The organism is Actinomadura physcomitrii, assembly GCF_008923205.2.
GTDB classification, from domain to species: domain Bacteria; phylum Actinomycetota; class Actinomycetes; order Streptosporangiales; family Streptosporangiaceae; genus Spirillospora; species Spirillospora physcomitrii.
In genome coordinates, this window is sequence record NZ_WBMS02000010.1 from 1 (window position 1) to 56,894 (window position 56,894).

Sequence of the window (56,894 nt, forward strand, 5' to 3'; positions counted from 1 at the left end):
CCGTCGCCAGCCCGAACGTCTCCCCCGCCGCGTACCAGCCGGCGATGTCATCCAGCACGTCGCGCATGCGCCCGTCCCCTTCCGGTGTCGGCGATCAGCCGCGCCAGCCCCTCCAGGGCGGCGAGGCCGCTCGCTTCGATCGCGCACGTTCGATCAGCCCCACGCACGGTGGCTCTGTCCGCACGACCGCCGGGAAACGAGACGGAGCGGAGGTGCCTTCTCGCTGCTACAGCGATCAGGCATGGCCATCGGGGTCTGCGCCGTCATTCTTTGCGGAGGATGTGCACCACACAGACCGCTCCGACGCCGACCATGTGGGCGAGCGCGGTGCGGGCCCGAGGGTGCTGGCGTTCTTTGGCTTCGCCGCGGAGTTGGGTGGTGATCTCCACTATCTGGCCGACGCCGGTGGGGCCGATGGGATGCCCCATCGCCAGCAGGCCTCCGGAGGCACTGACGGCTACGCGGCCGCCGATGTCGAATTCACCGGCTTGGAGAAGGGGTGCGGCCTGTCCGGGCTTGCACAGGCCCATGGCTTCGATGTACAGCAGTTCTTCGACGGTGAAGGCGTCGTGGAGTTCGACGACGTCCAGGTCGGCCGCCGTAACGGACGCCTCGTCGAGGGCTTGGGCGGTCGTTTCACGGGTGAGGGCGGCGTCGAAGTTCTCGCCATCGTAGACGGCTTCTGAGCGCGCGACCGACGATAGGACGGTCACCGACCGGTCGCTGTCGAGGCCGAGGCGGTTGATGGCCTCGTCGGAGGCGACGATGACGGCGGCGGCGCCTTCGCCGACCGGGCAGCACTGCAGCCGGGTGAGTGCGCCACTGATGTGGGGTGGGGCGAGGACTTCCCTGAGGGTGCGGGGCTTGCGGCGTTGAGCGTTCGGATTCAGGGCACCGTTGCGGCTGTTCTTGACCGCGACGGCCGCGATCTGCTCGGGCGTGGTGCCGTGATCGTGCATGTAGCGGGATGCCAGCAGCGCGAAGTGGGTGAAGGGAACGACGCGGCCGTCGGCCAGGTCACGCAGGCCGGCGGCCCGCTGTGGCATGGTCACGTTCAGCGGCTTGTCGACGCCGACGGCGATCGCCACGTCCACCAGGCCGGCGGCGACCTCGATGCACGCCTGGCGGAACGCGCTGGAACCGGAGGCCGAGGCGTTCTCGACCTGGGTCATCGGGATGCCGGTGGCGCCGAGGTGCCGGTACATCAGGCGTGACATGCCCATGCTGGTGGTGGCAGTGCCGGTGTACGCGGCCTGGATCTGCTTCCATTCGAGTCCGGCGTCGGCGAGTGCGGCGCGGATGGCGTGCACGCCGAGCCGGGTGTAAGGGGTGTCGCTGGGCCGCTGGTAGGGGTGAAGGCCGACGCCGACGACGCGGACTCGCCGCAGTTGGCCGAGGGTGCTCATGAGTTGCCTCCGTTCCGGGCGGCTTCGTCGGCGGTCTCGGTGGCCGGGGGCGCCGTGGTGAAGGCGGGCTCGACGATCTCGTTGCCGTCATCGCCGGTCCCGGTCACGATCCAGATGGCCGAGACACTGTCGGTGATCTGCGGATCTTCTTCGTCGCGGGCGAGCGTCGCGCGGATCAGCGGGCCGGCGTCGAGTTGGATCTCGGCGATCGTGAAAGGCGCCGGGGGCCGGCCGTGGTGCAGGTGGACCTGCGCCAGAGCGTGGATGGTGCCGCGAGCGGCGAGCGGCGTCGGGCGCAGTTGCGCTTCAGAGGCCCCGCATGCCTCGCAACCGATCGCCATCGGGGGGAAGTACACCCGTCCGCACCGCATGCATGTGGTACCCGACAGGGTCGGAGGGTCGGCCTCCACGTCGTAGAGACCGGGGTGAGCGGCTATTCGCATGTCAGCGCCTCCGTATTAATTACTTGTTAACTGGCCATCAAGTTAGTACCGTACCGGCATGTCGTCCAGTAAGCGATCTCGGCCTGGCGCCCCTGCTGCGCCGTCCGCGGCATCCGCGTCTTCTGCGGCCTCTGAGGATCCGGTGGCCGAGCCGGGCCACGATGAACGTCAGGGACCTGCACGGCGCCGAAGCCAGGAGGAACGGCGGGCGCAGGCCGAGCGGGCGCTGTTGGAGGCCGCCGCCAAGCTGTTCGCGCGCCGGGGTGTGGAGCAGACCTCGATGGCCGACATCGGGGAGGAGGCCGGATACAGCCGCGGTCTGGCCAACCACCACTTCGGGTCCAGGGCTGAGCTGGTGAACCGGTTGGCCCGCCGGGCGCAGTCGGATTTCGTGATGGGCCTGAGCTCTTTCGGCGGGCGGGAGCTGCAGGAACTGGCCGCGGCAGTCGGTATCGGCTGGGGAATCGATGGCGAGGCCGGTGGCGTCGGCGACCTGGCCGATGAGGAGCTGCGGTTCATCGCGAACCTGGTCGAGGGGCTGGCTTCCCGGGCTCACACCGAGCTGCTCAGGAGTCTTGGGGATTCCGCCGGCCCGGAGCTGCGCGCCCTGGCGGTGATGGTGGACGCCTATCTGGCCACCGTTGCCTGCTGCACGGACACCACACGGGCCTTCTATGTCATGTGGGGCGCTTCCTTCCCCGAGGAAACGCCGTTGAGATTGGTCTTCGCAGCGGATGACGCCCGCTTCCGTACCGGCGTCGAAGCGGTAGTGCGGCTCGGCCAGCGCAACCACACGATCAACGCGGCGGTTGATCCGAGAGGTGTCGCAGCCGCTGTGGTCGGCATGCTGCGCGGTATCTCTGCCCAGTTCACGGTGGATCCCGAGGGGGTCGATCTGGACGCGGCGCGCAGTGCGTGCACGCAGTTCCTAAGGCACACCCTCGCGCCCGCCCCGGAGACACGACCGGAGCAGAACAAGCCCCGGCCAGCCTGAGGAGGAGTCGGTGACCGAACCCGAACATGGAACACCGGAGTACTGGGCGAAGGCACGGCCGGATGCAGCGGCGGTGATCTGCGGCGATCAGGTGCTGACCTACGGCGAGTGGAACGAGAAGGCCGACCGGGTCGCCGAGGGCTTGGCCGCTCTCGGGCTCGAGCCGGGCGACCGGCTCGGGATGCGATTCCGCCTAGGTATCGAGTGGTTCGTCATCCAGCGGGCGCTACAGAAACTCGGCGTCGCGCAAGTCGCGGTGAACTGGAAACTGACCGCGGACGAGGCGGCCTACATCGTCGAGGACAGCCAGGCCAAGGGGCTGGCGTGCAACGACACCGACGCCTCGGCGTGGGCCCGCCATGACCTGGGCGTCCTGGTCACCGTCGGGCAGCCGGCCGGCGGGGTGGGCGTCCGCTATGAGGACCTGCTGGACACCCCGGTGTCCACGCCCCGGTTCGGTCCCCTCATGCCCGCTCTGGTGCTCTACACCTCCGGCACGACGGGCGCGCCCCGCGGGGTGCCTCCGGTGGATCGTTCGAAAGTCAAGGATCTGGACCGGATGCTGCGCTACGGCGCCTCGCTCGGCAGCGTCCCGCCCTACCCCGACCAGCCGGTCACGTTGCTGACCTTGCCGACCCATCATGGTGCGGGGCCGGGCGTGGCGACCGCGGCCTGCGCCAGAGGCGGCACCGTGGTCCTGCTGGATCCCTACGACGCCCAAAAGGCACTCGAGCTGATCGACAAGCACAAGGTGCAGGTGTGGACGGCGGTCCCGACCATGCTGCTGCGCATCCAGAACCTGCCAGCGCAGATCCTCGACCGCTACGACCTGTCCTCGATCACCGCGGTGAGCACCGGCGCGGCCCCGGTACCGCAATCGTTGAAGGAATGGCTCGTGGAGCGCTTGGGCGAAGGCGTGCTGTGGGAGGCCTACGGCGCCAGCGAAGCCGGGATGATCTCCTACACCGCGCCCGAATACCAGCTGTCCAAGCCGGGCACCAGCGGCATCCCTTACGACGGCGTCCAGATCGCGATCGTCGATGAGTCCTGGAACAGGCTGCCCGCAGGCCGGACCGGAGAGATCGCGGTCAACACCCCCGTCGTGCTGTCCGGCTATCTGGGCCGCGACGAACTCGGCGAGGACACCATCAAGGATGGTTTCTACCGCACCGGCGACGTGGGACACCTGGACGAAGACGGGTTCCTGTACATCACCGACCGCATCAAGGACATGATCGTCGCGGGCGGCGTCAACATCTATCCCGCCGAGATCGAAAAGGCACTGGTGCAGCATCCCGCCGTCATCGATGCCGCCGTGATCGGCATCCCGCAGGACGACTTCGGCGAACAGCCCATGGCCTTCATCGTCGCCGCCCCCGACGCCGCCCCCACCGAAGCGGACCTGCTGGCGTTCTTGGAAGGCCGGCTGGCCCCCTACAAGCGCCCTCGCCGGTTCGAATTCGTCGACGAACTGCCCGTCAACGCCACGGGGAAGGTGCTGAAGAACGAACTGCGCGCCCCCTACTGGAAAGACCGCGAACGCCGTGTCTGATGACGCGGCCGCACATCCCGCCGCGGTGACCTTCCTGGCCTCCGGGGCCGGCAGTCGGATCACCGGGCGGACCCATCACGTCAACGGAGGCTTCAGTGTCACCCAGTGACCACCCCACCGGCGCGGAGCCGGCCCAGCCCAGCGGCTCCGACGCGATCCTCACCGAGAAGCACGGCGACCACGTGCTGATCATCAAGATGCACCGGCCCCACCGCCGCAACGCGTTCGACGGCGCCACCGCCCGCGCGCTCGAGGCGGTGATCGACGACTACGAGGAAGACGACCGGCTCCGTTGCGCGATCATCACCGGCTCCGACGAACGTGCGTTCTCAGCCGGCCAGGACCTCATCGCCGCGGCCCAAGGCGACATGGGCGGCACCGACCGCCGCGGCGGGTTCGGGATCATGGGCCGGCCGCCGATCAAGCCGATCATCGCCGCGGTCGAAGGCCACGCCCTGGCCGGCGGGCTCGAACTGTGCCTGGCGTGCGATCTGATCGTCGCCTCGCGCACCGCGACCATGGGCATCCCCGAGGCCGCCAAGTCGCTGGTGGCCATCGGCGGCGGATGCTTCCGGCTCCCCAAACGCATCCCCTACCACCTGGCCATGGAACTGGCCATCACCGGCAAGGCCTGGCCCGCCACGCGGATGGCCGAACTCGGCCTGGTCAACAAACTCACCGAACCCGGGAAGGCACTGGCCGGCGCGCTGGAACTCGCCGAAGAGGTGCTGGCCGCCGGCCCCCTGGCGGTCAAGGCCAGCAAGCAGATCGTCCAGCACGCCTACGACTGGGACGACGCCGAGGCATGGAACCTCCAGCAGCAGTTCGCCGCCCCGGTCATGGCCTCCGACGACCTGAAGGAAGGACTGCGGGCCTTCGCCGAAAAGCGCCCCGCGGTCTGGAAAGGACGCTGAAATGCTCATCGAGCCCACACTCCGCTCCGAACTGCTCGCCGGACAGGTCGCCATAGTCACCGGCGGCGCCCGCGGAATCGGCGGCGCCACCGCCACGACCCTGGCGGCGAACGGCGCCCGCGTCGTCATCGCCGAAGTCGACCAGGCCAAAGCCGACGAAACCGTCAAGACCCTCAACGACGCCTTCGGAGCCGACACCGCCACCGCGTTCATCGCCGACCTGGCCGCCCCGGACGCCTGCAACGACCTGGTCGCCCACACCCTGCGCACCTACAGCGGCCTGGACATCGTGGTCAACAACGCCGGCTACGCCTGGGACAGCCGCATCCACAACATGACCGACGAACAGTTCCAGGCGATGCTCGACATCCACCTGGTCGTCCCCTTCCGGCTCGCCCGGGCCTGCGCGCCGGTCTTCCGTGCGGCCGCCAAGGCCGACGACGAAACCGGAAAGACCCGGCACCGCAAGACCGTCATGGTGTCGTCGATGGCCGGAGTCTGGGGATTGGACGGCGCGGGCAACTATGCCGCCGCCAAAGCCGGGATGCTGGGCCTGATGCGCACCCTGGCCCAGGAATGGGGCTCCCTGCGCGTCAACGTCAACGCCGTCGCGTTCGGCATCATCCAGACCCGCTTCGGCCTGCCCCAGTCCGACCACGAGGTCATCCAGACCGGTGGCCGCACCATCCATGTCGGCATGCCCGCCAAACAAGCCCAGCGCCTGGGCATCCAGATCGACCAGGACCGCATCGTCACCGACCAGGAAATGTACGCCGCCAAGCAGCTGCCCGGCATTCCCCTCGGCCGCACCGGAACCATCCGCGATGCCGCCGACGCCATCTTCTACCTCTGCTCACCTCTGTCCGACTACACGACGGGCCAGGTCTTCCCCGTCAACGGCGGCGCCCGCGGCGGGATGAGCTGAGGAGGCTGCGACGGCATGGCTGAAGAACCGATGCATTCGCTCGCCCGCCGCTTCGTCGACGCCTGGAACAGTCGCGACACCGCCGGACTCGATGCGCTCTTCCACCCCGACTTCCGCTGGCACATCGCTGTCACCGACCACGGCGACCCGGAGATGCGACCTCTCAACTCGCGGTTGCTGCACGGCATGAACCTGCCGTGGGGGAAGGCCATCTACAACAAGAAGGAGACAATCGACATCTTCTCCGGCATTTTTGCCGCAAGTGAGCAGTTCAGCCTCGATCTGCGCACCGTGATCGCCTCCGGCGACCGCGCCGCCCTCGAACTGGTCGGCGACGCGGTCAACCCTGCCAACGGTCGCCGTTACGACAATCTCTACTGCTATGTACTCCACGAACGGGACGGCCAACTCGTCCTGCTCCGCGAGTACCAGGACACGCTGCTGCTCTTCGACGTGTGGGTCGCGCAGTGACCGACACGGAGAACAGTTATGGGCGCACATAGGCAGGGCACGTCCGAGCAGCCTTTTCAGCCTGGTGTCTATGACCTCCCGGCGAGGGAGGCCGCGATGCGTCTTGACCTTAGCGAACCTTTTTGGCTTGTGTTGTACGGAGTCGGCTCGAGACTTTTCTACGCCTTCGCCACATGGTCTACCACTTCCAGGTTGGTAGTGTCCTCCGACGATCTCACCGAACTCACGATGCGAATGCGGAAGGCAGAGGTGAGAGATGAAGAATCCCGGGTCCAGTATGTGAGATCCTAAAGCCCATAAGTCGACGGATGCGCGGAGCCGTGTATGACTGTCCCTCAAGCAAGCAGCACCACCTCCCATAAGCGCGTTCGGCGGCAGCCGATCCGGCGGAGGATCGGGCTCTTACTCGTCCTGCCTCTCGCCTCCCTGGTGGGCCTATGGGCTTTTGCCGCCAGCCTTTCCCTCGGCACGGCGCTCGATAAGCTCGCGTTCACCGAGGGAGCCAACGATGTCGCCCGGCCGATTGTGCTGGCCGGGGTGTCCATCCAGCAGGAACGGACCGCCGCGGCGATCGTCTTGGGCTCGAGCGGCAAGCGGGGCGTCCAGCAACTGACGGCCGCCGAGGCCGCCACGGACGGCGCGATAAACACATTCCGATCAAAGTCCCTTCCGGCAGCAAAGAATGCACTCCCCAAGACGGCCCAGCGGCTGCTGAGTGACCTGGAACGGCAGCTTCAAGGCATCCGCGAACTGCGATCAGCAATCCGATCCGGCAGCATTACCCCGGTCGATGCACTGAGCCGGTACAACAGCCTTTTCGACAGCACAAACAAGGTGCTTATCAGCAATATCGCCGCCATAAACGATGCCGGGGTCTATCGGACCACGATCGCAGTGGTGAACACCAACTGGTCGCGGGATTACATGCTGCGCGAAGACGCCCTGCTGTCGGCCATGCCGCTGCGTAATGGGCGGATGCCCGCCGCCGAGTACGCCGCCTTCGCTCAGGCCGCCGGGAATCGCAAACTGGCGACCGATGTCACGCTCGCCAGCCCGAGCGCGGAAGTCGGCCGAGCGCTGCGGCCCCTCGTCCGATCCCCGCAATACGCCCGCTATCAGCAGTTGGAAGACAACATCGCCGCCTCGAACCATGCGCTGCCGACCGACTCCCTGCGCGAATGGCGATCGCTGGTTCCGGCGATCTCAGGAGCGTGGTGGAAGGCCGAGCTCGCCACGGCCGAAGCGCTCACCGACCAGACCGAGGCGGCCGGCCGCAAGGTGGTGCTGCAACTCATCCTGATCGCGGGCGTCGGCCTCGTGGTCGTCGTGATCACGATCCTTCTTTCGGTACGGTTCGCACGCGCCCTCTCAGGAGAACTGCGTGGCCTGCAGCGCACCGCGCAGCACTTGGCGGAGGAACATCTGCCCGCTGTCATCGCGCGTCTGCGCAAGGGCGAGGAGGTGAGCACGCCCACTGTCGTCTCACGTTTCGGTTCGAGCAGAACCCGAGAGGTGGCACAGGTCGCGGACGCCTTCACCAAGGTGCAGCGCACGGCTGTCGAAGCGGCGATCGGCGAAGCCGGTCTTCGTAAGGGGATCAGCCGCGTGTTCATCAACCTGGCCTGGCGAAGCCAGTCACTGCTGCACCGCCAGCTCAGCATGCTCGACTCGATGGAACGGCGGACCTCTGATCCCAAAGAACTGGAGGACCTGTTCCGCCTGGACCACTTGACCACCCGGATGCGGCGCCACGCCGAAGGGCTGGTCATCCTGTCCGGCTCGGAGATCATCCGCGGCTGGGACAATCCGGTGCCGGTGGACGATCTGCTGCGCGCCGCGCTGGCCGAGGTGGAGAACTATCCGCGTGTGGAGGTCGAGACCGACTGCACCGCGTCGGTGAGTGGAGCCGTAGTAGCCGACGTTGTCCACCTGCTGGCCGAGCTGATCGAGAACGCCACGATGTTCTCTCCCCCTCACACCGAGGTGTCCGTCCGGGCGGAGCTGGTGGCGAACGGGCTGGCCGTCGAGGTGGTGGACCGCGGGGTCGGTCTGGACGCCGACGAGCTTGCCGCCATCAACCGGCGCCTGGCTCAGCCACCGGAATTCGACCTGGCCGACAGCGACCGCCTCGGGCTTTTCGTCGTCGCCCGCTTGGCGGCCCGCCACGGCATCCGGGTCATCCTGCAGCCCTCGGCCTACGCCGGCGTCACAGCGGTCGTGCTGCTGCCCATGTCGCTGCTGATGCTGGACGGTCCGCCTCCCTCCCCTTCGAAAGCGACGAGCGTCCCGCGCCGACTCGCCTCGTACCTCCCTGACAATGTTCCGGCCGGCGAGATCACCACGAACGGGCGGCACATGGCGGCGCCGAGGTCGACACCGACCTGGGAGGAGGACCAGCCTTTCGAGCCATCCCCGAATGTCACGGCTCCTGCGCCCGAGGACCCCGAGACAGATGGCCTGCCCCGCCGGACCCGGCAGCGGCATCTGGCCCCTGAGCTACGGGCGACGGCCCCCGCGAACCGCGGCGGGCACGCCATGGAGGAGGGCCTCGACGAGCACCGCCCCGAGGACAGCCGGGACTTGCTCTCCTCGCTGCAAGCCGGCTGGACGGCTGGTCGCGCCGCTGACGACGGCGAGGACATCGCCCCCCGGCCGCATCTTCCACATCCCTCCGACGATCGACTCCCCCAGGCGGAACCATGACCCATCTGACCACGTCGGGCGATCCGAGCTGGCTCCTGGACGATCTGGTCGACCGCGTCCCCCAGATCAAGCAGGCCGTCCTACTCTCCAAAGACGGCCTGGTGATGGGTGCCTCCAGAGCCGTCAGCCGTACCGACGCCGAACACATCGCGGCGATTTCCGCGGGCGTCCAAAGCCTGGCCAACGGTGCCCGTGAGCACTTCGGCAAGAAGGAAATGCGACAGACCATCGTCGAGATGGACGACGCCTTATTCTTCATCTGCGCCGCCGGTAGCGGCAGCTGCCTGGCCGTGCTGAGCGACGCTCATGGCAACGTCGGCCTGGTCGGGTACGAGATGGCCATGCTCACCAAACGGCTGCGCAAGCGCCTCGCGGCAGGCCCGCGCGCGGACGCGGCAGAGGTCCCGGGCACTACAGGCGCGAGATGAGCCATGGAATCGCCAAGGGAACGCCGCATAGGTTCCGAAGCGGGACCGTTCGTTCGGCCCTATGCGCTGACCGGCGGGCGAACCCGTCCACAAGGGATCCGGCTCGACCTGGTCACCGTCCTGGCCGCAACCGGTGCAGCCGCTGACGAACGGGCTCGCATGTCCCGCGACCAACGGCGGCTGCTCGACCTGTGCCGGACACCCAGCACTCTCGCCGATCTCACATCGGAGATGGATCTCCCACTAGGCGTAGTGCAAGTGCTTCTGGCCGACCTCCATCGTCAAGGACTGATCGCGGAACGGCCGGGAGCTCCCCTGGCAGCACGACCGGACCCACTCATCCTCAAGAGAGTTCTCGATGACCTCCGCGCCCTCTGACTCCGTTTTCACCGCCTCGGACACGCGTGCCAAGGATGAACAAGGCACGCCCTTCTCCGAGCAGAGCGGTGGGCCCATTGCACTCAAGATTCTCATCGCAGGTGGTTTCGGAGTGGGGAAGACCACGCTCGTCGGCGCGATCAGTGAGGTTCGTCCTCTTCGCACGGAAGAACAGTTGACCGACGCCGGCGCCGGCGTGGACGACCTCAGCGGTATCGAGCGCAAGGCCACCACCACCGTCGCCATGGATTTCGGCCGCATCACCTTTCCGGACGGCATCACCCTCTACCTGTTCGGTACACCCGGCCAGGAACGCTTCTGGTTCATGTGGCGTGACATGGTTTACGGCGCCATCGGGGCGGTGGTGCTCGCCGATACCCGCCGGCTCGCCGACAGTTTCTCCGCCATCGATTTCTTCGAACAGCGCAATACCCCGTTCATCATCGCGGTCAACTGCTTCGACGGCACCAGGCGCTACCCCATCGATAAGATCCGGACGGCCCTCGACTTGGACGAGCAGGTCCCGATCATGCTCTGCGACGTCCGGCGGCGAGAATCGGTAAAGCAGGTGCTCACCACGCTGGTCCAGCACGCCTTCAACGAAGACACACGCTGACCCGCTGTGTTCGGCAGGCGTTCGCGGCCGCCCACCATGCGACCAAGCCATCAAGTCAGGCCACAAAGCTCGGCCGGATGGTGCCTCTGCTGGTCGGGGTCGGGTTACGGGTGGACGAGGATCTTGACGTGCTCGCTGCCGTGTTCGAGGAGAGCCTCGTAGCCGAGACGGGGAGCGTCGTCCAGGGCGATGCGGTCGCTGATCAGGGCGTCGGGGCGCAGGCGTTGGTCGGCGATCGCCTGGATGACGGCGGGGAAGTCGAGGCCGTTGTAGGCGAAACTTCCGGTGTAGTTGATCTCGGTGAGCATCAGGATGTCGGGGTCGAGTTCGACGGGGCGACCTTGGGAGACTGCGACGGCCCTGCCGGCCTTGGCCAGTGCTCCGAGCAAGGCCGACACGGCGGGGGTGCCCGCGCCGGAGGCCTCGAAGGACACCTCGACGCCGGCGGGGACGTGCCGGCGGACCTGTGCGACGACGTCGTCCTGAGCCGGGTCCAGGACCAGATCGGCGCCGGACAGGGCGGCCAGGCCTCTGCGTGCGGTGTTGACTTCGCTGACCGCGACGAAGGCCGCGCCATGGGCCTTGGCGGCCAGGAGCAGGCCGAGCCCGATCGGGCCGGCACCGACGATGAGCGCGGTCCCGCCGTCGCCGAGGCCGGAGCGGCGGACCGCGTGCCAGGCCACCGACAGCGGTTCGACCAGCGCGGCGGTCTCGGCGGAGATGCCGTCGGGGATCGGGTGGGCACGATCGGCGGGGACGACGGCGTATTCGGACAAGCCGCCGCCTCCGCCCATCAGGCCGATGAAGCCGAGACTGTCGCACAGGTTGTTGTCGCCGCGGCGGCAAGCCGGGCAGGTGCCGTCGTAGACGAGCGGTTCGACGGCCACGAGGGTGCCCTCGGGCAGGCCGGTCACACCGGGGCCGGTCTGCACGACGCGACCGGAGAATTCGTGCCCTTGGACATGCGGGCCCAGGTCGCCGAGCAGGGGGTGGCGGAAGTCGTCGGGGACCATGGGCTGCTGGTAGTGGTGCAGGTCCGTTCCGCAGATGCCGTTCCATTCCACTTTGAGCTTCACAGTGCCGGAGCGGACCTGAGGTTCGGGGATGTCGTCAAGCCGCAGGTCGCGGGAGCCGTGCAGGCGCAGCGCACGCATCTATTCGGCGTCTCCTTCATCGATTCGAGGGCCGGCGGCCGGAGGTCGGGAAGGGGGCGGGGCGAAGCGGCCGAGGAGGGCGGGATACCGCTTGGTGTGGGCGCCGCCATCGACCAGGAGGGTGTCGCCGGTGATCCAGGCCGCGTGGTCGCCGGCGAGGAAGAGCGCGGCGGCGGCCACGTCCGCAGTGGCGCCGATGCGACCGAGCGGGATGTTGTCGAGGAACTCGTCCTGGATGGGCGACCGGGTGAACGGGCTGGTGAGCGGGGTGTCGATCAGTCCAGGGGAGATGGCGTTCACTCGGATGCCGCGAGGACCGAGTTCCATCGCGGCGACCTTGGTCAGCATCTCGACCCCGGCCTTGGCCGCGCAGTAGGCGGCCATGCCCTCGGCGGGCTGGCGGCCGTTGAGGGAGGCGATGTTGATGATGGAACCGCCTTCGGTCATGCGACGTGCCTGGTGCTTGATCGATAGGAACACGCCGGTGAGGCAGAGGTCGGCTACTCGCCGCCACTCGACCAACTCCAGGTCGAGGATGGGTGCCAGACCGCCGGTGCCGGCGGCGTTGACCGCGATGTGCAGCGGCCCGAACGCGCCGGCCGCGGCGTCGATCGCGGCCTGGACCTGCGCTTCGTCGGTGACGTCGGCGGTGCGGGCCGAGACGCGGTCGCCCAGGTCGCGGGCGACGTCGGTGATGGCGGCCGCGTTGATGTCGACGAGGGTGACCGTGGCGCCGGCGGCGTGCAGCTCCTGGGCGATACGGAGCCCTATCCCCGAGCCGGCCCCGGTCACCACTGCGTTGCGGCCCTCGAGCCGTCCCGGCGCGCTCGTCACGCGTCCGCCTTGGGCAGGTTCTGGTAATAGGGGATGACGATCTGGTCGGTTGCGGTCACATCGCCCAGCAGCGCCGTGGTGACCGGATGGACGACCTCGTTGGAGATCGTCACGTTGATCAGGGCGGGCCGGCCCGACTCCAGCGCCCGCCGCATCGCGGGCTTCAGGTCGGCGAGCTGGTCGACGCGTTCGCCGTGGGCGCCGAAGGCCTCGGCCACGCGTTCGTAGCCGGTCGGCGCCAGGCGGGTGATGATGTCGTTGCCGGGGCCGAACACCGCGTCCTGCCCGTGAATCGACATTCCCCAGGTGTCGTTGGACAGCACTACGGTGACGATCGGCAGGCCGTGGCGGACCATCGTGTCCAGCTCCTGGATGTGGAAGCCGACAGCGCCGTCCCCGGTGATCTGCACGACCCGGCGGCCGGGTTCGGCGTACTGCGCGCCGATCGCCCAGCCGTGCCCGACTCCAAGGTGGCCCTGGTACCCGAGCCGGAACACCAGGTCCGGCTCGGTCGCGGTCATCGCCGACTCGGCCCAGGCCGCCGACTCTCCGCCATCGGTGACGATGATCGAACCCGGGTCCAGTGCCGCCAGCACCTCTCGCGCCGCCCGGTAAGGGTGCAGCCTTCCGCCCATCTCCTCGGGGGCGTCGGAGAACAGCCCTTCCAGCAGCCGGTGCGCGCCGACCGCCCGCTCGCACCAGTCGGTCCGGTCCGGCCAGGACCCCGGCTGCGCGGCGTCGAGCAGAGCACGCAGGGTCGGTGCGCAGTCGCCGTTGAGCGCGACCTCGACGGGGGCGAGCCGGCCGATCTCGGCGGCGTCGGGATCGACCTGCAGGAGCCGGGCGTCGGCGGGGATGATCGTCCCGGGCCGCCCGGCGGTGAACATGCCCAGCCGGGCGCCCAGGAGCAGTACGGCATCGGGGCCGGGTCGCCCGGCGAAGGCGAGCGCGGCCAGCGAGGTGACGCCCTGGCCGTTCAGGGGGTGCCTCATCGGCAGAGTCCGCCGGGCCGGGCCGCTGCTGAACACCGGGATTCCGGTGGTCTCCGCGAAGCGAGTCAGTGCCGGGACCGCCGGGTCCCACAGCGTGCCCTCACCGGCGACGATCACCGGACGTTCGGCTTCTTGCAGCACCCGCACCGCCTGGGCCACCGCCTCGGGCGCCGCGACCGGCCGGGGCCCGAGCCCGGGTGCTCCGGCGGGCCGTAGCCGGGCCCGGTCCACCGGGGTGAAGGCCACATCGATCGGCAGCTCCAGGACCACCGGCCCTGGGCTCCCGGCCAGCGCCTGGCGAACCGCCAGCCCCAACAGATCCGGGATGCGCTCCGGGGCGGTGATGCGGTGCGCCCATTTCGTGACCGGACCAGCGGCGGCGATCTGATCGATGCCGCCCTGCAACTCGTTGGTCTCGGCCTCCCCCAGCGGCGGCGCACTGGTGATCAGGAGCAGTGGCACACCGTCGGCATAGGCGTTGGCCAGCCCGGCGTAGGCGTTGGTGAATCCCGGGCCGCTGGTCACCGCCGCCACCCCGAGCCCTCCGGTGGTGCGCGCGTACCCGTCGGCCGCGTTCACCGCCGCCGCCTCATGCCGGAAGTCCAGAAGCTCGATCCCCGATTCCCGGCAGCCGAAGAAGAAGGAGTCCAGATGCCCGCCGTGCAGGGTGAAGATCACCCGTGCGGCCTCGGCCACGGTCTCGGCCAGCAGCGACCCGCCGTTCAGACCCATCACGCCTCCTGATGTGAGACTGTAGGCTCAATTGATACTCGCGTATCAGAAGGCGCGCAAGGGGGTACTTACGCAATGGCCGCCACGAAACCCGGTGGACAGACCCTGCGGGAACGCAAGAAGGAGCGCGCCCGCCAAGAGATCTACGACGCCGCCCTCGCCCTGCTCGCGGAACGGCCCTACGAGCAGGTCAGCGTGGACGACATCTGCGAGCGCGCCCAGGTGGGACGCGCCAGCTTCTTCCGCTTCTACGGCACCAAGGCCGGCCTGCTGACCGAGTTCAACCGCCGCCTCACCGACCTGGCCCGCACCGCCATCGACCAGCACCCCTCCAGCACCCAGAGTGAGGAGGAAGACGGGAGGAAGGACGAGCGGCCGGGCGCCATCGAGCAACTCGGCATCCTGCAGCGCACCCTGGCCGCCTACTGGGCCTCAGCCGGCCCTGGACCGCGGGCACTCGCGCTCGCCTTCATCACCGAAGGCAGCATCACGATGCTGACCGACAGCCCCGGCGCCATCCACGAGGACCTGTTCCGCCTCGTCGCCGATATCATCGAACACGGCCAGACCACCGGCGAACTCAGCACCCGCCTCACGCCCGCCTTCGCCGCCTGGCTCCTGGTGACGACCCTTGCCGCCGCAACCTGCACCTGGCTCACCGGACAGACCACCACCGACCTGCACCACCTCACCGGTGCCGCCCTCGAAACCCTCCTCACCGGCCTCAGCCTCGCCCCTAGCCGCCCGTCCTCGTGAGCATCCCCCGTTCCGTGGACACCGATCACGCCCGCAATGCGGCACGGAACGTCGTCCGGATGCCCTGCTCCCCGCGTACGGTGTGCATCCGCTTCAGGTCCCGCATGGCCCGGCTGGGACATCGGCGGTCGACGACGCCGGCGCCATCGCGCGCCGTCGACCGCCACGGGCTACCAGTTCGCCGAGGTCTCTTCGGCTTGGCGGGTCAGCTCGAGGGAGGCGGCGATCCGCTCGTTCCATGCCGCGGGCTCAGCGAAGAGCCGGTGGTCCAGCCGGACCCGCTTGTACGTCAAGTGGAGGTCGTGCTCCCAGGTGTAACCGATCGCGCCGTGCAGCATGAGGGCGGAGTCGGCAACCCGGCATGCCGAAGCCGTGACCTGCGCTTTCGCGGCGGCTGCGTGCCACGCCGAGTCGGGGTTGCCCTCAGCCACCGACGCGGCCGCGTAGTAGGTGATGGACCGCGCCGCCTCGACTTCGACGAGCATCTCGACCGCCTCGTGCTGCACTGCCTGGAACGAGCCGATGGGCGCGCCGAATTGGACGCGCTCCTTGGCGTAGGCCACCGTCTCCCGTAGCAGCTGGTCCATCGCGCCGAGCGCGTCGGCGGCGACCAGCACCGCGGCGGTCGACGCCATCCTCATGACGGCTTCGGGTGCCGGGTCGGTGGGCAGCCGCTCGCCGGCCACACCGTTGAGCTCGACGTCGGCGAGGCTCCGGCTGCGGTCGAGCGGTTCCCGCGCCGTCACGACCGCCGCGTCGGTGTCGATGAGATAGGCGGAGCCGTCGTCGGCCCGGACCACCAGCCTCCCGGCACGGTCGGCGCCGAGCACCAGCTCCAGCCGCCCGCTGAGCCGCCCGTCCGCCGCGGAGACCTTCGGTGCCGTGTCGGGGGTTTCTCCGGCCGGGGCCGCCAACACGGTCGGCGGTCCGTCCAGCAGCAGCCCGACGCTCTTCGGGCTGTCGGCGACGAGGGCGAGCGCCAGCGCGCCTCCCAGCCAGGCGGCCGACGGCACGGCGGCGGCTCCCAGGCACTCGGCGACCAGAGCCTGCTCGAGCAGCCCGCCTCCCTGACCGTGCGACTCCTCGGGTACGCCGACCGATGACCAGCCCTGCTCGTGCAGCAGGCGCTCGAAGGCGACCGGGTCCTCGCCCTCCCACCATGCCCGCGCTCCGCCCGCCGGCAGCGCGGCGGTGAGCCGGCTGCGCAGCGACTCCTGGAGCATCTTCTGCTCGGACGTCAGTTCCCAGCGCATGACAACAGTCCTTCGTGTCGATCGGGTAGGCCGCTCATCGGTACACCGCACCGAGCCGCTGCGGCATCGGCGCCCCCGCTTCGACCACGCCCGCGCGCAACAGCTCCTCGATGCGCTCGGCAGGGTAGAGCTCCGCGAGCAGGGCGCGGGTGTGCTGTCCAGCCCCGGGCGTCACCAGGTGTCCCGAGAGCGCCGTGCGCCCGAACGCGGCGTACCGGCCGGGCGCCGTGAAGACCGTCCCCTCCTCGCCCGCGCGCACCTCGATCCGTCCGCTTGCGAGCAGCAGCGGGTCGCGCAGTACCTCGGTCACCCGACGCGCGGGCACGGCAGCGAGTCCCGCCCTGGCCAGACGGTCCGCCGCCTCCTTCGCGCCCAGGTCCGCCAGCGCCGACGCGACGGCGGCGACACGGTCGCGGGCGAAGAGCTCCTTGTCGACGTCGATCCCCGCGGCGATCAGCTCGTCGGGGTCGAGCGCGTCCCGGTCGCGGCCGGCGACCCGCAGCCAGCCGTCCGCGACCCGGTAGTAGCGGTCAGCGCAGCCGGTGCCCTTGTAGTCCCGGCCTCCGTTGAGCGTGGAGACCGGCTTTCCGTCGAGCTTGACCAGCCCTGCCCCCTGCGTGTAGGTCGCGACGTCGGCCAGCGACGTCCAGATGTGCTGCCCGCCGCCCGTCTGCGCGCGGTGGTAGAGGGCGAGCACGGCACCCAGGCAGGTGAGCGCGGCGGCGTTGAAGTCGGTGATCGCGAGGGTGTTGACGACCGGCTCGTCGTCGCCGCCCTGTGCGCGCATCATGCCGCTCATGGCCTGGAGCACCATGTCGACTCCCGGCCGGCCTGCCTGCGGCCCGACCTCGCCGAACCCGGAGATCCCCGTGGTGATGATGTCGGGGCGCCGGGAGGCGAGGGTCTCGTGGTCGAGGCCGAGCTTGCGCTCGGCGCCCGGGCGCAGCGAGCAGATCACGACGTCGCAGGTGCCGGCCAGGTCGTCCAGGATCTCTCGGCCTTCCGCCGAGGCGAGGTCGATCGCGATGCTGCGCATGCCGCGCGAGTACATGAAGCCCGTCTGACGGAACGGGTCGCCGCCCGTCGGCTCGAGCTTGACGACCTCGGCCCCCAGTTCGGCCATGAGCGACCCGGAATACGGCCCGGCGACGAAGGAGCCGGTGTTGAGGATCCGGATGCCGGCCAGCGGTCCCGGCCGCAGCGGCGCGGGACCCGTCACGGCGGGGGCGGGGCGGGGGGTCCAGCCGACCTCGCCGAGTTCGACGGCGCGCGGCGCCGCCACGGGCGCGCCCGCCGAGCTGGGCAGGTGGTTCGGCGTACCGGGCATCGTGAGGGTCCCGAGCCCGGGGACCGCCAGCTCGACCCGTTCGCCGAGGGCGGCGACCTGCGGCCGGTCGAGCCAGTCGTCCCGGTGGCCCACAGGTCCGCAGGGTATGCCCGCGGCCGAGATCCGCTCCACCCAGTCGTCGCAGTCGCGGGTCCGGAAGGCCGCCGCGACCTCCGAGCGCACCCAGGCGAACACGTCCGGAGCGGAGTAGGACGCGGTGCCGCCCCCCAGCCGCGGGTCGTCGAGGATCGATTCGATCCCCAGGACGTTCAGGATGGCGCGCTCGAACTTGCTGCCGAGCGCTCCGCAGGCCAGCCACCTGCCGTCGCCGCACTCGAACACCGTGTACGTCGGATGCCTGCCGAACGAGCCGATCGCCGTCGACGGGTCGGGGATGTCGGCGTCGACCGAGAGCACGCCGATCAGCGGGAGGAGCATCCCGTGCGCGGCGCTCACCGTGACCCGCTGCCCGAATCCGGACCGCTCCCGCTCGACCAGGCAGGCGACGGCGCAGGCCGCCGCCCAGGCGGCGTGGGAGGAGAACAGCAGGTCGTAGACCGGTTCGACCGGGTCGCCGCTGAACGACGTCTGGCGTGCGGCCATGCCCGTCCACGCCGCGAGCAGCCCGTGGGACTCGACATCACCCCAGGGCGCCGGGCCGTCCCACAGCGGCAGGTCCAGCCAGACCAGCCGCGGGTTCTCCCGCAGGATCGTGTCGCGCCGCTCGCTGTCGATCCCGCCGCCGGGCCCCGCCACGCACAGGTCGGCCGCCCCGAGCAGGACGGCGGCCTCTTCGGGGGTCGGCGGGCTCGCCACGAGCCGCTTGGAGCGGTGCCGGAACGCTTCCTGCGGCGAGAGCGCGCCGACGGGCGGCCCGCCGAACCTGACCACGTCGGCGCCGTGGTCGGCGAGGAGCATCCCGACGATCGGGGCGATGGATCCGGTGCCGAGCTCGACGACCCGCACGCCCGCGAGGGTCACCGTTCCCGTGGTGTCCGTTGCTGTCACCGTGCCTCCTGCACCGTCGGTGAAGTGCGTGACCGGTCCGGAGCGTCGACGGGCCGCGGGGCCCGAGGCATCCCGAGCATTCGCTCGGCGAGCACGTTGCGCTGGATGTTGGAGGTCCCGCCCGCGATGGCCGTGCCACGGGACTGGTAGGCGAGCCGCAGCCAGCTCGAAGCCGGGTTGTCCTGCGGCGCGAGCTGGCCCGCCAGCCCGTCGAGCGAGAGCCGCAGATCGGCGATTTCCTGGACCAGTGGCGTGAAGTAGAGCTTGCCGATCGAGGCGAACGGGCCGGGGAGCTCCTCACCCGTCTCCAGCGCGACCGCTCGCTGCCCGATGATGTAGTGGACCAGCGCGCGCGATGCGAGATCCGCCAATCGCTGCCGGATCTCGGGCCGCTCACCCAGCGGACGGCCGTCCGCGTCACGCCGCTCGCGCACGGCCTCGACCAGCTGCCCGACCGCCCGCTGGGTGTTGACCCGGCCGGTGGCGATCCCGACCCGCTCGTGGGCGAGCGCCGCCACGGCCACTCGCCAGCCCTTGTCGACCTCCCCGACCACCTGGTCGTCCGGGATGAAGAGGCCGTCGAAGAAGACTTCGTTGAACTCCGCCTCGCCGAGCATGTGCGCCAGGGGCCGCACGGTGATCCCGGGCGAGTCCATTCCCACCACGAAGCAGGTCAGACCGTCGTGCCGCCCCGGCGTGGTGCGGGCGAGGAGGAAGCCGCGCTGGGCGATCTGCGCGCGGCTGGTCCAGACCTTCTGACCGTCTACCCGCCAGCCGCCCTCGACCCTGGTGGCTCGCGTCCGCAGGGACGCGAGATCCGAGCCGGAGCCGGGCTCGGAGAAGAGCTGGCACCAGATGTCCTCGCCGCGCAGGATCCTGGGCAGCAGGCCGCGCTTCTGCGCCTCGGTCCCGAAGTCGATGATCGTCGGACCGATGAAGTCCTCACCGATGGTGTTGAGCCGGTCGGGCGCGCCGACTCGGTCCAGCTCTTCCATGAAGACCGCGCGGAGCCGGGGTCCGACGCCACCGCCGCCATACTCGGCCGGCCACCACAGGCCGGCGTACCCCGCCTCGTGGAGGATCCGCTGCCACTGTTTCCAGTACGGCACCTTGTCCACCAGGAGCTCGGGCTCGTCGGCGGGCAGCTGCTTCTTCGCGCCTTCCAGAAAGTCCCGCGCCTTCGCGCGGAACTCCGCCTCCTCCGGTGAGTCACTCAGCTTCATGCCCGATCACCGCCTCTCGCACGCTCACCAGGCACCTCGCCGGCGGCATTCCTCGATTTCGGCCTCGGTCAGGCCCAGCAGACGCGAGAGCACGGCGCCGTTGTGCTCCCCGATGTCCGGCGCCTGCGCCGGCGCGACGGGGGCCGACGCACCCAGGCGCAACGGGCTGCCGTACGCGTACCCCGGCCTGCCGTGGTCGTCGACCTCGACGAGCATCCCGCGTTCGCGGACGTCCGGGTCTTCGATCACCTCCCGGAGCCGGCGTACCGGCGCGGCCGGGATGTCGCCCTCCTGCAGGAGCTTGAGAGCGCCGGCGGTGGTGAGCGTGGCGATCCAGGCCGACACCACCTCGTCCACCCGGCCGATCGCCTCGACCCGGCCGCGCGGCGTCGCCAGGGACTCGTCGGCGAGCAGGTCCTCGCGGCCGACCAGCCGGCACAGCGTCTGCCAGTGCCTGTCGCGCATGCACAGCACGGCGATCCAGCCGTCGGCCGACGCGTACACGTTGTACGGCGCCACCGACAGCCCTCCATGACGGTTGCCGACCCGCTCCGGCGCCGTCCCGCCGGAGTCGAGGTAGCCGGCGATGTTGGACGTCAGAGTCGGCAGGATGGCGTCGTACATGTTGACCTCGACCCGCTGGCCGCGGCCTGTGCGCTCCCGCTGGACCAGGGCGCCGAGGATGGCGGCGGCCAGGTGGGTGCCTGCGATGAAGTCGGCCACCGCGCCGCCGCTCTTGACCGGGGGCTGCCCCTCGAATCCGGTGGCCGCCATCATCCCGCTGATCGCCTGGACGGTGATGTCCATGGCCCGCAGGTCCTTGTGGCGGCTGGCCGAATCGAAGCCCTTGCCGGAGGCGAGCACCAGGCGGGGGTTCGCCTCCTCCAGTCGGTCGTAGCCCAGCCCGAGGCGCTCCATGACACCGGGCGCGAAGTTCTCGACCACGACGTCGGCGACGGCCACCAGCCTGAGGAACAGCTCCACGCCCGCCGCTGACTTCAGGTTCAGCTCGAGGCCCTGCTTGCCGCCGTTGAGGAGGTTGAACGCCTGGCTGACGGTTGTGCCGTCGCCCCGCCAGCGGATCGGCTCGCCGCCGCCGGGCTCAATTTTGATCACCTCGGCGCCGAGCTGCCGCAACAGCATGGTGCAGTAGGGCCCGTTGTAGATCTGGCCGAGGTCGAGGACGACCATGCCCTCAAGGGCACGGCCGGGCCGCCCCGGTGCTGCGCTCGACATGGCCGTCACTTCGACTTGACCTGCCCCGCGAAGACGCTCGGGGGCAGGCCGTCGGCGACGGGGCGGAATTCACTCTCGAGCTTGTCGGCCAGGGCCTCCTGCGTCCAGGGCGCCTCGGACTGGACGCCGCGCACGATCTCCGGGTTCGGGTAGAGCCCGACCTCGAAACCGCCCGAGGACAGCACTCGACCGCTCAGCCATCCGGAGCGGTCGCCGGCGAGGTAGGTGGCGAGCGCCGCGACGTTGTCGGGCGAGCGCCGCGGGTCGGTCGCCTCCGGACGGTCCTTGATGGCGCGCAGCTCCGCCGGCACCCCCGCGACCAGCCGGGTTTCGGCGCTGGGCGCGATCGCGTTGGCGGTGACGCCGTAGCGCGCGAGGCCCTGCGCGAGCGAGTAGGTCAGGCCGACGACGCCCATCTTGGCGGCCGCGTAGTTCGCCTGGCCCGGGGAGCCGTCAAGGCCGGAGATCGAAGTGAAGTTGATGACGCGGAAGTTGCCGTCGGGCCGCCGCAGCGAGCGCCAGTACGCCGCCGCCGGCTGCACGGTCGAGAAGTGGCCGCGCAGATGCACCCGGATGACGGCGTCCCAGTCCTCCGGAGTCATGTTGAAGATCATCCGGTCGCGCAGGATGCCTGCCGAGTTCACCACGATGTCGAGGCGGCCGAACCGCTCGACGGCCGTCCGCACCAGCTCCTGGCCGGTGGCGACATCGGCGATGTCCCCGCCGTTCGCCAGGGCCTTGCCGCCCTCGGCGGTGATCTTGTCGGCCAGTTCCTGGGCGGGGCCGAGGTCGCTGCCGACGCCGTCCGGGCCACCGCCCAGGTCGTTGATGATCACAGTCGCGCCCTCGGCCGCGAACATCCGGGACACGGCGGCCCCGATCCCGCGGGCACCGCCCGTGATGATCGCGACCTTGTCCTCGAGGGTGTTGCCCATCGGCTCTACCTCTTTCCCTGGTTGACTAATCGTTGGCGAAGACGGCGCGGCCGGCGTCAATGACGACGCCGCCGTCCGCCGAGGTCCGGAAGAGCACGGCTCCGTCCTCGACCCACATCTCGACGGTGAGTTGTGCGGGCGGAACGACCGGCCTCGTGAACCGCCCCTCCATCCACCGCATCCGGCTGGGCTCCCGCGCAGCGAAGTTCTCGACGAGGAGCCGGCCGGTGAAGCCGTAGGTGCACATACCGTGGAGGATCGGTTTGTCGAACCCGCCGCGCGCCGCGAAGGCGGGGTCGCTGTGGAGCGGGTTGCGGTCGCCTGTCAGCCGGTAGAGCAACGCCTGCTCCGGCCGCACCGACGCAGTCCGGACGAAGTCCGCCTCCCGCTCGGGGATGGTGACGCGCTTGGTCGCCCCGCGCTCCCCGCCGAAGCCTCCCGCCCCTCGGATCAGCACGGTCTGCCAGGTGGTCGCGATCGGCCGACCGTCTTCGGCGTCGACGGCGACCTGCTTCTGGGTGACCACCCCCGCGCTGCCCTTGTCGAGCATCTCGACGACGGTGGCGGTGACCAGGGCGCGCCCGGACGTCGGGATGGGCCGGTGGAGCTCCATCGCCTGCGACGCATGCACCAGCTTGGTCATGTCGACCTCGCCGACTGGAGCACGCGTGATCCGCGTGATGATGTTGGCGAACGTCGGCAGGACGGCCAGCGCCTGGCCTGCGGTGTTCTCCGTCGTCAGATTCAGTTCGGCCGTCGGCTCGGCCGAGCCGGCACCGACGGCGACGGCGTAGAGCATGACGTCGCGCTCGGACCAGCTGAACTCCGTGGGCGGCGTCGACACGCCGATGACCGAAGGATCCAGTCCCACGTTCTACCTCCGCACAGTCGTGTCGGGCCGATGCCGTGCGTTCACGGCCGCTGATTGGAGAGCACGAGACTGCCTGCCGACCAGAAGAAGCCTCCAACGCCCTGGACGAAGGAAATCTCGGCCCCGGGCACTTGGACGACCGCCTCGCCCCGCAACTGCCTGACCGCCTCCTGGATCGCGAACATGCCGTACATCCCGGTGTGCGTGTAGGAGAGGCCACCGCCGTTGGTGTTCATCGGCAGCGAGCCGCCCACCGTCGTGTGGCCCTCGGCGATGAAGGCACCGGATTCGCCGCGCCCGACGAAGCCGATGTCCTCGAGCATGTAGAGCGGCAGGTGCGCGAACGCGTCGTACCCCATGAAGTGGTCAACGTCGGCGGGGGTGATGCCGGCCGTGCGGAAGGCCTCCGCGGACGCCTCGCGGTAACCCGAGAAGGAACCGAGGTCCTCCATCTGCGAGACCATCGAGGTCCCGGGGGCCTCGCCGGCTCCGAGCAGGTGGACGGCGCGCTCCGGGCGGGGCAGGTCGCGGGCCCGCTCCGCGCTGGTGACCACCAGCGCGCCGCCGCCGTCCGTCACCACGCAGCACATGTCGCGCGTGAAGGGGTAGGCGATCTCGGGGCCGTCCAGCACCTCGTCGACCGTGATCGGCTTGCGCCGGAACGCCCGCGGGTTGGGCTCCGCCCAGCGCCGCTGGGCGACCACCACCTCGGCGAGGTCGCGCCTGCCCATGCCGCGCTCGTGCAGGAAGCGCATCGCCGGCACCGTGAAGGTGGCGTACGGCGGCACGGCGCCGTACGGCATCTCGAACTGTCCGCGCGGGCTCGCCGCCTCGTTGGCCATCGGGGAGGCCCCGGAACGGGAGCGGCCGGACTCGCCGTGGCTGATGAGGACGGCGGAGGCGTGGCCGGCGGCGATGGCGGCCGCGGCGTGCCGCGTGTGCAGCATGAAGCTGCCGCCGCCTACGGCCGTGCCGTCCAGCCAGCGGGCCTTGATGCCGAGCCGCTCGGCGATCGCGACCGGGTAGGGGCGGGCCGTCGCCACGCCGTCGATGTCGGCCGGCGTGAGGCCGGCGTCGGCGATCGCGCGCAGCGAGGCCTCGGCGTGCAGTTCCAGCATGGAGAGCTCGGGCAGCACTCCCACCTCGTCGGTCTCCGCGGCGCCGACGATCGCGATGTCCCCGGGCCTCATGCGGCACCGACCGCGGGCCGGAAGACGGGCATCGGGCGGCCACCGCGTTCCTGGAACTCGACGGTCAGCGGCCCGTCGAGCACGAGCGCGTCGGGGTCCGGCTCCACGCCGACCAGGTTGGTGAGCATGCGCGGCCCCTCGTCGACCTCGACGATCGCGATGATCTGGGGCTCGCTCTCCCCTCGCGGCACCACCGGCCGGCGGTTGATCACGTAGGAGAGCAGCTTCGCCTGGCCGGACAACCTGCGCCATTCGACGTCACCGGAGTGGCAGTAGCGGCAGGTGCGGCGGGGGAAGAAGTAGAACCGCCGGCAGCTGAGACAGCGCTGCATCCTCAGCTCGCCCTGAGCCGCGCCCTCCCAGAAGGGCTCCGTCTCAGGCGTGACCTCGGCTTCGCCGAGTGAACCCATGTGAACCACCTCACTAATTTTTTGGACTGTATCAAGAATTGGTCATACCATAATAACCAAGAAGCGTGTCAAACCTCACATTGTGGTCGCAACTTCGCGTGTCAGCCCTGCTCTTCGCGTGTCGACTCCGCTCCTCGAGGCGCTGGCAACCGCGCGGTGGCGTCGGCCGAGTGCCCGGAGGAGAAGACGGCGTCGAGCCTCATCGGCCCTTCCAGACGGGTTCACGCCGCTCCCGAAAGGCCGCGACGCCCTCGACGATGTCCTCGGTGGTGAAGGCGAGGGCCAGCTGCGACTGGAGCGTCGCGAGCGCCTCTGGGAGGCTCATGTCCCGGGTGGCGTCCAGCGCGTTCTTGCCCAGCCGCATGAGGAGCGGCGACTTCGCCGCCAGGCGGTCGGCCCAGTCGGCGACGGTGGCCTCGAACTCCTCGGCGGGGACCACGGCGTTGACGATGTCGAGCCTGAGAGCCTCGCGGGCATCGATGGGCTCGCCCAGCATCATCAGCTCGTTGGCCCTCATGCGCGGCACGTTCCGGTAGATGAGGGAGGAGATCATGAACGGGAACACGCCGACGTTGATCTCCGGGCAGCCGAACCGCACGCCCTCTTTCGCGATCACCAGGTCGCAGGCGAGTGCGAGGCCGAAGGCGCCCGCGAGGACGTCGCCCGACGCGGCGCAGATGACCGGCTTGCCCAGGCTGCCGAGGCGCCGGTAGAGGCGGGGGAAGCGGTCGAGCCCGCCGTACTTGACCACTGCCGGCTGCCCGTCGGCGAAGGCCCGAAGGTCTCCGCCGGAGGAGAAGACCCGGTCGTGGGAACTGCGCAGCACGACGACACGCACCGCATCGTCGGCGGCAACCTGGTCCAGTGCCGCCAGCAGCTCGTCGAGCAGGGCATCGCTCAGTGCGTTGCGGGTCTGCGGGGAGTCCAGCGTGATGCCGGCGACCCCGGACGGCGAGAGGGAACGGGAGACGAGCACGGTCTGCCTTCCGGTCAGGGTTCGAGGATCGTCTTGCCGAAACCGCTGCCGCCCTCGAGGTGCTCGTGGGCGGTGCGGGCCTCGGCCAACGGAAAAACGCGGTCGACGACGACCGGAGGCACCCGGTGGCGCTCGAGCAGGGCGAGCAGACCGGCAAGGTCGCGCTCGCTGCCCATGGTGGTCCCGAGCAGGTCGTACTGGCCGAAGTAGTAGGGCCGGATCCGCAGCTCAGCGGTCTCGGCGGCCGACGCGCCCAACACCACCAGCCGCCCCCCGGGGCGCAGGACGCGCAGCGACTCCGCCCAGAGGCCGACCGAGTCCAGCACGATGTCGAAGCCGCCGGCCAGCTCGCGCACGGCCTCGGGCCATCCGGGGTCGCCGTACAGCACACCGCCGCCGGCGCCCAGCTCACGGGCCTTGTCGATCTTCGCCTTCGACGAGGAGGTGACCCACACGCGGGCGCCCACCGCCGCGGCGAGGCTCACGGCCATGGTGGCGACACCGCCGCCGGCCCCGAGCACCAGCAACGACTCTCCGGCCCGCAGCCGGCCGCGGGTGAACAGCGCGCGGTAGACGGTGACGCCGACGAGCGGCAGGGCGGCGGCCTGCGCCCAGGTCAACCCGCTGGGCACGGGCACGAGGCACTCGGTCGGGACCGCCACCAACTCGGCGTAGGTCCCGGGGCGGCTGTCGCCGAGGATCTCCCAGTCGGGGCCCGGCGCGCTGTCGTCCCGGCCCCACCACAGCGACGGGAGCACCATCACCGCCTCGCCCGTCGCCCGGTCGACCCCGGCCCCGTCGGCCCCGGGGATGTGCGGCAGCGGCGAGCGGTACCCCCCTCGCCTGACCAGCACGTCGTGCCAGTTCAGCGCCGCCGCCTTGACGGCGACGAGGGACCATCCCGACCGGGGTCGCGGGTCCGGGACGTCCTGGCAGCGCAGCACCTCGGGGCCGCCGTACGACTCCATCACCGAAGCCTTCATGCGCCGGCACGCTCCCCCGGGCTCCAGATCACGGGCCCCGCCACGATCGAGTGGCTGGTCAGCCTGCGGCCCAGCGTCTCCTGCGCCTCGCGGGCCGCATCGATCAGTCCGCCCAGGTCCAGGCCCGTGTCGATGCCCATCTCGTGGAACATGCTCACGAGATCCTCGGTGGCGATGTTGCCGGTGGAGCCCTTCGGCACCGGACAGCCGCCGAGCTCGCCGAAGCTGGATTCGAAGCTGCGGCACCCCGCCTCCAGCGCGGCGTAGGCGTTGGCGAGGCCCTGGCCCCGGGTGTTGTGGAAGTGGGCGGTGATCTCGACGCCGGGGAGGCGCTCGATCGCGGTGGCGAAGAACCTGCCGGCGTACGCCGGGTTGCACATTCCGGTCGTGTCGCCGAAGCCGATCTCGACGGCGCCCGCCTCGGCGAACTGCTCGGCGAGGTCGAGCACCCGGCCCATCGGCACCTCCCCCTCGAAGGGGCAGCCGAAGGACGTCGCGATGACCGCGCACAGGCGGACGCCCTCGGCCACGATCCGGGGGCCCATCCCGCGCACGTCGGCCATGGTCTCCTCGACCGTGCGGTTGACATTGCGCTTGTTGTGCGTCTGGCTGGCGCTGACGAACAGCGCCGCCTCGTCGAAGTAGGCGCGTTCCCTCAGCGCGTTCTCAAGTCCCTTCCGGTTGGGAACGAGCACCATCCGCGCCACGGTCGGGGGCAGCTCGATGCGGTGCAGCACCTCAACGCCGTCCGACAGCTGCGGGATCACGTCGGGACGCACGAAGCTCGCCACCTCGATCCGCTCGACCCCTGCCCGTCCCAGGGCGTTGATCAGCCGGACCTTGTCGCTGGTCGGGATCGTCTCCGGCTCGTTCTGGAAACCGTCGCGCGGGCCGACCTCACGGATGCGCACCCGGCGATCCTCGCCCTCCGTCGCGGAGGGATAGCTCTTAGCGTCCATTACGCCTTCACCTCTCCGAGGCTTCTCTCCAGCCTCTCTCTGTGCTCCGGCGCCGCCACCTCGATCAGGCGTCGGGCGCGCTCCGTGACGGTGCAGCCGGTCAGGTTCGCCACGCCGTGCTCCGTGACCACGGCGTCGACGTCGGCGCGGGCGGTCGTCACGACGCCGCCGCGCAGCACCGGCACGATCGTCGTCTCTCCCCCGACCTGCGAGCGCATGGCGATGACCGAGCGGGCACCTGTCAGGGAGGCGGCCCGGCTGAAGTCGACCTGCCCCCCCACGGCTCCGATCTGGGCGCCGCGCGCGATCTCGGCACCGACCTGTCCGAGCAGGTCGACCTCGATGGCCGAGTTGATCGAAACCAGCGAGCCCAGCCGCGACAGGACGGCCGGCGAGTGCGTGTAGCTCGCGGCCCGGAACTCCACCGGCATGCCGGGCAGGCGGGCGTACGCCGCCATGCTCCCGATCGCCGTGCCGGTGACCGCCACGCCCCGGTCGATCTCCTTGCGCGCGCCCGTGAGGACGCCCTTGTCGATCAAGGCCAGCACGCCGTCGGTCAGGATGCCGCTGTGAAAGCCCAGGTCGCTGTGGTCTTCCAGAGCGTCCAGGACCGCGTTGGGCAGGGTGCCCACTCCGATCTGGACGGTGTCGCCGTCCTCGACGAGGGAGGCGACGTGGCCGGCGATTCGCAGGTCCACCTCGTCGGGCGGCCGCGAACTCGCCTCCCGCAGTGGCCTGTCGGTCTCGATGACCGCCGCGAACGAGCTCAGCGGTAGCCTGAGCGAGCCCACGGTCGGCGGCATCCGGTGGTTGACCTCGGCAATGAGGGTCGTGGTGTGGGGAATGGCGTCGGCGGCGTACTCCACGCCGATGCCGAGCGTCACGATCCCGTCCGCGTCCGGCGGCGAGACCTGGACGAGTCCCACGTCCGCCGGGAGCAGCCGCTTCTGGAACATCCTGGGCAACGACGAGTAGTGGCAGGGCACCACGTCCAACAGACCTTGCCGGCTGAGCCGTCGCAGCTCGCCGAGCCCGCCGTAGGAGAGGATGGTCATGGCCGCGGGAAGCTCCCGCGAGATCCGCTCGTTCCAGGTGAGGCCGCAGAACGCCTGCACCGGCCCGATCGCGTCCACCTGATCCAGGAGCCGGTCGACCAGCGGCTCCGGCTCGGCGCTTCCCTGGCTCCACCAAACGCCACCGCCCGGCCGAAGGTACGCCGAAAAGTCGATCATCGTGCGTCACCCGTCCAGAGGCGTGCCCTGGCTGCGCATCAGTAGCTCCTCGGCAGCCCGAGAACATGCGATCCCAGGAAGTTCAGGACCATCTCCTGGCTCAGGGGCGCGATCCGCGTGAGGCGGGCCTCGCGGAAGTAGCGCGCGACGTGGTACTCCTCCGCGTACCCCATGCCGCCGTGGGTCTGGAGCGCACGGTCGGCGGCGGCGAACCCCGCGTCGGCGCACAGGTACTTCGCCGTGTTCGCCTCCCGCCCGCAGGGCAGCCCGCGGTCGTAGAGCCAGGTCGCCTTCCTGAGCATCAGCTCGGCCGCGTCGAGGCGGGCCAGGGAGTCGGCGAGCGGAAACTGGATGCCCTGGTTCATGCCGATGGGCCTGCCGAAGACGGCCCGCTCGTTGCCGTAGGCCACGGCCCGCTTCAGCGCCGCCCGCCCGATCCCGAGCGCCTCGGCGGCGACCAGGCACCGTTCGGGGTTGAGCCCGTCGAGCAGGTAGGTGAACCCCTTCCCCTCCTCGCCGACCCTGTGCTCCTCGGGGATGCGGAGGTCGTCGATGAACAGCTCGTTGGAGGTGATGGCGTTGCGGCCCATCTTCTTGATCGGCCGGATCTCGACGTGCGCGCGGTCGAGGTCCGTGAAGAAGAGCGTCATCCCCGCCGTCTTCTTGGGCGAGTCCTCGTAGCGAGCGGTGCGGGTGAGCAGCAGGATCTTCTCCGACTCCATCGCGTTGGAGATCCAGACCTTGCGGCCGTTCACGACGTAGTCCGAGCCGTCCCGCTCGGCGAAGGTCGTGATCCGGGTCGTGTCCAGGCCGGCGCCGGGCTCGGTGACGCCGAAGCAGACCCGCAGGTCGCCGCTGACGATCCGGGGGAGGTTCTCCTTCTTCATCTCGTCGGAGCCGTGCACGATCACCGGGTGCATGCCGAAGATCGACATGTGCACCGAGCTCGCGCCGTTCATCCCGGCGCCCGAGGCGGCGATCTGCTCGAGCATCATCGACGCCTCGGAGATGCCGAGCCCCTGACCGCCGTACTCCTCGGGGATGGTGATCCCCAGCCAGCCCGCGCCGGCGAGCGCGTCGTAGAACTCGGTCGGATACTCCTTCGCCTGGTCCTTCTCCATCCAGTACTGATCGTCGAAGCGGGCCGCCAGCTCGGCGACAGCCGATCTGATCATCCGCTGGTCCTCGGTGTACTCGAAGTCCACAACGCCACCCTTCTCGTAATGGATAGACCATATCTTATGGTCTGGCCAAAGTCACTCCCGCTATCATCTGACAGAACTCGCGGGCGGCGGTCTGGTACCTTAGGTATGACCAAAGACAGAAGATGTGGGTGGCCCATGACTGAGTCGCAATCGGGAGATGCCGGCGTGGTCCGCGTGGACGTCGCACTGGCGCCGCTCCAGGTGCCGAAGGCGTCGGACGTCCTGGCCGAGGAGCTCCGCGAACTGATTCTTCGCGGCGACTACCCGGAGGGGACCGCCCTTCCCCCTGAGCGTGAACTCGTGACCCAGACCGGTATGAGCCGCACGACCGTCCGCGAGGCGATGCGGATCCTGGAAGTCCAGGGCTTGGTCAGCGTGCGGACGGGACGCGCCGGCGGCGCCTTCGCACGTCGCCCCGGGCGCGACTCCATCGCCAACTCGGTCAACCTGCTGATCCGCGGCCAGCAGATCCGCATCCCCGCACTGCTGGAGACCCGCGAGGCGATCGAACCCTCGTGCGCTCAGCTCGCGGCCCGTTACCGTACCGACGCCGACCTCGCACGAATCGAGAAGGCCCAGGAGGCGATGTCCGCCGAAGAGGGGACGATCGCCGAGTTCCTCCGCGCCAACATCGACTGGCATGTCGCCGTCGCCCTGGCCAGCCATAACGAGCTGCTCGCCGGATTCATGACGGCCCTGTCGGACACGATCTACACGGCGACCGACAACCACGGCTTTCTCGACCAGGAGGTCCGGCGCGCCACGATCCACGCGCACAAGGTGATCACCTCCGCGATCCGCGACCGGGATCCCGACGCCGCGCTGCGCCGGATGAGCCGGCACGTGCACGCGTACGCCGCCTCCATCCTCGAGGTCGAGGAGCGCGAGGCCGTCGATGTGGAGGAGGTCTAGCCCGCCGCGGTGCTCCATCACCGCAGTTCCCGGACGCGCGCCCGGATCGTCTCGACGGCAGCCGGGTTCTCCGCCCCCGACAGGTCGCCGGGATCGGTGCCGACCACCGCCGCCCTGATGGCCCGACGCAAGATCTTCGCCGAACGGGTCTTGGGCAGTTCGCTGACCTGCACCACGTGCGATGGCGCGAACGGCTTACCGACCCGCGTGGCCACTCGCTCGCGGATGCGCGCCTCGACCCGGGCTTCGTCGTCACCGCTGCCCGCGACGTAGAAGACCCAGATCCCCTCCCCTTTGGTGGGGTCGGGAATGCCGACGACCGCTGCTTCGCGAACCGCGGGGTCTTCGGCGACCACCGACTCGATCTCGGCCGGCGCGACCCGCTTGCCCGCGACGTTCATGACATCGTCGGAGCGGCCCAGGATGAACCAGCCTCCGTCGTCGACCAGAGCGTGGTCACCGTGCCGCCACAGGCCGGGGAAGGTCGACCAGTAAGCCTCGTGGTAGCGGTCCGGGTCGTTCCAGATGCCCCGCGTCATAGCCGGCCACGGCTGGCGGCACACCAGCTCGCCGATCTCGCCGCGGACGCCGGCGCCGTTGGCGTCGACCACATCGACGTCCATCCCGAGCGCCGGACCACCCAGCGAGCAGGCGGCGATGTCCTCGACCGGGTACGGGCACAGGAAAGATCCACCGACCTCGGTGCCGCCGGAGAAGTTGATGACGGGCACCCGCTCGCGGAAGACATCGCGGGCGAGCCACTCGTAGGACTCCGGATCCCAGGGCTCGCCGGTGGACCCGATCGTGCGGACGCTGCTCAGATCGTAGTCGACGCCGGTGTTGTCGGGCGAGCGCAGCGTCCGGATGAGGGTGGGGCTGACGCCTAGGGTCGAGATTCGGTGCCGCTCCACCAGACTCCACAGCCGACGGGCGTCCGGCACGTCAGGAGAGCCCTCGTAGAGCATGAGCGTGCCTCCGTTGGCGTGGGTGCCGAGGATCGAGAGCGGGCCCATGATCCAACCCATGTCGGTGATCCAGCTGAAGGTGCGGCCCGGCGCGACGTCGAACCCGTAGGCGACCTCGCAAGCCGTCTTGACGACGAACCCGGCGTGGGTATGGACGGCGCCCTTCGGCTTACCGGTAGTGCCGGAGGTATACGCCAGCAGAAGCACGTCGGAGGCGGCCGTGCGCTCGATGTCGGGGTCCGGCCGCTCGGAGAGAACCGTCTCCCAGGCCACCTCGGAACCCTTGAGCGCCACGCTCTCCTCGACGTTGCCGACCACGATGACCAGTTCGAGGGAGGGGCACTCCGCGGCGGCCTCGCGGGCGACCGGGAGCATCTGGACGACGCGACCACGCCTGACGGTGGCGTCCGCGCAGACCATGACCTTCGCCCGCGCGTCACCCACCCGGGCGGCGATGGCCGAGGCGGCGAACCCGGAGAAGAGGGGCACCAGCATCGCCCCCAAACTCGCCACGGCGTACAGGGTCACGACCGCCTCGATGCCCATCGGCAGGTAGAGCGCGACCGCGTCGCCCTTGGTCACCCCCCGCGCCCGCAACGCGCCGCGCAAGCGGGCGACCTCGTCGTCGAGCTGGGCGAAGGTGAGCGAGCGGGTCGTCCCGTCCTCCGCCTCGTGGGTCACCGCGACCGCGTCGGGGATCTGCCCGACCCAGCGCCGCAGGCAAGCGTCGGCGGCGTTGAGCGCGCCGCCGACGAACCAATCGGGCCATTCGACCCCGCGGCTGAGGTCGACCACCTCGCGGTAAGGGGTAAGGAAGGGCAGGGCGAGGTCATCGACCACCGCGTCCCAGAAGGAGCCGATGTCGGCGACCGACGCCCGACGCAGCTCGTCGCCCGTGGCCGCGCCCAGCCTGCGCATCAGGCGAGCCACGTTGGAGTTGCGCAGGTACTCGTCGCCAGGGTGCCACACGTACGTCATTCGGCGGTTCCGTTCTCGGAGGGGCGGGCCGGCCGGGCGCCCGTCGACTGATCTCGACTGCCCTGGACGGGGTCGAGCTTGCGGGGTCGAGGTTCGACGCCGCCAATTTTGGTCAGTCCTTTTACTTTAGCAGTCCATTGCATATCATAGTAGGGTACGAGGCCACCATCCGAGGTGAGACAGCCCGGAAGAGAACGAGGTGAGGCCGATGGCCGGCACTCAGTCCCCCACCTTGGTGCTGATCCACGGGGCCTGGCACGGCTCTTGGTGCTGGGAGCCGGTCGTCCCGCTGCTGGAGGCCGCCGGACTCCGCACGCACGCAGTGCAGCTGCCCGGCATGGACCGCGCGCCCGGCCACCACGACCTCGAAGGGCACGCCGCCTTCCTGCGGGCGGAACTGGCAGAGCTCCCCGGCCCTCTCGCTGTGTGCGCGCACTCCTACGGCGGCGCCGTGGCCACCGAGGCCGCCGGGGCGAACCCGTCGGTCGCCACGTTGATCTACCTGACCGCGTTCCTGCTGGACGTGGGCGAGTCGTGCGTGGACAGGGTCCTGCCAGGGCCCGTCTCACCCGACGCCACTCTGCTCCCGGGCGGAGAGGGCGGGTACCTGCGGGTTCCGGAAGCCGCGGCGCACCACCTGTTGTACGGCGACTGCCCACCCGAGGAGGCGAAGCGGGCCGCCGCGCGCCTCACCCCCGAGCACGTCAGCGCGGTCAGCGCCCCCGTCACGCAGGCGGCGTGGAGGACCATCCCCTCCACCTACGTCACGTGCACCCGCGACCAGGCCCTCACTCCCGAGGTGCAGGGCCGCATGGCATGTCGCGCAACCTGGCAGGAGGAGATCGCCTCGGGCCACAGCCCCATGCTCTCCCACCCGCAAGAACTCGCGGCACTCCTGGCAACGGCGGCCGTGAGAACGGCACGCGATGCATGAAGCCCGCCTTGCGAGAGCCGCCCGTGGAACGGGAAGTTACTTCGAAGGGAGGTCGGCGACGGTCTCGATCGCGGTCACCGCGCTGCGGACCATCATCTTCGCCGTGTTCTTCGCGGCGTCGAGGTCGACGTTGTCCGGGTCCGCCATCCACTGCAGGGCGACACCGCGGAGTATCCCCTCGATCAGGGTGGCGATCGCCATGACTTGAGGATGGGTCGCGGGATCCGGGATCCGCGGGTCGACCATCTCCGCGACGCACTCCGCGAGGAACGTCCGCGTGAGAGCGTTGGTATCGGCGACGGCCGGACGCAGGCCGGGAGTGGCCGTGAGTCCCTCGATGAGGACCACGTACATGGCCTTGGCCTCGACATGCCCCGCTCGGACCTGATCGAAGTACACGTCAAGGATCACATCGACGGCGTCTTCGCCGTGTCCGCCAAGGTCTGAGGTTCGCTGGCGCGTCTGCGTACGGATGTACTCCACGACGGCGCGCATGCAGGCCTCTTTGGAGCCGAAGTAGTGGCTGACCAGGCCGCGGCTCAGTCCCGCCTCGCGCCCGATCTCCACAAGCGAGGTGCGGGCGTAGCCCCGCTCGCCCAGCAGCCGCATCGCGGCCAGGATCAGTCGCTTACGCGACTCGTCTCGCCTCTCGGCCTGCGTCCGGCGTTCCAGCACCGTCTTAGAATACTGCGGGCCCAGGCCGGGCCCGCCCCAGCTCGGTGCGCGACCGGCCATCGGCCCTCGGCCGGCCCTCGCCGCGCCTCATCGGCCCTTCCACACGGGCTTGCGCTTCTCGGCGAAGGCGGCCAGCCCCTCGGCGCGGTCCTCGGAGTCGGTGGCCTTCCTGGCGATCGGCATCTGCTTCTCCCACGCCTCCTCCTCGGTGCCCCAGGAGGAGGACTGGAACATGATCTCCTTGGACGCCGCCACCGCGGTGGGTCCGTTGACCTGGAGTGACTCGGCGAGCTCCAGGGCCGCGGCAAGCGCCTGTCCGGCGGGCACCACCCGATTCACCACACCCCAGTCGCGGAAGAAGGCCGCGCTGCGGAATTCGCCCGTCAGGGCGAGCTCCATGGCCAGGTGGTAGGGCAACTGCTTCGGCAGCCGGAACAGCCCCCCTCCCACCGCGACCACGTTGTGGCGCACCTCCGGCAGGCCGAACTGCGCGTTCTCTGCGGCGACGATGAGATCGCAGGTGAGGCACAGTTCGAAGCCGCCACCGACCGCGTACCCCTCCACCGCGGCGATCAGGGGCTTGCGCGGGGGCCGGCGCATCACACCGAACCCGCCTCGTGCGAGCGGCGGGTTGCGGGTCGGGTTCTTCGCCGCGGCTTTCAAGTCGGCGCCGGCGCAGAAGGTGCCGCCCGCCCCGGTGACGACACCGGCGAAGAGGTCGTCGCTCTCGTCCAGCAGGTCCATCGCCTTCTCCATCGCCGCTGATGTGGCGTAGTCGACGGCGTTGCGGGCGTACGGCCGGTTGATCGTCACGACCAGGACATGGCCGCGGCGTTCGGTGAGGACCAGGTCCTCGGTGCTCACGGTCTCGGACATCGGCGACGAACCTTTCTCTGGGCTGGAAGCGGGCTAAAGTGCGAGCGTGAAACCGCCGTTGACCGGGTAGGTCTGGCCGGTGATCCACGAGCTGGCGTCGGAGGCCAGGAACAGCGCCATGTTGGCGACATCGGTCGGCTGGCCCGGGCGGCGGACGATGTAGCCGCTGAAGATCTTCTTCAGCCTGGCCGGGTCGGCATGCATGCGTTCGGCGGTCGCGGGTGTCTCCGTGGCGGCGATGGCGATGTTGTTCGCCGTGATCTGGTGGCGGCCCAGGGTGCGCGCCACACCGCGCATGAAGCCCGCGGCGCCCGCCTTCGCCCCGCCGTAGATCTCCAGCCCGGAGTCGCCGTAGCGGCCGGCGTCAGAGATGATCGTGATGATCCGGCCGGGGGCCTTGCGCTCGATGAGCCCGGGGACGACGGCGCTGACGCAGTTGAGGACCCCGTAGAAGTTGACGCCGATCGTGGAGTTCCACACCTCGGGTCCGGTCTCCCAGAACGGCCTGCGGATGTCCGGATGGGGATTGGCGCCCATGTTCCCGGCGTTGTTGACCAGCACCCCGATCGGTCCCAGCGCCGCCTGGGTCTTGGCGACCATGTCCCTGACCGAGTCGATGTCGCTGACGTCGGCCTGGACCGCGAAGGCCTTGCCGCCGGCCTCGCGGATCTCCTCCGCGACCGCCTCGGCGCGCTCGAGCACGTAGTCGTTCACGGCGACGCCGCCGCTGCCGTGGCTTGCGAGGTGGAGCGCGATCTGCCTGCCGACGCCCTGGCCCGCTCCCGTGACCAGGGCAACCCTTCCTCCGAGGTCGAGGATGTCGTTGCTCATGTGTTGCGCTCCCTGCCTTCCTGAAAAGGTGATCGAAAACCCTTCTTCAGCGCTTCGGCCATGCCGTGACGCGGGGATGCACCGCGTGCGGTCCCTACGGGACGCGTCTCGGCTTCGACGCGTCGACGCGCATGGTCATTCGCCTTCGAAGGTGGATGTGGGGTCGGAGGAGCCGAAGGCGCGCAGGGTGTCCTCGTACTCTCGGCGTGTGCGTTCGAGGATCTGCTCGGCCGACTCGACGGCTCGGACTCCGGCGACGGAGTGGCCCGCGCTGACGATGTCGCTCCACCGGCGGACGGGTTCACTGCCTCCGCTGCCGTAGCGCGCGTCGGCGGTGGCGGTGTCGACCGTCTCGTCGAGGCGGTCCGGATCCAGGCCCGCGGCGACGATGGACGGCCTCAGATAACTGCCCCACAGGCCGTTGAACGCCCTGGTCAGCTGGACGTCGTCCATCGTCGACGACACCAGGAGGTCGCGGTACTTGTCGTCGGCCATGCTCTCCCGGGCGGCGATGAGCCGGGTACCGATGTAGCCCAGGTCGCAGCCGAGCATCCGCGCCGCGGCCAGCGCGGTGCCGTCGCTCATCCCGCCCGCCATCACGACCGGCCCGTCGAAGAACTCCCGCACCTCCCGGACGAACGCGAACGGGTTCAGCCAGCCGGTCTGCCCGCCTGCTCCGGCGGTCAGCAGGACCAGCCCGTCCGCGCCGGCGTCCAGCGCCTTATGGGCGTGCTCCAGCGTTGCGACGTCGGCGAACACGAAGACTCCGGCATCGTGCAGCGGGCCGAGCACCGGTTTGGGCGAGCCCACGCTGGCGATCACCAGGGGAACGTCGTGCTGGACGATGGTGGCGATGTCCTCGCGGAGCCGGTCGCTGCGCATCACCAGGTTCGGACAGACCGGACCGGTGTACCCGTCAGGTCCGGGGCGCTCCTCCAGTCGCTGCTCGATGTGGGTGAGCCAGGCGTCGAGTTCACCCTGCCCGCGGGCGTTCGCCGTCGGGAAGGATCCGATCGCCCCAGCCCGGCAGACCGCCTCGACGAGTTCCGTTCCAGAGACCCGCAGCATGGGGGCGGCTATGACGGGCAGACGCAACCGGCGGGCCAGCTGCTCGGGGAGCCGGGACCGCAGGGGTTCGGCTGCGAGAGTGTCGCGCACCTATGACTCCAGACGCTCGATGGGTGACGTGCTCAGTCCTTGCGGAGCACATGGGCGTAGCCGACCGCCCCGAGGCCGACCATGTGCGCGAGTCCGACCCGGGCTCCCGGATGCTGCCGTGGCCCTGCGGATCCCCGCAGCTGCAGGGCGATCTCGCCGATCTGGCCCACTCCGGTGGGGCCGATCGGATGTCCCATCGCGAGCAGTCCGCCGGAGGTGCTGACGGCGCACTGCCCGCCGATGTCGAAGGCGCCCTCCTTCAGCATCGGCACGTACTTGCCGGGCGGGGCTATGCCCGAGGCCTCGACGTACTGCGCTTCTTCGATCGTGAAAGCGTCGTGCAGCTCGAAGACGTCGACCTCGCTGGGCGGGGTCTGGGCCTCGTGCAGAGCACGGGCGATGACCTCGCGGGTGACCTCCTGGTCAGACGACGTGGTCGTCTCGGTCACCGTGGCCGACGAGGCGACCCGGATCGCCTTGGCCGGGTCGATGCCCAGTCGCGCGATCGCCCCTGCGGAGGCCACGATCACGGCCGCCGCGCCCTCGCCGACCGGGCAGCACTGCAGGGAGGTCAGCGAACCCGCCGTCCTGCGCCCGCCGAGGACCTCCTCAAGCGTGCGCTCCTGCTGCCGGTGGGCGTTCGGGTTGAGCGAGCCATTGCGGTGGTTCTTGACGGCGATCTGAGCGAGGTCCTCGTCGGTGACTCCGGACGCCGCGGTGTAGGCGCCGCTGAGCAGCGAGAAGTGGGTGAAGGGCACGATGGCATCGTCCGCGAGGCCGTGGGTGCCGGTGGGAGCCCGATAGATCGATCGCGGCTTGTCGACGCCCAGCACCAGCGCCACGTCGCTGATACCCGCCGCGACGTGAACACAGCCCAGCCGGAACGCCGCGGAACCCGACGCCGAGGCGTTCTCGACGTGGACGAGCGGTTTGCCCAGCGCGCCCAGGTGCTTGAGCATCGGCCTGCCGACGGCCATCCCGAGATGGCCCGTGCCGATGAACGACTCGTCGACGTCTCCCCAGGCGAGGCCGGCGTCGTCGAGCGCACCGCGCACCGCGGTGAGGCCGAGGTCGACGTAGCCGACCTGGCTCAGCCGCTGGTAGCGGTGCCAGCCCGCGCCGACCACGTAGACCGGCTCGAGGTCACCGAGCAGCTTGGTCATCAGGACTCCTTCGGCGGTGCGGTGAAGCGGACCGCGAGCAACTCGTCGTCGCCCGCATCCGCGACCTTCACCAGCTGGGCGGATGCTCCTACCTCCAGCTCGACGCCCTCCGCGACGACACCGCGGACCATCGGACCTTCGTCGAGGTCGACCTGGACGACGCTGAAGGGCGCGGGGCGGCGCGGGTCCGCGTGCCGGTGCACCACCGTCGTGGCGCGCACAGTCCCGTGGCCCTTGAGCGGCGACGGCTGGAGCGCGTCGCCGTACGCGCCGCACTGCTCGCACCCGTAGGTCTGGAAGGGAAAGAACACAAGGCCGCAGACGCGGCAGGTCCCCCCGCGCAACCGCGGCGGTTCGGCGTCGAGATCGACGATCGAGGTCATGACGTTCCGCCCTTTCCGGCCACTAGGCCGTCGCCCGATGACGCTACATGCTAGTTGGTTGACTGACAAGTATCTGAGACCGGTCCGCACTGCGAACGCCCGAAGGCGGGGTGCCACGGCAGCATCACCGCCGGTCGAGCTCGGCGAGGACCTCGGCGGTGTGCTCCCCCGTCCAGGGCCCGCGGGTGACCGGGGGGCGCGGCGAGCGGGCCAGCCGGAAAGCGGGCCTCGTCAAGTCGACCTCGCCCAGGTCCGGATCCGACACCCGGACCAGCATCTCGGCACGGAGGTGCGGATCGTCGTGCAGGTCCGCCGCGGTGGAGACGACGTGCGCAGGCACGCCGGCCGCCTGCAGTACGTCCTCCACGTCCTGGGCGTCCTGCCGGCTCGTCCACTCCCCCAGTACGGCGTCGAGCTCGGCCCGGTACCGGAGACGGTCGAGCAGGACGCTGAACCGGTCGTCGGCCAAGGCGCGGCCGACCACGCCGACCAGCGCCGTCCACTGCTCGCCGGGCGCCGCGTCGATGGCGACCCAGCGGTCATCCCCGGCGCACGGGTAGAGCCCGCAGGGCGCCCGGCTCGCGTCCGGCACCGCTCCGCCGGGCTGGGCCACGACACCATTGACGAGATAGTCGTACAACGCGGGCAACAGGAATTGCATCCCCGCCTCCGCCTGGGACACCTCGATGTGGCAACCCCGTCCGGTGGCCTCCCGGCGCCGCAGTGCCGCCAGCAGGGTGGGGACGATGAACCGTGGCGCGACGGCGTCCGTCCACGGACCGAACGGACCGCTCGGCGCCCTCCCCGGATAGCCGACCATGTGCATCGCCCCGCACATCGCGGAGCCGACCGTGCCGACACCGCTGCGCTCAGGACCCGCCGGTGAGCGGCCGGCGATGCTCGTCGAGACCATGACGATCCCGGAGTTGCGGGCGCTGAGCTCGTCGTAGCCGAGCCCCAGCCGCTCCACGACACCGGGTGTGAACGACTCGACGACGACGTCCGCCCTCTCGGCCAGCCGCAGCACCGCATCCCGCCCCTCGGGCGACCGAAGGTCCAGGTCGATGCTGCGCTTGCCTGTATTGACGAAGTGGTAGGGCACCGAGCGTTCGGGATTCCTCCCTCCGTCCAGGAACGGAGGGAGGGTGCGCGACGGGTCGATGCGGCTTGAGCTCTCCACCTTGATCACGTCGGCGCCCAGCTCCACCAGATAGCGCGAGCTGAACGGCCCGACCATCACCCAGCCCAGATCGAGGACCCGCAACCCTGCGAGGGGCGGTCGGCCGGGCGACGCGGAATCGATCATCGTCTTCTCCAACCGACTCAGATGATGCCGTGGACGAACAGTGCTTCCAGCTCCGGCGGGGCGAGCCCCAGTTCGGAGCCGTAGACCTCCGCGTTGTGCTCTCCGAGCCGCGGGGCTCTGCGGGGTGCCTGCCGGGTCCAGCCGGCGACGCGGGGGAAATGGAGCGGCGCCGCGATCGTGCGGGTCTCCCCCGTCGCGCTGGTCGTCACCTCGACGTCGCCCCACAACCCACGGGCGGAGAAGAAGTCGGACCGCGCGACGTCGCCCATGTCGTCAACGCACGCCGCGAGGAACCCCTGTTCCCTGGCCGCGTCCTCCACTTCCCTCCTGGTGAGTGCGGCGCACGCGGCGACCACGCCGCGGACGAGCGGGCCGAGGGCCGCCCAGGCGGCCGGGTCGCCGCGCGGAGTCGGCCGCGAGCCGATGGCGGCCCAATCCGGCGCCGCCTCCTCCGCGGTCAGGTCGCCGCGGGACAGCAGCCACTGCGCCAGCCGAGCCGTCATGGGACCGAAAGACGGACCGAAGGCGATGGTGACCTGGACGTAGCCGTCCCGGCACTGGAACACCCCTGGAATCGGTGAGTTCCCGGTGGCCCGCGCCCCCGGCGCGGCGCCCGCCCCGACGACGATCGGCTCGGTGAACCCGGCGAGGGCGGCGGCGATCCGCGCCGAGACGGCGGCCCTCTGCCCGAGCCCGTCACGGTCCCGGGCGGCGACCGCGGCGAGCACGGCGATCGCCGCCTCGGCGCCCGCGTGATGGCGGGTCTGGGGCACCGGCGCCACCGGCGGCGGGCCCTGCCGATCGCCGGCCGGCCCGAGCGCTCCGCTGCTCGCGGCAAGGACCAGGTCAGTGGCTGCGTAGGCGCTCTTCGGCCCGGTTTCGGCGAAAGGCCGAATCACACAGTGGACCGTCCGCTCCGGAAGGACGCAGCGCGCACCGACCGGCGTGGCCGGTGCGGGCCCCGGAGCCTCGAGCAGGACGTCATAGTCCTGTAGCAGCCGCTGCAGGAGGGCCTGGCCGTCCACCGACGCGACGTCCAGGGTGACTCCCCGCTTGCCGATGTTCGCCGATTGCCAGCTCAGGCTCTGCTCGATCCCGGGGTACTCGCCCGCGAAGGGGCCCAGCCGCCGGCCCGCGGCGCCGGCGGGCGGTTCGACCACGACGACATCGGCGCCGAAGTCGGCAAGGATCCGCCCACCGAGCATGGTGTCCGGGGCCGACAGCTCGAGGACCTTGAGGTCAGTTAGCATTGGTCCCGCCGGAACGCCGCCAGATGCCCGCGGGTTGCACGGTCCCGTCAGGCGGCGGCGTGGCCCCGCCGACGGTGCCGGAGTTGACGATAACGCTCTTCTTGAGCCCGTCGAAGTACACCACCGGCACGATCTCTCCGATCCGGTCGACGAGTTTCTGGTAGGCCTCCTTGCGGACCTTCGGATCGACCGATGAGCGGCCCTGCACCAGGAGGGCGTCGAGCTGGGGGTCGTTCACCGCGGCGGGTGACTTGGCACTGCTGTGCAGGAAGCGCCAGGAGTTCAGATCGGGGTCCGGGCGGCCCGACCAGGTCGTGATGACGGCCTGGGTCCGCTGCGCGTTGGCGTCGGCGATCACGGTCGAGGTGTCGGCGAGCCGGATCTGCGCCTTGATCCCGGCCTTGGCCCACATCGCCTGGAGGGCCTGGGCCTGCTGTGGGAAGCCGGCGATGTTGTAGGTCTCGAGAGTGAAGGAGATGCCGCCGACCTCGGCCACGAGTTGCTTGGCGCGCGCGATGTCGAACGCCGGGAACTTGCTGGAGACCGCGCCGCCCGTGATCGGCATCCCCGACGGCCAGGGCCCGTCGACCCGCTCGTACCTGCCGCCCGGGTGGCTGAGCTTGAGCAACGCCTCACGGTCGGTGGCCATCGCCAGCGCCTGCCTTGCCTTCACGTTGTCGAACGGCTTCTGTGCGTTGTTCAGGAAGATCTGGTTGGTCCCGAGGCCACTGACCGAGATAACCCGCATCTGCGGGTTCGAGCCGGCCTGATTGTTCATGACGTCGCTGGTGTTGGTCAGGATGTCGAGGTCGCCGGCCTGGGCGCCGGCGAGCTCGCCTTGAGCATCCGGCACGATGCGCATCTCGAGGCCGTCCAGGTAGGGCTTGCCCGGTGCCCAGTACTTCGGGTTCTTCTTGAAGGTGAGGCCCTGCGCGTTCCGCGCGGTCATGATGAAGGGACCGGTGCCGACGGGGTGCTTCCCGATGTCGTCGCCGTACTTGCGCAGAGCGGCGGGCGACACCATGTTGGCGTAGGTGTCGTTGAGCATGGCCGGGAACGATGCCAGCGGCGTCTTCAACACGAACTGTACGGTCAGGTCGTCTTTCGCAGTGACCTTGTCCAGGGCGGAGAGGGCCGACGCGCAGCTCGAGCAGGTCTTGGAGGCCTGGGCTCGCTCGAAGTTCGTCACCACTGCGGCCGCGTTGAACGGGGTGCCGTCGCTGAAGGTGACGCCTGGGCGCAACGCGACCGTCCAGTCCTTGGCGTCGGTGGACTTCCAGGACAGCGCCAGGCCGGGCACGAGCCGGCCCTTCTGGTCCAGTTGGACGAGCGGCTCGTAGACCGCGGCGGCGGCCTGCCGGTCGGCGGGGGAGATGAGGTCGAGCGGATCGAGGGGCGCCGGGTCGTACGAGATGGCCATCGTGAGCCGACCGCCGGACTTGGGGGCGCCCTCGTTCCCGGCGCCGCCGGCCGTGGTGCCTTGACCGCTGCAGGCGGCGGTGAGCGCGAGCACGGCGGCTCCCACCACCAGCGCGATTCTTTTGCCAACCATGGTTGCTCCTGTCCTCATGACAGCGGGGTTGATCGGACGTCGCTGAGCGTCGTCCGGGCGAGGGGCTGGTGACGGGCGGGCGGGTGGGTGACGGGAAGCGAGCACGTCGGCCGCGGTGAGGGAGAGGCGGGTGGCAAGCGGGCCGGACGATCATCTGCCGGGCAGTGCCCGCAGCGGAAAGTGACAAGCCGCCAGATGACCGCCGCCGAAGTCCTGCAGCTCGGGCATCTGTTCTGCGCAGAGGGCCTGCGCCTTGGGGCATCGGGTACGGAACGGGCAGCCCGACGGCGGCGCCAGCGGCGAAGGCAGCTCGCCTTCGAGGTGGCCCTGTGCGCGGTCGCCTGCCCGGCGCAGCCCGGGGGCCGCCGAGATCAGCGCGTCGGTGTACGGGTGCACCGGGCGCTGGTAGAGCTCACCCGCAGGGCCGATCTCGGACAGGGTTCCGAGGTACATCACGGCGATCCGGTCGGACACATGCCGGACCACGCCCAGGTCGTGCGACACGAACACCGATGTGAGCCGCAACCGTGACCGCAGCTCGCGCAGGACATTGAGGATCTGCGCCTGAACGGATACGTCGAGGGCGCTGACGATCTCGTCGCACAGCATCAGCGCCGGCTCGGTGGCCAGTGCACGGGCGATCGCCACTCGCTGCAACTGGCCACCGGACAGCTCGCTCGACCGCCGTGCACCATGGTGGTGGGGATCGAGTCCCACCGCCTCGAGCAGTTCGGCGGACTTCTTCGCCCGGTCAGCCCTTGCCATACCTGCGGCGAGCATGGGCTCGGCGACCAGCTCACGGACCAGGAAGCGCGGGTCGAGCGAAGAGTAAGGATCCTGGAAGACCAGAGCCAACCTGCGACGCGCCTTGGTCAGACCACGGTGGTCGAGTCCGGTGAGCTCCACATCCTCCAAGAAGACTTTGCCCCGGCTCGGCCGCGGTGCCAGCATCACCGAGCGAAGCAGGGTGGACTTGCCGCAGCCGGACTCGCCCACGACACCGAGCGTCTCACCCTGATGAACGGCCAGGCTCACCCCCCGGAGGGCATGCACAGTCTGGCCCCGCCTCGCCGGGAATTCCTGGACGAGATCTTCGATGCGCAAGGCGATCTGGGTCTGCTCCGTGCCCGATACGGACTCAGGCATGGTTACTCCCGGTTGTCCCAACGGTCTGGTCGAGTGGGAAGAGGCATCGAACCTCATGGCTGCCGTCGGCGCTCAAGGGAGGCACGGCCGCGGCACAGTGCTCGCGCTGCTCCGCCTCCAGGGTCGCGGCGTGGAAGCAACGCGGCAGGAAGGCGCAGGAGTCGCCCTCCGCCCCGCGGATCGGCGGGCGGCCGGGGATCGCCCGAAGCGGCGTGTGGGGCTCGCTGTCCGCGCCAGGCGACGAGTCGATCAGCGCGCGGGTGTACGGCATCCGCATCGACGAGAACAGAGTCGCGGTGGGAGCCCTTTCGACGATCCGTCCGGCGTACATCACCGCGATCTCGTCCGTACGCTCCGCCGCGACCGCGAGATCGTGGGTCACCAGGACCAGCGCCATGTGCAGCTCGCGACGCAGCGCATCGAGCAGGTCCAGAATCTGGGCCTGGACCGTCACGTCCAACGCCGTCGTCGGCTCGTCCGCGATGAGCAGAGCGGGATTCGACGCCAGAGCGATGGCGATCATGACACGTTGCCGCATCCCCCCGGACAGCTCGTGCGGGTAGGCCCGCAACCGCTCCTCGACGGCCGGCATTCGCACGAGCTCGAGCAGCTCCCTCGCACGGGCACGCGCCCTCGCCCGGTCGGGCTTCTCGCTGTGCGCGTTGATCGCCTCGAGGAGCTGCCGACCGATCCGCATCGTCGGGTTCAGGGACCGCATCGGATCCTGGTAGATCATCGAGACGGCCGTCCCCCGCAGCGCGCGGTAGCGCCGCTCGGGCAACCCGACGAGTTGGGTGCCGGCGAGGACCATCGATCCCTGCACGATGGCCGTTCGAGGCAGCACGCCCATGACGGCCCGAGCGGTCACCGACTTGCCCGAGCCCGACTCGCCCACGATGCCCAGCGCCTGTCCCTTGGCCACTTGCAGGGACACGCCCTCGACCGCTCTGAACACCCGTCCCTCGCTCTGGAACTGCACGCTCAGGCCATCGATGTCCAACAGGAGGTCGCCGCCCTCTCCAGCGGATCCCCCTGGCCCCGGCGCATCCGGTGGTGCGCTCGCCATCAGCTGGCTCCCTTCGTGCGGGTACGAGTCGCGTCGGCGAGGAGGTTGATGCACAGCAACGTCAGGAACAGGAAGAGCCCGGGGACCACGACCAGGTGGGGATAGGTGGCCATCTGCGCCCTGCCCTCGGCGATCATCACTCCCCACGACGGGTTGGGCGGTCGGAGGCCGAGGCCGAGGAAGCTCAAAGAGGACTCGATCAGCACCGCCAGCGCCAGGTTGACCAGTGCGAAGGCCAGCAGCGGCGGCAGCGCGTTGGGCAGCAGGTGGCGCAGGACGATCCGCCACCAGGGCTCGCCGACCAGGCGGGCGGCCAGGATGTAGTCCTGGCCGCGCAGGGACAGCGCCGCCGACCGGGCCAGCCGGGCGTAGGCGGGTACGCTGAAGAACGCTATCGACAGGATGACGTTGAGCACGCTCGCGCCCAGCACGGCGTTGATCGCGATGGCGAACACGAGGGAGGGAAACGCCAGGATCACGTCCATGATCCGCATGATCACGGCGCCGAGGGGGCCCGCTCGGTACCCGGCGATCAAACCGAGCGCACCGCCGACCACGAAGCCGGCCGCCACGGAGGTCAGGGCGACGAGAAACGTCAGTTGCGCGCCGAACAGGGCGCGGCTGAGCATGTCACGTCCGAGCGTGTCCGTACCGAGGAGATGCCCTCCTGAGAACGGGGACAGGGCGACCGCCGACCCGTCGATGTCGTTCGGCCCGGGGATCGGCAGCACGGGGGCGAGCCCCGCCAGGACGGCCAGCAGCACGAGAGGGATGCCGGCGCCGAGCTGTGCCGGCGTCCAGCGCCGCCGCTTGGAGCGCGGCATGGCGGCGGCTGCGACCGGCTGAGTGTCGAGGACCGTCATGCGAGGCTCCCCCGGACGCGAGGATCGAGAAGTGTGTAGATCACGTCCACCAGCAGATTCACGAGTACATAGGCGATGGCGAGGAACAGCACGACCCCCTGCACCATGGGCAGGTCCCGTTGCAGGATGGAGTCGATCATCAGCCTCCCGACGCCCGGTAGCGCGAAGATCGATTCGACTACCACAGCGCCGCCGAGCAATCGACCGACATTGAGTCCCACGACGGTGACCAGCGGGAACAACGCGTTGCGCAGGACGTGCACGATGAGCACGCGCACCTCGGTGATCCCCTTCGAGCGCGCGGTGTCCACGTACTGCTCATCGAGGATCTCGAGCATCTGCGAGTGGACGACCCGGTAGTACACGCCGAACTCGGCGGTCGCCAGCGTCACCGCCGGAAGGATCATCGTCTTGAGGTTCGCGGCTAGGCCGCCGCTCAGCGGCACGAAACCGACCGCGGGCAGCAGCCTCAACCGCACCGCGAAGAACAGAACCAGCAACACACCGAGCAGGAATCCGGGCACGGAGATGCCCGCAGACGCCAGGGCGCTGCAGACCTTGTCGACCACGCCGCCGCGGAAGCGGACGGCCAACACTGCCAGGCCGACCGCAGCGGCGATCGCGATGATCTGCGCGAGCACCATCAGTTCGACCGACACCGAGAGCCGGTCGAGGACCGTCGGCAGAACCGCATCACCGGTGCGGACCGACGAGCCGAAATCTCCATGGAGGATCTGGAGCAGGTAGTCGCCGAACCGCTCGACAAGCGGTGCGTCCAGCCCCAGCTGCTTCTCGAGCGCTGCGATGGACTGCGGCGTGGCACTCTCGCCGAGGATCGTTGTCGCGACGTTGCCGGGGAGGACGTTGACCATGATGAAGGTCAGGGTCACAACACCCAGGACGACCGGAACCGTTTGAATTACTCGTCGTGCGAGGGGGGGCACGTCACCTCTCCCTTCGATGTCGATGACGCGCCGGCACTCGGCCCCTGGCGTCAGTGGCGGATCGGGAAGGTTGCGACGAGATCGACCTCGTCGGTGTCGGTGCATCGCGGAGCGGCGGCGCGAGAGCACTCCGCCGGATCGTGTCCGGCGAAGCGAGCTTCTCGAGAGGAAGCCTGATCGGAGTCGATCCAGCTCGCCGTCCTGGTGTGCCGCAGAGCGTGACATGCACCACATCAACTTGTCAACCAGCCAACTTGTTTCTTTCCGCGAGCCAGGCCGGCGCAGAGGCGAGGCGCGGAGGTGACGGGCATGCGAACGCATACTTGCCGACCAACCAACTAGTAACTATGCTCCGGTCCGAGGCTTCCGTGACTCGCGCAACAACGGCATCCGGCGGGCTGGGCGACGCAATGACGCGAAGCTCTGCTCCCCGCGTTGATGCGCGTCCCCTTCCCGACCGCCCGGGGTCCGGGCAACCCGGCACCCCGCCTACGGCGTCGAAGTCCGGCCCTGATCGCGGGGCCTGCCGCCGCTCATCGAAGCGAACACGGAGCCGTACCTTCCCCTCAGCCGGAAAGGCGGAGAACGAAATGCTCGACGCGGAGCAGGGAACACCGGAGTTCTGGGCACGGACGTCTCCGGACGCCCCAGCGGTCGTCCAGGGCGAGAAGACCCTTACCTACGGCGAATGGAACGACCGCGCCGACCGGGTCGCCGAGGGACTGAGCAGGCTCGGCCTGAAGGCGGGAGACCGACTCGGAATGCGCTTCCGACTCGGGATCGAATGGTTCGTCATCCAGCGGGCGTTGCAGAAGCTGGGCGTCGCCCAGGTCGCGGTGAATTGGAAACTGACGCCCGACGAGGCCACTTACATCATTGAGGACAGCGAGGCCGTCGGCCTGGCCTGCAACGACCGCGAGCCCTCCGCATGGGCGGCGCACAACGTCGGGCATCTGATCACCGTAGGCCAGGAGCCGGGCACGCCGGGCATGCGATACGAGGACCTGGTCGAGACTCCCGATCCAACGCCCCGCTTCGGTCCGCTCCGGGCCAACCTGGTGCTCTATACCTCGGGCACGACCGGCGCCCCGCGCGGCGTCCCGCCGCTCGAGCCGGGCAGCGTCGACGCGGACTGGCTCGACCGCTACCAGCGGTCGGTGGCCTCAGCGTCCCCCGTGAAGGAAGGCGGCGCGGTCCTGCTCACCCTCCCGGTGCACCACGGCGCGGGCCCCACCGTCGCGACCAGGGCCTGCGCGGCCGGCGGAACGGTCATCCTGCTGGATCCGTACGACGCCGAGGAAGCCCTGCGGCTCATCGAAAAGCACCAGGTATGGACCTGGACAGCGGTGCCCACCATGTTGCTGCGGGTCGCCGCACTGCCCAAGCAGACTTTGGACCGCTACGACCTCTCGTCGTTGAAGGTGCTCCGCACCGGCGCTTCAGCGGTCCCGTACTCTCTCAAGGAGTGGGTCATCGATCTCCTCGGTCCGGATGTGCTCTGGGAGACCTACGGTGCGAGCGAAGCCGGGATGATCTCCTACACCGCGCCCGAGTACCAGCTGACCAAGCCCGGTACCAGCGGCCGTCCGTTCGAAGGCGTTGAGATCGCGATCGTGGACGACGAGTGGAATCGCCGGCCCGCGGGTGAGACCGGGGAGATCGCCGTCAAGACCCCCATGGTGATCGACCACTACCTGGGCCGCGGCCCGCTCGGCGAGGACACTCTCAAGGACGGCTTCTACCGGACGGGCGACGCGGGTCACCTCGACGAGGACGGCTTCCTCTACATCACCGACCGGGTCAAGGACATGATCGTGGCAGGCGGGGTCAACATCTATCCGGCCGAGATCGAGAAGGTCCTGGTCCAGCACCCCGACGTGATCGATGCCGCGGTCATCGGCATCCCCGAGCCGACCTTCGGCGAGCAGCCGCTGGCCTTCATCGTCGTGGATCCCCCGACCACGCTCAACGATGACGAGCTGCTGGCCTTCCTCGACGGCAAGCTCGCGCCCTACAAGCGTCCCCGCAAGTTCGTCTACGTCGAGGAGCTGCCCGTGAACCCCACGGGCAAGGTCTTGAAGTCCGAGCTCCGCAAGCCGTACTGGTCCGACCGCGAACGGGCCATTTGACCCGGCTGGACGCGGCCGACCCTAGGCACCCCGAAACAGCCCGGCCAGCGTATTCGCGAGGGAGCGCATAATGCGGATCCACGACATCCTCTCCTGCACGGCGGGCCGGCGCGCGGACGAACCGGCCCTGATCTTCGAAGACCGGACCTGGACCTTCGCGGAACTCGACCGCGACGCCCGCAGGCTGGCATCCGGGATCACCCGTTATGCGGCCCCTGGAGACCGCATAGCGATATTCACGGAGAACAACCCGGAGTACATCCTGGCCTATTACGGCGTCCCCGCGGCGGGGATGACGTTGGTCTTCCTCAACTACCGGCTCAGCTCCCGCGAGGTCGCACTGAACCTCAGTGACTCCAGTCCCACCGTGCTCATCACTGAGCAGAAGTATCTGGAGACGGCCCGGCGAGCGATGGCCGATGTGCCTTCGGTCCGTACCCTGGTCTGCCTCGACGGCGCCGACGAATCGACGCTGACCTGGGCGGACCTGCTGGCCGATCCGGTGGAGCCGCCCACGGGTTCGGAGAACGAACCCGCATGGCTGCTGTACACCTCCGGCACCACCGGGCGGGCGAAGGGGGCGGTGCTGACCCATCGCAACGTCGTCGCGGCCGTCCTGAGCACTGTGATGAGCTCTGAGCACGACCATGAACCCGGCGTGATGATGATGCCATGGCCGCTGTGCCACATTGCCGGCTACGGCGTGCTGATGGCCCACATACGCGGCGACGCGGCGGTCCTGCTCCGCCGCTACGACACCGTGCAGTTCCTGGAGGCCGTGCAGACCCATCGGGTGAAGCAGACCACGATGGCGCCCACCATGATGGCGATGATGCTACGGCATCCCCGGTTCACCGAGTTCGACCTATCGTCCCTCAAGCTGATCAGCTACGGCTCCGCTCCGATGCCGGCGGCGGTCCTACGCGAGGCGTTCGCGGCGTTCCCGAACGCGCGATTCAAGACCGGGTTCGGGATGACCGAGCTGACGGGCAACGCGACCGTTCTCCGTCCGGCGGACATCGAATACGCGCTGGCTTCCGACCAGAGCCTGCTGACCAGCGTCGGAAAGCCGCAATGGCTCACCCAGGTCCGGATCGTGGACGCCGAGGGCAACGACACCGCCGTGAACGAGGTGGGCGAGCTGGTGGTCCGCGGCGACCAGGTCTGCACGGAGTACTGGAACCGGCCCGAGGCCACCGCCGAGGCGAACCGCGGCGGCTGGTTCCACAGCGGTGACCTCGCCAGACGGGACGCTCGCGGCTACCTCTACATCGTCGACCGCAAGAAGGACATGATCTTGACCGGCGGCGAGAACGTGTACAGCCGGGAGGTGGAGGAGGTCCTGCACCAGCATCCGGCAGTGGCCGCCGCGGCGGTCGTCGGGCAGCCGGACGAGATGTGGGGCGAGTTGGTCGTCGCCTTCGTGGAACCGCGAGACGGCCTCACCCCGACCGAGGAAGACGTGCGCGACTTCTGTCGCGGCCTGCTCGCCGGCTACAAGATCCCGCGCCGCGTGCTGGTCGTCCCCGAGCTGCCTCGCACGACCTCTGGGAAGACCCGCAAGCCGGAGCTGCGCAAGCTGCTCACTGACGACCGCGTTGTGTGAACAATCGATTCCGAGGAGGAGATCCCGTTGTCAGTGTCGACTCGAGTCGTCGATCAGGAATGCTGTCGGCGAGGCGGGAGGTGCGGAGATGAGTGATCTCTCCACCTATCGCGAGAACCTGCGTGCCTGGTTGCGCGCGAATGCGCCCGCGCCCACGCCCACGATCGACTTGAACGCCGCCAAAGCCTTCCAGGCCTGCCTTTTCGACGCCGGGTACGCCGGGATCACCTGGCCGAAGGACGTGGGCGGGCAGGGACTGGGGCCCGAGTACCAGCAGATCTTCTCGGAAGAGTCCAGTGATTACGAACTGCCCACTTCCCCGTTCGGGCTCGGAATGGGCATGTGCGGGCCCACCTTGAACGATCTCGGAACGGCGCAGCAGCGCACCCGCTACCTGCCGAAACTGCTGCGCGGTGAGGAGATCTGGTGCCAGCTGTTCTCCGAGCCCGGCGCGGGCTCGGACGTGGCGTCGCTGCAGACCCGCGCGGTCCGTACCGACGACGGCTGGGTCGTCGACGGGCAGAAGGTGTGGACCACCAATGCGCAATTCGCCGACTACGGAACGCTGCTGGCCCGGACCGACCCGGACCGTCCGAAGCACTCGGGCCTGACGATGTTCGTCATCGACATGCGTGCCCCTGGCGTGACGGTCCGACCGCTCCGGGACATGACCGGCCACGCCCCATTCAACGAGGTCATCCTGGACTCTGTCCGGCTGCCTGCCGACGCCGTGATCGGCGAGGTCAATGACGGCTGGAAGGCCGCGGTGGTCATGCTCGGCCACGAACGCGTGGCGATCGGGTCACGGGGCAACTCGAAGACGAATCCGTTCGATTTCGACGGTGTGCACGCGATGGCCCGCGATCTGAACCTCGACGGCGACCCGGCCATCCGCGCCGGACTCGCCGACCTCTACACCCGCGAGCGGGTGCTCGATCTGTTCAACATCCGGGTCGGACAGGAGACCTCCGCGGGGACCCCGCCCGGCGCGCGCGGCTCGGTCGGCAAGCTGGCGGGCACCATGCTCGCCCGCCTCGCCGTGGAGGTCGTCAGCGAGATCGCCGGACCCGCCGCCGCAGGCTGGGAGCCCGACGACACCCGGGCCGACGCCGTCGCCCTCGGCATCAATTCCACTCCGTCGTCCGGGATCGCGGGCGGCACCAACGAGATTCAGCGCGGAATCATCGGCGAGCGCATCCTCGGCCTGCCGAAGGAGCCTTCGGTGGACCGAGGCGTCCCGTTCCGCGAGCTGAAGGTGGGGACCCAGCGATGAAACTGCTACTCGATGCCGAGCACGAGGCGCTGCGCGCCGCCGTCCGCGACCTGCTGACCGACCGGGCCGATTCCGCCCGGGTCCGGGCCGCGATGGAGTCCCCGGAGGGGTTCGACCGGGACCTTTGGATCCGGCTGGGCCGCGACCTCGACGCCCTCGGTCTGGTCGTGCCGGAGAAGCTCGGTGGCGCCGGAGCCGGGCACGTGGAGCGGTCCGTGGTGGCCGAGGAGCTGGGGCGTGCGCTCGCGCCATCGCCCTTCCTGGCCTCGGCGGTGCTCGCCACGGACGCGCTGCTCGCGCTCGACGACGAGAAGGCACAGCAGGATCTGCTACCGCGCATGGTGTCCGGGGAGACGATCGTTGCGCTGGCGGCCGCCGAGCCCGGTGCGCCGTGGGGCCCCGGTGCCGCCACGGCGACCGAAGGCGCGGGCGGCTGGACCGTCGACGGGCGCAAGACCCCCGTCGTCGCCGGCGACCTGGCCGACGAGTTCCTCGTGGTCGCTAACGCCCCCGACGGTCCCGCCTGGTTCCGCGTCGCCGCAGCCGACGTCACGCGCACCACGCTGACCACACTGGACCCGACCCGCAGGCTCGCCTCGGTGACTCTGAGGAGCGCGAGCGCGGTCCGGCTGGAGTCCGCCGACCCGCGGGCGGCGCTGGACCGGGTGGCGGACCTCGCCGCCGTCGCGCTGGCGGCCGAGCAGCTCGGCGGTCTGCGGCGAGTGCTCGAGACGACCACCGAGTACGCCAAGATCCGCGTCCAGTTCGGCCGCGCGATCGGCTCCTACCAGGCGGTCAAGCACGGACTGGCGGACATGTACTGCGACTGGGAGCTGGGGCTCTCCGCGGTGCGCTACGCCGCATGGGCCGCTGACGAGGCACCGGACGAGCTGCCGGTCGCTGCGGCGCTCGTCGCGAACCACCTCGGCCCGGCCTACTTCCGCGGCGCGGCCGCGGGTGTGCAATACCACGGCGGCATCGGTTACACGTGGGAGCACGACGCCCACCTCTTCTACAAGCGGGCCAAGAGCACCGAATTGCTGTTCGGTTCGACCGCTTGGCAGAAGGCGCGGCTCGCCGACCGGCTCGAGATCGGCCGGAGGGCCGCCGGATGACCAGGGCCTTCCAGGACACCCACGAGGATCCGGTCCGCGCCGACCTGTAAACGAGCTCGTCCGGCTGGTACCTCCCACCGAATCGCTCTGGCCCACCCCACCCGATCCTTTGCGAGAACGTGGCGGTTATTTGAGTGACGGGCTGGCGCATCGCGCATTAACTGGGGGTATGGATAAGGACATAAGTGACCCGGAACAGATCACCCGGATCTCCAATGTCGCCGCACATCTGTTCGCGGAATTGGGTTACGATAATACTACGGGGGAAATGATCGCCGAGGCGGCCGGAGTCAATCGGGAAGTTGTCACGGCGGCCGGCGGGCGCGCGGCTCTGTATCGGCACGCACTAGAGCGTTTCTATCGAGATGAACGCGACATGCTCGATCGCGTGTCCACAGCGCCCGGCGCCGGCAAAAGCAGATTCAGTGCAGCCCTCGACCATATTCTGGATTTCTATCTCGACCGGCGAGAGATGATAGCGATCTGGCAGCAACGCGGTTTGGCGGACGCGTCGGACATGGACGACGTCGAGGAGCGGTACCAGGTTCCGAGCAACGAGAGGGCGGCGGCCATCCTGGGGCCCGAAGTCGCGACGGGCCCCAGGTTCCAAATGATCCGCAATGTCTTCTCCTGGTGCTTGGTGAGTTTCATATACAGAGGATTGTCGCCGGTCGACGGGCCGGTGCTGGACCCTGCGGATCCCCGGGCTCGGGAATTGTTCCACGAGTACATGATCGAACTTTACGAGAGGCTAGAGGTGGCATGACCGCCGGTGCGTGCGGAGAAGGACGGCCACGCATGCCGAAAGGCCCGGCCCCATCTGCGATGTGATCACCGGGGCCCGGCCGGTCTCGCTTACATGCGGCCCGTCATCCGCTGACCGCGCGGACGTTCGCCTCGCGGCCGCGGGGCGGGCGCCGACTGCGACACAGTGGTCGCGGCTGCGCCCGCTCCGAGCTGGTCCCGCGTGTGGGTGCGGTCACTCACCGCCCTGGGCCCGGGCGGCCAGACTGCTCCAGTCCTCCCAGGTCTTGAGCCGCTCGCCGTATTTCGCGGAGGCGATGAGCTGCGGCATTGTGCCGAAGAAGACGCGCAGCGGAGGATCGGCGGCGTCGACGACCTCCAGCAGGGCCGGCCCCGCGGCAACAGGGTCTCCCGCGTTGGCGGCACGGGAGGACCTCGCCTTGCGGATGTCCTCATAGGGCGGCAGGGACTCCGCCCAAGTAGCCGAGGAACCCGCCCAATCAGTGGCGAAACTACCCGGCTCGACGAGGGTGACCTTGATACCGAAGCGGGCGACCTCCTGCGCGAGTGATTCGGTGATCCCTTCAAGGGCCCACTTGGACGCGTGATAGCCGCCCAGCGCGGGGAAGGCGACGACACCGCCGATGGAGGAGATCTGGACGATGTGGCCACTCCCCTGCTTACGCAGGTAGGGCAGCGCGGCCTGGGTGACCCAGAGAGCGCCGAAGAAGTTCGTCTCCATCTGCGAACGGATGTCGTTCTCGCTGAGCTCTTCGACCGCGCCGAACAGGCCGTAGCCGGCGTTGTTGACCACCACGTCCAGCCGGCCGAAGTGCTGGTGGGCCTGCGCAACGGTCCTGACGACATCGTCACTCGAGGTCACGTCCAGCGGGACGGCCAGGATCCTTTCGCCGTGAGCCGCGACCAGGTCGGCCAGCGAGTCGACGTCGCGCGCCGTTGCGGCGACCCTGTCACCGCGTTCCAGGGCGGCCCGGACGAACTCACGGCCGAATCCACGCGATGAGCCGGTGATGAACCAGACCTTGCTCATGAACGCACCTCCTGTTGCTGTTCAGTCATTGACGCGGACGACGGCGGCGCCCGCGGTGTCACCGGCCGCGCATCCGGTGAAAAGGCCTATGCCACCGCCTCGTAGGCGGAGCGTCTCAACAAGTTCCGCGAGGGCGCGCATTCCGGTCGGCGCTTGCGGGTGCCCCCAGATCAGACTGCACCCGTGGTCGTTCATCTTGTCCAAGGGAACATTCATGGTTCGGGCGAAGTAGACGTCGTTGACGGCGAACGGGTTGTGAGTGGTGATCGCGTCGACTTGCTCGATTCCCAGGCCGGCGTCGGCGAGCGCGGCCAGCGCGGCGGGAACGGGTGCCTTCGGCATGTGAGTCGCCGCGACTCGGGCGAAACCCACCGCGAGAACCTCCACGACTCCTTCGCCGCGGGACAGCTCCCGCGCCCGCGCCGTGCCGGTGACGACGGCGCCGGCGGCCCCATCGGCTGGGTGGGTCTGGGTGGCGCCGGTGTGCAGCCCGCCCGGCTGGGCGGGGCCGAGTTCGGCGATCGCCTCTCGTTCCACGGGCCGCACACCCTCGTCCCGTTCGATCAGAGTGGTTCGGCCGCGACGGGCCGGCAGTTCCACCGGCACCATGTACCTGCGCTGGAAGGCGCGGTCGTCGGCCAGCGCCCGGGCGTACTGCTCGTAGCGCAGGGCGGCGACATCGTCGAGTTCGTCGCGGGTCACGCCCAGTTCGGCGGCCACGGTCTCTCCCGCGGCCAGCATCGAGGTCCCCGCCCAGGGGTCGTGGGCGAAGTTGCGCTGGACGAGGTTCTCCACTCGCGGTGCGCCACCGGGCGCGGACGGTGCGGGGTAGACGATGTTCGGGCCGTTGCTGGTGCGATCGGTGGTCAGCACCAGCTGCGTACCGCCACCGGTCATGGTGTTCGCGGCGGCGGCGTGCAGGCAGGCCACGGCGGTGGCACAGGCCTGGTTGATCATTGGCCCGGTGACGGCCGTGGCTCCAAGGCGCGCGGCCACGGTGGGGGCGCCGAAGAACGAACCCTCCTGGGGAATCGTGATGCCGAGCACGATCCCGTCCACGTCGGCGGCGTCGACTTGGCGGTCCCGCAGAGCCCTGCCGGTGACGTTCACGGCGAGGTCCAGGCTGGACGTCTCGGCCAGTGCTCCCTGCCAGCGGGTGAAGGGCGACGACCAAAGCAGACCCTGTGGCATGGCGACGTTCTGGTAACGCATGAGGTGACTCCGTGAGATGTGATCCGTCGTCAGGGCATGGCATAGCCGCCGTTGACCGAGACCACCTGGCCGGTGGTCCATGAGGACAGCGGCGATGCCAGCAGCAGGACGGTGGGGGTGATGTCCTCGGGACGTCCGAGCCGGCGCAGCGGGTACGCGGCCAGGATCTTCTTCATCCGGGCTTCGTCGGCGTTGCCGGTATGCGCATCGAGGCTGCCGGTCTGCACGAGTGCGATCGACACCGCGTTGGCTCGGATTCCGTGCCTGGCCAGTTCCTTGGCCAGCGACTTGGTCAGGCCGACGGTGGTGGAGCGCGTGGTGGCGGTTACCAGGAGCCGCGATTCTCCAACGCGGCCGGAGTCGCCCATCAGGCTCACGATGGAGCCCCCGCCGTTGTCGACCATCTGCTTGGCCACAGCCTGGGTGACGCGCAGCGTTCCGGCGACGGTGACGCCGATCTGCGGTGCCCAGTCGTCCTCAGTGGTCTCGAGGAACGGTTTGCTCTGCGTAGCCGCTGCATTGTTGACGAGGATGTCGATCGGCCCCAGTTGCGCCTTGACCTGAGCCACTGCCGCGTCCACGGCCGGGCCGTCCTGAAGATCGGCGCCGATGGCGGTCGCCCGGACGCCCAGCGCTGCGGCCTCCTTGGCGGCCTC

The 56,894-nt window shown here is 69.6% G+C and carries 52 protein-coding genes (1 of these 52 running past the window's edge); 17 read left to right on the forward strand and 35 right to left on the reverse strand.

Annotated features, from left to right (window positions below):
• Window positions 1-263: 263 nt before the first annotated feature.
• Together F8568_RS14490 and F8568_RS14495 are read right to left on the reverse strand one after the other, a co-directional pair.
• Window positions 264-1,406 carry a thiolase family protein gene (locus F8568_RS14490; protein WP_151594067.1) on the reverse strand — a complete coding sequence of 381 codons (1,143 nt, stop codon included), beginning with the start codon at window positions 1,404-1,406 and terminating at the stop codon, window positions 264-266.
• A complete protein-coding gene (locus F8568_RS14495) occupies window positions 1,403-1,747 on the reverse strand; it encodes a hypothetical protein (protein WP_236008755.1) in 345 nt (114 codons plus the stop codon). Before F8568_RS14495 ends, F8568_RS14490 begins: the two co-directional genes overlap by 4 nt.
• Window positions 1,748-1,991: 244 nt before the next feature.
• Between F8568_RS14495 and F8568_RS14500 the strand changes: the two genes are divergently transcribed.
• From F8568_RS14500 to F8568_RS14540, 9 genes are all read left to right on the forward strand, one after another.
• Window positions 1,992-2,843: a TetR family transcriptional regulator gene (locus F8568_RS14500; protein ID WP_202124959.1), complete on the forward strand. Its 852-nt coding sequence runs from the start codon at window positions 1,992-1,994 to the stop codon at window positions 2,841-2,843.
• A gap of 10 nt (window positions 2,844-2,853) precedes the next feature.
• On the forward strand, window positions 2,854-4,395 hold the full coding sequence (locus F8568_RS14505) for a class I adenylate-forming enzyme family protein (protein WP_151594069.1): 1,542 nt from the start codon (window positions 2,854-2,856) through the stop codon (window positions 4,393-4,395).
• 95 nt (window positions 4,396-4,490) lie between these two features.
• Window positions 4,491-5,309, forward strand: coding sequence for a crotonase/enoyl-CoA hydratase family protein (locus F8568_RS14510; protein WP_328600878.1), 819 nt, complete (start codon window positions 4,491-4,493; stop codon window positions 5,307-5,309).
• A 1-nt stretch (window position 5,310) separates the two neighbouring features.
• Window positions 5,311-6,234, forward strand: a complete 924-nt coding sequence (locus F8568_RS14515; protein ID WP_151594071.1) for an SDR family NAD(P)-dependent oxidoreductase — start codon at window positions 5,311-5,313, stop codon at window positions 6,232-6,234.
• Window positions 6,235-6,249: 15 nt separating this feature from the next.
• On the forward strand, window positions 6,250-6,705 hold the full coding sequence (locus tag F8568_RS14520; RefSeq protein ID WP_151594072.1) for a nuclear transport factor 2 family protein: 456 nt from the start codon (window positions 6,250-6,252) through the stop codon (window positions 6,703-6,705).
• 429 nt (window positions 6,706-7,134) lie between these two features.
• Entirely contained in the window at window positions 7,135-9,408 is a 2,274-nt protein-coding gene (locus F8568_RS14525) for a sensor histidine kinase (RefSeq protein ID WP_160573620.1), read from the forward strand.
• On the forward strand, window positions 9,405-9,836 hold the full coding sequence (locus F8568_RS14530; protein WP_151594074.1) for a roadblock/LC7 domain-containing protein: 432 nt from the start codon (window positions 9,405-9,407) through the stop codon (window positions 9,834-9,836). Before F8568_RS14525 ends, F8568_RS14530 begins: the two co-directional genes overlap by 4 nt.
• 3 nt (window positions 9,837-9,839) lie before the next feature.
• Window positions 9,840-10,214 carry a DUF742 domain-containing protein gene (locus tag F8568_RS14535; RefSeq protein ID WP_151594075.1) on the forward strand — a complete coding sequence of 125 codons (375 nt, stop codon included), beginning with the start codon at window positions 9,840-9,842 and terminating at the stop codon, window positions 10,212-10,214.
• Window positions 10,195-10,830, forward strand: coding sequence for a GTP-binding protein (locus tag F8568_RS14540; RefSeq protein ID WP_151594076.1), 636 nt, complete (start codon window positions 10,195-10,197; stop codon window positions 10,828-10,830). The genes F8568_RS14535 and F8568_RS14540 overlap by 20 nt, the downstream gene beginning before the upstream one ends.
• A 104-nt stretch (window positions 10,831-10,934) precedes the next feature.
• On the opposite strand, the gene F8568_RS14545 is transcribed toward F8568_RS14540, so the two are convergent.
• From F8568_RS14545 to F8568_RS14555, 3 genes are read right to left on the reverse strand one after another with little or no spacing between them, the layout of a single operon-like run.
• Entirely contained in the window at window positions 10,935-11,984 is a 1,050-nt protein-coding gene (locus tag F8568_RS14545; RefSeq protein ID WP_151594077.1) for a 2,3-butanediol dehydrogenase, read from the reverse strand.
• Window positions 11,985-12,818 (reverse strand): SDR family NAD(P)-dependent oxidoreductase, encoded by an 834-nt coding sequence (locus F8568_RS14550; protein ID WP_151594078.1) that lies wholly within the window; start codon window positions 12,816-12,818, stop codon window positions 11,985-11,987.
• Window positions 12,815-14,542 (reverse strand): thiamine pyrophosphate-binding protein, encoded by a 1,728-nt coding sequence (locus F8568_RS14555; RefSeq protein ID WP_151594079.1) that lies wholly within the window; start codon window positions 14,540-14,542, stop codon window positions 12,815-12,817. Before F8568_RS14555 ends, F8568_RS14550 begins: the two co-directional genes overlap by 4 nt.
• A 75-nt stretch (window positions 14,543-14,617) precedes the next feature.
• Here F8568_RS14555 and F8568_RS14560 point away from each other — a divergent pair, with 75 nt between their 5' ends.
• Entirely contained in the window at window positions 14,618-15,298 is a 681-nt protein-coding gene (locus F8568_RS14560; protein WP_151594080.1) for a TetR/AcrR family transcriptional regulator, read from the forward strand.
• Between the two features lie 170 nt (window positions 15,299-15,468).
• On the opposite strand, the gene F8568_RS14565 is transcribed toward F8568_RS14560, so the two are convergent.
• The 13 genes from F8568_RS14565 to F8568_RS14625 all read right to left on the reverse strand — a co-directional run bounded on the left by F8568_RS14565 (window position 15,469) and on the right by F8568_RS14625 (window position 30,106).
• On the reverse strand, window positions 15,469-16,551 hold the full coding sequence (locus tag F8568_RS14565; RefSeq protein ID WP_151594081.1) for an acyl-CoA dehydrogenase family protein: 1,083 nt from the start codon (window positions 16,549-16,551) through the stop codon (window positions 15,469-15,471).
• Window positions 16,552-16,585: 34 nt separating this feature from the next.
• Window positions 16,586-18,886, reverse strand: coding sequence for a CaiB/BaiF CoA-transferase family protein (locus F8568_RS50355; protein WP_151594082.1), 2,301 nt, complete (start codon window positions 18,884-18,886; stop codon window positions 16,586-16,588).
• Window positions 18,883-20,109 carry an acyl-CoA dehydrogenase family protein gene (locus tag F8568_RS14575; RefSeq protein WP_151594083.1) on the reverse strand — a complete coding sequence of 409 codons (1,227 nt, stop codon included), beginning with the start codon at window positions 20,107-20,109 and terminating at the stop codon, window positions 18,883-18,885. Before F8568_RS14575 ends, F8568_RS50355 begins: the two co-directional genes overlap by 4 nt.
• A 24-nt stretch (window positions 20,110-20,133) precedes the next feature.
• A complete protein-coding gene (locus tag F8568_RS14580; RefSeq protein ID WP_151594084.1) occupies window positions 20,134-21,345 on the reverse strand; it encodes a CaiB/BaiF CoA transferase family protein in 1,212 nt (403 codons plus the stop codon).
• Window positions 21,346-21,350: 5 nt separating this feature from the next.
• Window positions 21,351-22,280 (reverse strand): SDR family NAD(P)-dependent oxidoreductase, encoded by a 930-nt coding sequence (locus tag F8568_RS14585; protein ID WP_151594085.1) that lies wholly within the window; start codon window positions 22,278-22,280, stop codon window positions 21,351-21,353.
• A gap of 25 nt (window positions 22,281-22,305) precedes the next feature.
• Window positions 22,306-23,151, reverse strand: coding sequence for a MaoC/PaaZ C-terminal domain-containing protein (locus F8568_RS14590; RefSeq protein ID WP_328600879.1), 846 nt, complete (start codon window positions 23,149-23,151; stop codon window positions 22,306-22,308).
• 41 nt (window positions 23,152-23,192) lie between these two features.
• Window positions 23,193-24,341: a thiolase C-terminal domain-containing protein gene (locus F8568_RS14595; protein WP_151594086.1), complete on the reverse strand. Its 1,149-nt coding sequence runs from the start codon at window positions 24,339-24,341 to the stop codon at window positions 23,193-23,195.
• On the reverse strand, window positions 24,338-24,751 hold the full coding sequence (locus tag F8568_RS14600; protein WP_151594087.1) for a Zn-ribbon domain-containing OB-fold protein: 414 nt from the start codon (window positions 24,749-24,751) through the stop codon (window positions 24,338-24,340). The genes F8568_RS14595 and F8568_RS14600 overlap by 4 nt, the downstream gene beginning before the upstream one ends.
• A gap of 199 nt (window positions 24,752-24,950) precedes the next feature.
• On the reverse strand, window positions 24,951-25,727 hold the full coding sequence (locus F8568_RS14605) for an enoyl-CoA hydratase/isomerase family protein (RefSeq protein WP_151594088.1): 777 nt from the start codon (window positions 25,725-25,727) through the stop codon (window positions 24,951-24,953).
• A 14-nt stretch (window positions 25,728-25,741) separates the two neighbouring features.
• Window positions 25,742-26,710: a quinone oxidoreductase family protein gene (locus tag F8568_RS14610; protein ID WP_151594089.1), complete on the reverse strand. Its 969-nt coding sequence runs from the start codon at window positions 26,708-26,710 to the stop codon at window positions 25,742-25,744.
• Window positions 26,707-27,621, reverse strand: a complete 915-nt coding sequence (locus F8568_RS14615) for a hydroxymethylglutaryl-CoA lyase (protein ID WP_202124960.1) — start codon at window positions 27,619-27,621, stop codon at window positions 26,707-26,709. Before F8568_RS14615 ends, F8568_RS14610 begins: the two co-directional genes overlap by 4 nt.
• Before the next feature lie 47 nt (window positions 27,622-27,668).
• The gene (locus tag F8568_RS14620; protein ID WP_151594091.1) at window positions 27,669-28,901 is read right to left on the reverse strand and encodes an acetyl-CoA hydrolase/transferase family protein; all 1,233 of its coding nucleotides are present in this window, start codon (window positions 28,899-28,901) and stop codon (window positions 27,669-27,671) included.
• Window positions 28,902-28,939: 38 nt separating this feature from the next.
• Complete coding sequence (locus F8568_RS14625; protein ID WP_151594092.1) at window positions 28,940-30,106, reverse strand: acyl-CoA dehydrogenase family protein; 1,167 nt, start codon at window positions 30,104-30,106, stop codon at window positions 28,940-28,942.
• A gap of 135 nt (window positions 30,107-30,241) precedes the next feature.
• On the opposite strand from F8568_RS14625, the gene F8568_RS14630 reads away from it, so the two are divergent.
• Entirely contained in the window at window positions 30,242-31,018 is a 777-nt protein-coding gene (locus F8568_RS14630; protein WP_151594093.1) for a FadR/GntR family transcriptional regulator, read from the forward strand.
• Between the two features lie 17 nt (window positions 31,019-31,035).
• Here the strand turns inward: F8568_RS14630 and F8568_RS14635 are convergent, their stop codons facing one another.
• Window positions 31,036-32,961: an AMP-binding protein gene (locus F8568_RS14635; protein ID WP_151594094.1), complete on the reverse strand. Its 1,926-nt coding sequence runs from the start codon at window positions 32,959-32,961 to the stop codon at window positions 31,036-31,038.
• A 208-nt stretch (window positions 32,962-33,169) separates the two neighbouring features.
• Between F8568_RS14635 and F8568_RS14640 the strand changes: the two genes are divergently transcribed.
• Complete coding sequence (locus F8568_RS14640) at window positions 33,170-33,895, forward strand: alpha/beta fold hydrolase (RefSeq protein WP_151594095.1); 726 nt, start codon at window positions 33,170-33,172, stop codon at window positions 33,893-33,895.
• Between the two features lie 36 nt (window positions 33,896-33,931).
• Here F8568_RS14640 and F8568_RS14645 read toward each other — a convergent pair whose 3' ends face one another.
• The 13 genes from F8568_RS14645 to F8568_RS14705 all read right to left on the reverse strand — a co-directional run bounded on the left by F8568_RS14645 (window position 33,932) and on the right by F8568_RS14705 (window position 47,429).
• Window positions 33,932-34,630: a TetR/AcrR family transcriptional regulator gene (locus F8568_RS14645; RefSeq protein ID WP_151594096.1), complete on the reverse strand. Its 699-nt coding sequence runs from the start codon at window positions 34,628-34,630 to the stop codon at window positions 33,932-33,934.
• Between the two features lie 27 nt (window positions 34,631-34,657).
• Entirely contained in the window at window positions 34,658-35,446 is a 789-nt protein-coding gene (locus F8568_RS14650) for a crotonase/enoyl-CoA hydratase family protein (protein ID WP_151594097.1), read from the reverse strand.
• Between the two features lie 33 nt (window positions 35,447-35,479).
• Window positions 35,480-36,277 carry an SDR family NAD(P)-dependent oxidoreductase gene (locus F8568_RS14655; RefSeq protein WP_151594098.1) on the reverse strand — a complete coding sequence of 266 codons (798 nt, stop codon included), beginning with the start codon at window positions 36,275-36,277 and terminating at the stop codon, window positions 35,480-35,482.
• A 135-nt stretch (window positions 36,278-36,412) separates the two neighbouring features.
• Window positions 36,413-37,435, reverse strand: coding sequence for an NAD(P)H-dependent flavin oxidoreductase (locus F8568_RS14660; protein ID WP_202124961.1), 1,023 nt, complete (start codon window positions 37,433-37,435; stop codon window positions 36,413-36,415).
• A gap of 32 nt (window positions 37,436-37,467) precedes the next feature.
• Window positions 37,468-38,598: a thiolase family protein gene (locus F8568_RS14665; protein WP_151594099.1), complete on the reverse strand. Its 1,131-nt coding sequence runs from the start codon at window positions 38,596-38,598 to the stop codon at window positions 37,468-37,470.
• Window positions 38,598-38,981, reverse strand: coding sequence for a Zn-ribbon domain-containing OB-fold protein (locus F8568_RS14670; RefSeq protein WP_151594100.1), 384 nt, complete (start codon window positions 38,979-38,981; stop codon window positions 38,598-38,600). Before F8568_RS14670 ends, F8568_RS14665 begins: the two co-directional genes overlap by 1 nt.
• Window positions 38,982-39,105: 124 nt before the next feature.
• Entirely contained in the window at window positions 39,106-40,287 is a 1,182-nt protein-coding gene (locus F8568_RS14675) for a CaiB/BaiF CoA transferase family protein (protein ID WP_151594101.1), read from the reverse strand.
• Between the two features lie 17 nt (window positions 40,288-40,304).
• Window positions 40,305-41,537, reverse strand: coding sequence for a CoA transferase (locus F8568_RS14680; protein WP_151594102.1), 1,233 nt, complete (start codon window positions 41,535-41,537; stop codon window positions 40,305-40,307).
• Window positions 41,527-43,194 carry an ABC transporter substrate-binding protein gene (locus F8568_RS14685; protein WP_151594103.1) on the reverse strand — a complete coding sequence of 556 codons (1,668 nt, stop codon included), beginning with the start codon at window positions 43,192-43,194 and terminating at the stop codon, window positions 41,527-41,529. Before F8568_RS14685 ends, F8568_RS14680 begins: the two co-directional genes overlap by 11 nt.
• 45 nt (window positions 43,195-43,239) lie before the next feature.
• Window positions 43,240-44,235 (reverse strand): oligopeptide/dipeptide ABC transporter ATP-binding protein, encoded by a 996-nt coding sequence (locus tag F8568_RS14690; RefSeq protein ID WP_151594104.1) that lies wholly within the window; start codon window positions 44,233-44,235, stop codon window positions 43,240-43,242.
• Window positions 44,228-45,301 carry an ABC transporter ATP-binding protein gene (locus F8568_RS14695; protein ID WP_151594105.1) on the reverse strand — a complete coding sequence of 358 codons (1,074 nt, stop codon included), beginning with the start codon at window positions 45,299-45,301 and terminating at the stop codon, window positions 44,228-44,230. Before F8568_RS14695 ends, F8568_RS14690 begins: the two co-directional genes overlap by 8 nt.
• Window positions 45,301-46,164, reverse strand: a complete 864-nt coding sequence (locus tag F8568_RS14700; protein WP_151594106.1) for an ABC transporter permease — start codon at window positions 46,162-46,164, stop codon at window positions 45,301-45,303. The genes F8568_RS14695 and F8568_RS14700 overlap by 1 nt, the downstream gene beginning before the upstream one ends.
• On the reverse strand, window positions 46,161-47,429 hold the full coding sequence (locus F8568_RS14705) for an ABC transporter permease (protein ID WP_151594107.1): 1,269 nt from the start codon (window positions 47,427-47,429) through the stop codon (window positions 46,161-46,163). Before F8568_RS14705 ends, F8568_RS14700 begins: the two co-directional genes overlap by 4 nt.
• A gap of 269 nt (window positions 47,430-47,698) precedes the next feature.
• On the opposite strand from F8568_RS14705, the gene F8568_RS14710 reads away from it, so the two are divergent.
• The 5 genes from F8568_RS14710 (at window position 47,699) to F8568_RS14730 (ending at window position 53,997) form a co-directional block, all read left to right on the forward strand.
• A complete protein-coding gene (locus F8568_RS14710) occupies window positions 47,699-49,237 on the forward strand; it encodes a class I adenylate-forming enzyme family protein (protein ID WP_160573622.1) in 1,539 nt (512 codons plus the stop codon).
• Between the two features lie 70 nt (window positions 49,238-49,307).
• Window positions 49,308-50,843, forward strand: coding sequence for an AMP-binding protein (locus tag F8568_RS14715; RefSeq protein WP_151594109.1), 1,536 nt, complete (start codon window positions 49,308-49,310; stop codon window positions 50,841-50,843).
• Window positions 50,836-52,116: an acyl-CoA dehydrogenase family protein gene (locus tag F8568_RS14720; protein WP_236008756.1), complete on the forward strand. Its 1,281-nt coding sequence runs from the start codon at window positions 50,836-50,838 to the stop codon at window positions 52,114-52,116. Before F8568_RS14715 ends, F8568_RS14720 begins: the two co-directional genes overlap by 8 nt.
• Window positions 52,113-53,231, forward strand: coding sequence for an acyl-CoA dehydrogenase family protein (locus F8568_RS14725; protein ID WP_151594110.1), 1,119 nt, complete (start codon window positions 52,113-52,115; stop codon window positions 53,229-53,231). Before F8568_RS14720 ends, F8568_RS14725 begins: the two co-directional genes overlap by 4 nt.
• A gap of 169 nt (window positions 53,232-53,400) precedes the next feature.
• A complete protein-coding gene (locus F8568_RS14730; RefSeq protein ID WP_151594111.1) occupies window positions 53,401-53,997 on the forward strand; it encodes a TetR/AcrR family transcriptional regulator in 597 nt (198 codons plus the stop codon).
• Between the two features lie 213 nt (window positions 53,998-54,210).
• On the opposite strand, the gene F8568_RS14735 is transcribed toward F8568_RS14730, so the two are convergent.
• The 3 genes in view from F8568_RS14735 to F8568_RS14745 are tightly spaced (at most 29 nt apart) and all read right to left on the reverse strand, a layout consistent with a single transcriptional unit that may run on beyond the window.
• Window positions 54,211-55,026, reverse strand: coding sequence for an SDR family NAD(P)-dependent oxidoreductase (locus F8568_RS14735; protein ID WP_151594112.1), 816 nt, complete (start codon window positions 55,024-55,026; stop codon window positions 54,211-54,213).
• A gap of 21 nt (window positions 55,027-55,047) precedes the next feature.
• Window positions 55,048-56,238, reverse strand: a complete 1,191-nt coding sequence (locus F8568_RS14740) for a thiolase family protein (protein ID WP_151594113.1) — start codon at window positions 56,236-56,238, stop codon at window positions 55,048-55,050.
• Between the two features lie 29 nt (window positions 56,239-56,267).
• On the reverse strand, window positions 56,268-56,894 hold the 3' portion of the coding sequence (locus tag F8568_RS14745; protein ID WP_151594114.1) for an SDR family NAD(P)-dependent oxidoreductase. The gene runs 138 nt beyond the window's last position; only the last 627 of its 765 coding nucleotides appear in the window; its start codon lies beyond the right edge, outside the window — the gene reads right to left on this strand; its stop codon occupies window positions 56,268-56,270.

What these genes read in the sequence shown, in the direction of transcription:
- F8568_RS14530 (WP_151594074.1), top strand. Translation starts at nt 9,405, where the DNA reads ATGACCCATCTGACCACGTCGGGCGATCCGAGCTGGCTCCTGGACGAT.
- F8568_RS14730 (WP_151594111.1), top strand. Translation starts at nt 53,401, where the DNA reads ATGGATAAGGACATAAGTGACCCGGAACAGATCACCCGGATCTCCAAT.
- F8568_RS14705 (WP_151594107.1), bottom strand. Translation starts at nt 47,429, where the DNA reads ATGCGTTCGCATGCCCGTCACCTCCGCGCCTCGCCTCTGCGCCGGCCT.
- F8568_RS14675 (WP_151594101.1), bottom strand. Translation starts at nt 40,287, where the DNA reads ATGATCGATTCCGCGTCGCCCGGCCGACCGCCCCTCGCAGGGTTGCGG.
- F8568_RS14735 (WP_151594112.1), bottom strand. Translation starts at nt 55,026, where the DNA reads ATGAGCAAGGTCTGGTTCATCACCGGCTCATCGCGTGGATTCGGCCGT.
- F8568_RS14715 (WP_151594109.1), top strand. Translation starts at nt 49,308, where the DNA reads ATGCGGATCCACGACATCCTCTCCTGCACGGCGGGCCGGCGCGCGGAC.
- F8568_RS14740 (WP_151594113.1), bottom strand. Translation starts at nt 56,238, where the DNA reads ATGCGTTACCAGAACGTCGCCATGCCACAGGGTCTGCTTTGGTCGTCG.
- F8568_RS14565 (WP_151594081.1), bottom strand. Translation starts at nt 16,551, where the DNA reads ATGCGCTGGGAACTGACGTCCGAGCAGAAGATGCTCCAGGAGTCGCTG.
- F8568_RS14600 (WP_151594087.1), bottom strand. Translation starts at nt 24,751, where the DNA reads ATGGGTTCACTCGGCGAAGCCGAGGTCACGCCTGAGACGGAGCCCTTC.
- F8568_RS14580 (WP_151594084.1), bottom strand. Translation starts at nt 21,345, where the DNA reads ATGTCGAGCGCAGCACCGGGGCGGCCCGGCCGTGCCCTTGAGGGCATG.
- F8568_RS14555 (WP_151594079.1), bottom strand. Translation starts at nt 14,542, where the DNA reads ATGGGTCTGAACGGCGGGTCGCTGCTGGCCGAGACCGTGGCCGAGGCC.
- F8568_RS14520 (WP_151594072.1), top strand. Translation starts at nt 6,250, where the DNA reads ATGGCTGAAGAACCGATGCATTCGCTCGCCCGCCGCTTCGTCGACGCC.
- F8568_RS14540 (WP_151594076.1), top strand. Translation starts at nt 10,195, where the DNA reads ATGACCTCCGCGCCCTCTGACTCCGTTTTCACCGCCTCGGACACGCGT.
- F8568_RS14495 (WP_236008755.1), bottom strand. Translation starts at nt 1,747, where the DNA reads ATGGCGATCGGTTGCGAGGCATGCGGGGCCTCTGAAGCGCAACTGCGC.
- F8568_RS14535 (WP_151594075.1), top strand. Translation starts at nt 9,840, where the DNA reads ATGGAATCGCCAAGGGAACGCCGCATAGGTTCCGAAGCGGGACCGTTC.
- F8568_RS14635 (WP_151594094.1), bottom strand. Translation starts at nt 32,961, where the DNA reads ATGACGTACGTGTGGCACCCTGGCGACGAGTACCTGCGCAACTCCAAC.
- F8568_RS14710 (WP_160573622.1), top strand. Translation starts at nt 47,699, where the DNA reads ATGCTCGACGCGGAGCAGGGAACACCGGAGTTCTGGGCACGGACGTCT.
- F8568_RS14725 (WP_151594110.1), top strand. Translation starts at nt 52,113, where the DNA reads ATGAAACTGCTACTCGATGCCGAGCACGAGGCGCTGCGCGCCGCCGTC.
- F8568_RS14490 (WP_151594067.1), bottom strand. Translation starts at nt 1,406, where the DNA reads ATGAGCACCCTCGGCCAACTGCGGCGAGTCCGCGTCGTCGGCGTCGGC.
- F8568_RS14690 (WP_151594104.1), bottom strand. Translation starts at nt 44,235, where the DNA reads ATGCCTGAGTCCGTATCGGGCACGGAGCAGACCCAGATCGCCTTGCGC.
- F8568_RS14585 (WP_151594085.1), bottom strand. Translation starts at nt 22,280, where the DNA reads ATGGGCAACACCCTCGAGGACAAGGTCGCGATCATCACGGGCGGTGCC.
- F8568_RS14665 (WP_151594099.1), bottom strand. Translation starts at nt 38,598, where the DNA reads ATGACCAAGCTGCTCGGTGACCTCGAGCCGGTCTACGTGGTCGGCGCG.
- F8568_RS14560 (WP_151594080.1), top strand. Translation starts at nt 14,618, where the DNA reads ATGGCCGCCACGAAACCCGGTGGACAGACCCTGCGGGAACGCAAGAAG.
- F8568_RS14655 (WP_151594098.1), bottom strand. Translation starts at nt 36,277, where the DNA reads ATGAGCAACGACATCCTCGACCTCGGAGGAAGGGTTGCCCTGGTCACG.
- F8568_RS14630 (WP_151594093.1), top strand. Translation starts at nt 30,242, where the DNA reads ATGACTGAGTCGCAATCGGGAGATGCCGGCGTGGTCCGCGTGGACGTC.
- F8568_RS14610 (WP_151594089.1), bottom strand. Translation starts at nt 26,710, where the DNA reads ATGAAGGCTTCGGTGATGGAGTCGTACGGCGGCCCCGAGGTGCTGCGC.
- F8568_RS14680 (WP_151594102.1), bottom strand. Translation starts at nt 41,537, where the DNA reads ATGCTAACTGACCTCAAGGTCCTCGAGCTGTCGGCCCCGGACACCATG.
- F8568_RS14700 (WP_151594106.1), bottom strand. Translation starts at nt 46,164, where the DNA reads ATGACGGTCCTCGACACTCAGCCGGTCGCAGCCGCCGCCATGCCGCGC.
- F8568_RS14645 (WP_151594096.1), bottom strand. Translation starts at nt 34,630, where the DNA reads ATGGCCGGTCGCGCACCGAGCTGGGGCGGGCCCGGCCTGGGCCCGCAG.
- F8568_RS14620 (WP_151594091.1), bottom strand. Translation starts at nt 28,901, where the DNA reads ATGATCGACTTTTCGGCGTACCTTCGGCCGGGCGGTGGCGTTTGGTGG.
- F8568_RS14670 (WP_151594100.1), bottom strand. Translation starts at nt 38,981, where the DNA reads ATGACCTCGATCGTCGATCTCGACGCCGAACCGCCGCGGTTGCGCGGG.
- F8568_RS14650 (WP_151594097.1), bottom strand. Translation starts at nt 35,446, where the DNA reads ATGTCCGAGACCGTGAGCACCGAGGACCTGGTCCTCACCGAACGCCGC.
- F8568_RS14575 (WP_151594083.1), bottom strand. Translation starts at nt 20,109, where the DNA reads ATGAAGCTGAGTGACTCACCGGAGGAGGCGGAGTTCCGCGCGAAGGCG.
- F8568_RS14695 (WP_151594105.1), bottom strand. Translation starts at nt 45,301, where the DNA reads ATGGCGAGCGCACCACCGGATGCGCCGGGGCCAGGGGGATCCGCTGGA.
- F8568_RS14640 (WP_151594095.1), top strand. Translation starts at nt 33,170, where the DNA reads ATGGCCGGCACTCAGTCCCCCACCTTGGTGCTGATCCACGGGGCCTGG.
- F8568_RS14595 (WP_151594086.1), bottom strand. Translation starts at nt 24,341, where the DNA reads ATGAGGCCCGGGGACATCGCGATCGTCGGCGCCGCGGAGACCGACGAG.
- F8568_RS14545 (WP_151594077.1), bottom strand. Translation starts at nt 11,984, where the DNA reads ATGCGTGCGCTGCGCCTGCACGGCTCCCGCGACCTGCGGCTTGACGAC.
- F8568_RS14515 (WP_151594071.1), top strand. Translation starts at nt 5,311, where the DNA reads ATGCTCATCGAGCCCACACTCCGCTCCGAACTGCTCGCCGGACAGGTC.